The sequence below is a fragment of the Streptomyces dengpaensis genome (assembly GCF_002946835.1).
Lineage (GTDB): Bacteria > Actinomycetota > Actinomycetes > Streptomycetales > Streptomycetaceae > Streptomyces > Streptomyces dengpaensis.
Genome location: NZ_CP026652.1, coordinates 7,258,521 through 7,312,058, shown reverse-complemented (window position 1 = coordinate 7,312,058; position 53,538 = coordinate 7,258,521). Strand labels below are relative to the sequence as shown.

General features: G+C 70.9%; 61 protein-coding genes, 2 pseudogenes and 1 riboswitch (2 of these 64 running past the window's edge). Of the genes and pseudogenes, 12 read left to right on the top strand and 51 right to left on the bottom strand.

The genetic code is table 11. From position 1 onward, the window contains the following. Positions 1–811: the 5' portion of an HNH endonuclease gene (locus tag C4B68_RS33840; protein WP_099500315.1), read on the bottom strand. It extends 470 nt beyond the left edge of the window; the window shows 811 of its 1,281 coding nt (coding positions 1–811); its start codon is at positions 809–811; the stop codon falls past the left edge of the window. Between the two features lie 200 nt (positions 812–1,011). On the opposite strand from C4B68_RS33840, the gene C4B68_RS33835 reads away from it, so the two are divergent. Beyond that, positions 1,012–1,227 (top strand): hypothetical protein, encoded by a 216-nt coding sequence (locus C4B68_RS33835; protein WP_143674284.1) that lies wholly within the window; start codon positions 1,012–1,014, stop codon positions 1,225–1,227. Between the two features lie 68 nt (positions 1,228–1,295). On the opposite strand, the gene C4B68_RS33830 is transcribed toward C4B68_RS33835, so the two are convergent. From C4B68_RS33830 to C4B68_RS33715, 24 genes are all read right to left on the bottom strand, one after another. Next, positions 1,296–1,559, bottom strand: a complete 264-nt coding sequence (locus tag C4B68_RS33830; protein ID WP_099500313.1) for a hypothetical protein — start codon at positions 1,557–1,559, stop codon at positions 1,296–1,298. Beyond that, positions 1,556–1,747, bottom strand: a complete 192-nt coding sequence (locus C4B68_RS33825; RefSeq protein ID WP_099500312.1) for a hypothetical protein — start codon at positions 1,745–1,747, stop codon at positions 1,556–1,558. Before C4B68_RS33825 ends, C4B68_RS33830 begins: the two co-directional genes overlap by 4 nt. After that, on the bottom strand, positions 1,744–2,601 hold the full coding sequence (locus C4B68_RS33820; RefSeq protein WP_099500311.1) for a hypothetical protein: 858 nt from the start codon (positions 2,599–2,601) through the stop codon (positions 1,744–1,746). The genes C4B68_RS33825 and C4B68_RS33820 overlap by 4 nt, the downstream gene beginning before the upstream one ends. Beyond that, the gene (locus tag C4B68_RS33815; RefSeq protein ID WP_099500310.1) at positions 2,598–2,882 is read right to left on the bottom strand and encodes a hypothetical protein; all 285 of its coding nucleotides are present in this window, start codon (positions 2,880–2,882) and stop codon (positions 2,598–2,600) included. Before C4B68_RS33815 ends, C4B68_RS33820 begins: the two co-directional genes overlap by 4 nt. Before the next feature lie 94 nt (positions 2,883–2,976). Next, positions 2,977–3,324: a hypothetical protein gene (locus C4B68_RS33810; protein ID WP_099500309.1), complete on the bottom strand. Its 348-nt coding sequence runs from the start codon at positions 3,322–3,324 to the stop codon at positions 2,977–2,979. Further along, on the bottom strand, positions 3,321–3,650 hold the full coding sequence (locus tag C4B68_RS33805; RefSeq protein WP_099500308.1) for a hypothetical protein: 330 nt from the start codon (positions 3,648–3,650) through the stop codon (positions 3,321–3,323). Before C4B68_RS33805 ends, C4B68_RS33810 begins: the two co-directional genes overlap by 4 nt. 64 nt (positions 3,651–3,714) lie before the next feature. Continuing rightward, positions 3,715–4,545 carry a hypothetical protein gene (locus C4B68_RS33800; protein WP_099500307.1) on the bottom strand — a complete coding sequence of 277 codons (831 nt, stop codon included), beginning with the start codon at positions 4,543–4,545 and terminating at the stop codon, positions 3,715–3,717. Beyond that, positions 4,542–5,405: a PD-(D/E)XK nuclease-like domain-containing protein gene (locus C4B68_RS33795; protein WP_099500306.1), complete on the bottom strand. Its 864-nt coding sequence runs from the start codon at positions 5,403–5,405 to the stop codon at positions 4,542–4,544. Before C4B68_RS33795 ends, C4B68_RS33800 begins: the two co-directional genes overlap by 4 nt. Then, entirely contained in the window at positions 5,402–6,001 is a 600-nt protein-coding gene (locus C4B68_RS33790; RefSeq protein WP_099500305.1) for a 3'-5' exonuclease, read from the bottom strand. The genes C4B68_RS33795 and C4B68_RS33790 overlap by 4 nt, the downstream gene beginning before the upstream one ends. Further along, a complete protein-coding gene (locus tag C4B68_RS33785; protein WP_099500304.1) occupies positions 6,001–6,246 on the bottom strand; it encodes a hypothetical protein in 246 nt (81 codons plus the stop codon). Before C4B68_RS33785 ends, C4B68_RS33790 begins: the two co-directional genes overlap by 1 nt. Before the next feature lie 126 nt (positions 6,247–6,372). After that, a complete protein-coding gene (locus C4B68_RS33780) occupies positions 6,373–6,702 on the bottom strand; it encodes a hypothetical protein (protein ID WP_099500303.1) in 330 nt (109 codons plus the stop codon). Between the two features lie 107 nt (positions 6,703–6,809). Further along, positions 6,810–7,304, bottom strand: coding sequence for a hypothetical protein (locus C4B68_RS33775; protein ID WP_099500302.1), 495 nt, complete (start codon positions 7,302–7,304; stop codon positions 6,810–6,812). Further along, complete coding sequence (locus tag C4B68_RS33770) at positions 7,304–7,663, bottom strand: DUF6197 family protein (protein ID WP_099500301.1); 360 nt, start codon at positions 7,661–7,663, stop codon at positions 7,304–7,306. The genes C4B68_RS33775 and C4B68_RS33770 overlap by 1 nt, the downstream gene beginning before the upstream one ends. Further along, on the bottom strand, positions 7,660–8,409 hold the full coding sequence (locus tag C4B68_RS33765; RefSeq protein ID WP_099500300.1) for a DNA-methyltransferase: 750 nt from the start codon (positions 8,407–8,409) through the stop codon (positions 7,660–7,662). The genes C4B68_RS33770 and C4B68_RS33765 overlap by 4 nt, the downstream gene beginning before the upstream one ends. Next, on the bottom strand, positions 8,406–8,591 hold the full coding sequence (locus C4B68_RS33760; RefSeq protein ID WP_099500299.1) for a hypothetical protein: 186 nt from the start codon (positions 8,589–8,591) through the stop codon (positions 8,406–8,408). The genes C4B68_RS33765 and C4B68_RS33760 overlap by 4 nt, the downstream gene beginning before the upstream one ends. Then, positions 8,588–8,875 (bottom strand): hypothetical protein, encoded by a 288-nt coding sequence (locus tag C4B68_RS33755; RefSeq protein ID WP_099500298.1) that lies wholly within the window; start codon positions 8,873–8,875, stop codon positions 8,588–8,590. The genes C4B68_RS33760 and C4B68_RS33755 overlap by 4 nt, the downstream gene beginning before the upstream one ends. Next, positions 8,872–9,114 (bottom strand): phiSA1p31-related protein, encoded by a 243-nt coding sequence (locus C4B68_RS33750; RefSeq protein ID WP_099500297.1) that lies wholly within the window; start codon positions 9,112–9,114, stop codon positions 8,872–8,874. Before C4B68_RS33750 ends, C4B68_RS33755 begins: the two co-directional genes overlap by 4 nt. Continuing rightward, positions 9,114–9,362, bottom strand: coding sequence for a hypothetical protein (locus tag C4B68_RS33745; RefSeq protein WP_099500296.1), 249 nt, complete (start codon positions 9,360–9,362; stop codon positions 9,114–9,116). The genes C4B68_RS33750 and C4B68_RS33745 overlap by 1 nt, the downstream gene beginning before the upstream one ends. Further along, positions 9,359–9,553 (bottom strand): hypothetical protein, encoded by a 195-nt coding sequence (locus C4B68_RS33740; protein ID WP_099500295.1) that lies wholly within the window; start codon positions 9,551–9,553, stop codon positions 9,359–9,361. The genes C4B68_RS33745 and C4B68_RS33740 overlap by 4 nt, the downstream gene beginning before the upstream one ends. Continuing rightward, on the bottom strand, positions 9,550–10,278 hold the full coding sequence (locus C4B68_RS33735) for a hypothetical protein (RefSeq protein ID WP_099500294.1): 729 nt from the start codon (positions 10,276–10,278) through the stop codon (positions 9,550–9,552). The genes C4B68_RS33740 and C4B68_RS33735 overlap by 4 nt, the downstream gene beginning before the upstream one ends. Next, positions 10,275–10,853 (bottom strand): hypothetical protein, encoded by a 579-nt coding sequence (locus C4B68_RS33730; RefSeq protein ID WP_099500293.1) that lies wholly within the window; start codon positions 10,851–10,853, stop codon positions 10,275–10,277. Before C4B68_RS33730 ends, C4B68_RS33735 begins: the two co-directional genes overlap by 4 nt. Beyond that, positions 10,850–11,119 carry a hypothetical protein gene (locus C4B68_RS33725; RefSeq protein ID WP_099500292.1) on the bottom strand — a complete coding sequence of 90 codons (270 nt, stop codon included), beginning with the start codon at positions 11,117–11,119 and terminating at the stop codon, positions 10,850–10,852. The genes C4B68_RS33730 and C4B68_RS33725 overlap by 4 nt, the downstream gene beginning before the upstream one ends. Further along, the gene (locus C4B68_RS33720) at positions 11,116–11,613 is read right to left on the bottom strand and encodes a hypothetical protein (RefSeq protein WP_099500291.1); all 498 of its coding nucleotides are present in this window, start codon (positions 11,611–11,613) and stop codon (positions 11,116–11,118) included. Before C4B68_RS33720 ends, C4B68_RS33725 begins: the two co-directional genes overlap by 4 nt. Before the next feature lie 107 nt (positions 11,614–11,720). Then, positions 11,721–11,957 carry a helix-turn-helix transcriptional regulator gene (locus tag C4B68_RS33715; protein ID WP_099500290.1) on the bottom strand — a complete coding sequence of 79 codons (237 nt, stop codon included), beginning with the start codon at positions 11,955–11,957 and terminating at the stop codon, positions 11,721–11,723. Between the two features lie 533 nt (positions 11,958–12,490). On the opposite strand from C4B68_RS33715, the gene C4B68_RS33710 reads away from it, so the two are divergent. From C4B68_RS33710 to C4B68_RS33700, 3 genes are all read left to right on the top strand, one after another. Next, positions 12,491–12,922: a hypothetical protein gene (locus C4B68_RS33710; RefSeq protein WP_099500289.1), complete on the top strand. Its 432-nt coding sequence runs from the start codon at positions 12,491–12,493 to the stop codon at positions 12,920–12,922. Positions 12,923–13,079: 157 nt separating this feature from the next. Next, positions 13,080–13,529: a hypothetical protein gene (locus C4B68_RS33705; protein ID WP_099500288.1), complete on the top strand. Its 450-nt coding sequence runs from the start codon at positions 13,080–13,082 to the stop codon at positions 13,527–13,529. A 24-nt stretch (positions 13,530–13,553) separates the two neighbouring features. Next, positions 13,554–14,852: a tyrosine-type recombinase/integrase gene (locus C4B68_RS33700; protein ID WP_099500287.1), complete on the top strand. Its 1,299-nt coding sequence runs from the start codon at positions 13,554–13,556 to the stop codon at positions 14,850–14,852. Positions 14,853–14,949: 97 nt separating this feature from the next. Here the strand turns inward: C4B68_RS33700 and C4B68_RS33695 are convergent, their stop codons facing one another. Next, on the bottom strand, positions 14,950–16,302 hold the full coding sequence (locus C4B68_RS33695; RefSeq protein ID WP_099500286.1) for a peptidase C39 family protein: 1,353 nt from the start codon (positions 16,300–16,302) through the stop codon (positions 14,950–14,952). A gap of 441 nt (positions 16,303–16,743) precedes the next feature. Between C4B68_RS33695 and C4B68_RS33690 the strand changes: the two genes are divergently transcribed. Both C4B68_RS33690 and C4B68_RS33685 read left to right on the top strand, forming a co-directional pair. Beyond that, complete coding sequence (locus tag C4B68_RS33690; RefSeq protein WP_099500285.1) at positions 16,744–17,379, top strand: uridine kinase family protein; 636 nt, start codon at positions 16,744–16,746, stop codon at positions 17,377–17,379. A gap of 450 nt (positions 17,380–17,829) precedes the next feature. Beyond that, positions 17,830–19,695 (top strand): AAA family ATPase, encoded by a 1,866-nt coding sequence (locus C4B68_RS33685; RefSeq protein WP_099500284.1) that lies wholly within the window; start codon positions 17,830–17,832, stop codon positions 19,693–19,695. A gap of 53 nt (positions 19,696–19,748) precedes the next feature. Here C4B68_RS33685 and C4B68_RS33680 read toward each other — a convergent pair whose 3' ends face one another. The 9 genes from C4B68_RS33680 to C4B68_RS33640 form a co-directional block, all read right to left on the bottom strand. After that, positions 19,749–20,840: a hemolysin family protein gene (locus C4B68_RS33680; RefSeq protein WP_099500283.1), complete on the bottom strand. Its 1,092-nt coding sequence runs from the start codon at positions 20,838–20,840 to the stop codon at positions 19,749–19,751. Beyond that, positions 20,837–22,174 (bottom strand): hemolysin family protein, encoded by a 1,338-nt coding sequence (locus C4B68_RS33675; protein ID WP_099500282.1) that lies wholly within the window; start codon positions 22,172–22,174, stop codon positions 20,837–20,839. The genes C4B68_RS33680 and C4B68_RS33675 overlap by 4 nt, the downstream gene beginning before the upstream one ends. Positions 22,175–22,374: 200 nt before the next feature. After that, positions 22,375–22,857 carry a PH domain-containing protein gene (locus C4B68_RS33670; protein WP_099500281.1) on the bottom strand — a complete coding sequence of 161 codons (483 nt, stop codon included), beginning with the start codon at positions 22,855–22,857 and terminating at the stop codon, positions 22,375–22,377. 14 nt (positions 22,858–22,871) lie between these two features. After that, entirely contained in the window at positions 22,872–23,729 is an 858-nt protein-coding gene (gene hisG, locus C4B68_RS33665; protein WP_099500280.1) for an ATP phosphoribosyltransferase, read from the bottom strand. Positions 23,730–23,816: 87 nt separating this feature from the next. After that, positions 23,817–24,089 carry a phosphoribosyl-ATP diphosphatase gene (locus C4B68_RS33660; RefSeq protein ID WP_028803646.1) on the bottom strand — a complete coding sequence of 91 codons (273 nt, stop codon included), beginning with the start codon at positions 24,087–24,089 and terminating at the stop codon, positions 23,817–23,819. 34 nt (positions 24,090–24,123) lie between these two features. Beyond that, the gene (gene ribH / locus C4B68_RS33655; RefSeq protein WP_099500279.1) at positions 24,124–24,609 is read right to left on the bottom strand and encodes a 6,7-dimethyl-8-ribityllumazine synthase; all 486 of its coding nucleotides are present in this window, start codon (positions 24,607–24,609) and stop codon (positions 24,124–24,126) included. A gap of 45 nt (positions 24,610–24,654) precedes the next feature. Beyond that, complete coding sequence (locus tag C4B68_RS33650; protein ID WP_099500278.1) at positions 24,655–25,944, bottom strand: bifunctional 3,4-dihydroxy-2-butanone-4-phosphate synthase/GTP cyclohydrolase II; 1,290 nt, start codon at positions 25,942–25,944, stop codon at positions 24,655–24,657. Continuing rightward, positions 25,941–26,579: a nicotinamide riboside transporter PnuC gene (gene pnuC / locus C4B68_RS33645; RefSeq protein WP_099500277.1), complete on the bottom strand. Its 639-nt coding sequence runs from the start codon at positions 26,577–26,579 to the stop codon at positions 25,941–25,943. The genes C4B68_RS33650 and pnuC overlap by 4 nt, the downstream gene beginning before the upstream one ends. Then, entirely contained in the window at positions 26,576–27,211 is a 636-nt protein-coding gene (locus C4B68_RS33640; RefSeq protein WP_099500276.1) for a riboflavin synthase, read from the bottom strand. The genes pnuC and C4B68_RS33640 overlap by 4 nt, the downstream gene beginning before the upstream one ends. 152 nt (positions 27,212–27,363) lie before the next feature. Beyond that, a riboswitch (FMN riboswitch) is annotated at positions 27,364–27,494 on the bottom strand. 308 nt (positions 27,495–27,802) lie between these two features. Between C4B68_RS33640 and C4B68_RS33635 the strand changes: the two are divergent. Next, positions 27,803–28,054: pseudogene (locus tag C4B68_RS33635) on the top strand (nucleoside-diphosphate sugar epimerase); the annotation flags it as partial. Between the two features lie 51 nt (positions 28,055–28,105). Here C4B68_RS33635 and C4B68_RS33630 read toward each other — a convergent pair. Further along, positions 28,106–29,377 carry an ROK family transcriptional regulator gene (locus C4B68_RS33630; RefSeq protein WP_099500275.1) on the bottom strand — a complete coding sequence of 424 codons (1,272 nt, stop codon included), beginning with the start codon at positions 29,375–29,377 and terminating at the stop codon, positions 28,106–28,108. A gap of 304 nt (positions 29,378–29,681) precedes the next feature. On the opposite strand from C4B68_RS33630, the gene C4B68_RS33625 reads away from it, so the two are divergent. Both C4B68_RS33625 and C4B68_RS33620 read left to right on the top strand, forming a co-directional pair. Further along, positions 29,682–30,914: an MFS transporter gene (locus C4B68_RS33625; protein ID WP_099500274.1), complete on the top strand. Its 1,233-nt coding sequence runs from the start codon at positions 29,682–29,684 to the stop codon at positions 30,912–30,914. A gap of 148 nt (positions 30,915–31,062) precedes the next feature. Beyond that, positions 31,063–32,505, top strand: a complete 1,443-nt coding sequence (locus C4B68_RS33620) for a uracil-xanthine permease family protein (RefSeq protein WP_099500273.1) — start codon at positions 31,063–31,065, stop codon at positions 32,503–32,505. Here the strand turns inward: C4B68_RS33620 and C4B68_RS33615 are convergent. Beyond that, positions 32,487–33,608 (bottom strand): glycoside hydrolase family 6 protein, encoded by a 1,122-nt coding sequence (locus C4B68_RS33615; protein ID WP_099500272.1) that lies wholly within the window; start codon positions 33,606–33,608, stop codon positions 32,487–32,489. The two genes, C4B68_RS33620 and C4B68_RS33615, sit on opposite strands and share 19 nt — an antisense overlap. A 181-nt stretch (positions 33,609–33,789) precedes the next feature. On the opposite strand from C4B68_RS33615, the gene C4B68_RS33610 reads away from it, so the two are divergent. After that, positions 33,790–34,464: a DUF5995 family protein gene (locus C4B68_RS33610; RefSeq protein ID WP_099500271.1), complete on the top strand. Its 675-nt coding sequence runs from the start codon at positions 33,790–33,792 to the stop codon at positions 34,462–34,464. Between the two features lie 92 nt (positions 34,465–34,556). Beyond that, positions 34,557–35,486: an LLM class F420-dependent oxidoreductase gene (locus tag C4B68_RS33605; RefSeq protein ID WP_099500270.1), complete on the top strand. Its 930-nt coding sequence runs from the start codon at positions 34,557–34,559 to the stop codon at positions 35,484–35,486. A 39-nt stretch (positions 35,487–35,525) separates the two neighbouring features. Here C4B68_RS33605 and C4B68_RS33600 read toward each other — a convergent pair whose 3' ends face one another. The 13 genes and pseudogenes from C4B68_RS33600 to fmt form a co-directional block, all read right to left on the bottom strand. Continuing rightward, the gene (locus C4B68_RS33600) at positions 35,526–37,235 is read right to left on the bottom strand and encodes a flavin monoamine oxidase family protein (RefSeq protein WP_099500269.1); all 1,710 of its coding nucleotides are present in this window, start codon (positions 37,233–37,235) and stop codon (positions 35,526–35,528) included. A gap of 54 nt (positions 37,236–37,289) precedes the next feature. Beyond that, the gene (locus C4B68_RS33595) at positions 37,290–38,117 is read right to left on the bottom strand and encodes a carbon-nitrogen hydrolase family protein (protein WP_099500268.1); all 828 of its coding nucleotides are present in this window, start codon (positions 38,115–38,117) and stop codon (positions 37,290–37,292) included. A 238-nt stretch (positions 38,118–38,355) separates the two neighbouring features. Then, positions 38,356–38,736 carry a DUF742 domain-containing protein gene (locus tag C4B68_RS33590; RefSeq protein WP_240634557.1) on the bottom strand — a complete coding sequence of 127 codons (381 nt, stop codon included), beginning with the start codon at positions 38,734–38,736 and terminating at the stop codon, positions 38,356–38,358. 7 nt (positions 38,737–38,743) lie between these two features. Then, positions 38,744–39,214 carry a roadblock/LC7 domain-containing protein gene (locus C4B68_RS33585; protein WP_180289197.1) on the bottom strand — a complete coding sequence of 157 codons (471 nt, stop codon included), beginning with the start codon at positions 39,212–39,214 and terminating at the stop codon, positions 38,744–38,746. Next, the gene (locus C4B68_RS33580; RefSeq protein ID WP_099500267.1) at positions 39,204–41,588 is read right to left on the bottom strand and encodes a sensor histidine kinase; all 2,385 of its coding nucleotides are present in this window, start codon (positions 41,586–41,588) and stop codon (positions 39,204–39,206) included. Before C4B68_RS33580 ends, C4B68_RS33585 begins: the two co-directional genes overlap by 11 nt. 242 nt (positions 41,589–41,830) lie before the next feature. Then, positions 41,831–42,283 carry an Lrp/AsnC family transcriptional regulator gene (locus tag C4B68_RS33575; RefSeq protein ID WP_099500266.1) on the bottom strand — a complete coding sequence of 151 codons (453 nt, stop codon included), beginning with the start codon at positions 42,281–42,283 and terminating at the stop codon, positions 41,831–41,833. Positions 42,284–42,293: 10 nt separating this feature from the next. Beyond that, positions 42,294–43,199: pseudogene (locus tag C4B68_RS33570) on the bottom strand (amino acid permease); the annotation flags it as partial. 292 nt (positions 43,200–43,491) lie between these two features. Further along, on the bottom strand, positions 43,492–44,088 hold the full coding sequence (locus tag C4B68_RS41115) for a GNAT family N-acetyltransferase (protein WP_107475394.1): 597 nt from the start codon (positions 44,086–44,088) through the stop codon (positions 43,492–43,494). 77 nt (positions 44,089–44,165) lie between these two features. Continuing rightward, entirely contained in the window at positions 44,166–45,608 is a 1,443-nt protein-coding gene (locus tag C4B68_RS33560) for a GuaB1 family IMP dehydrogenase-related protein (RefSeq protein ID WP_180289196.1), read from the bottom strand. A gap of 796 nt (positions 45,609–46,404) precedes the next feature. Beyond that, positions 46,405–47,448: a sugar-binding transcriptional regulator gene (locus C4B68_RS33555; protein WP_099500264.1), complete on the bottom strand. Its 1,044-nt coding sequence runs from the start codon at positions 47,446–47,448 to the stop codon at positions 46,405–46,407. A gap of 78 nt (positions 47,449–47,526) precedes the next feature. After that, positions 47,527–48,213, bottom strand: a complete 687-nt coding sequence (gene rpe / locus C4B68_RS33550) for a ribulose-phosphate 3-epimerase (RefSeq protein WP_099500263.1) — start codon at positions 48,211–48,213, stop codon at positions 47,527–47,529. A gap of 175 nt (positions 48,214–48,388) precedes the next feature. Next, complete coding sequence (locus tag C4B68_RS33545) at positions 48,389–49,822, bottom strand: RsmB/NOP family class I SAM-dependent RNA methyltransferase (protein ID WP_099500262.1); 1,434 nt, start codon at positions 49,820–49,822, stop codon at positions 48,389–48,391. Between the two features lie 220 nt (positions 49,823–50,042). Next, complete coding sequence (gene fmt, locus C4B68_RS33540; RefSeq protein WP_099500261.1) at positions 50,043–50,975, bottom strand: methionyl-tRNA formyltransferase; 933 nt, start codon at positions 50,973–50,975, stop codon at positions 50,043–50,045. Positions 50,976–51,410: 435 nt separating this feature from the next. Here fmt and C4B68_RS33535 point away from each other — a divergent pair, with 435 nt between their 5' ends. After that, complete coding sequence (locus C4B68_RS33535; RefSeq protein ID WP_099500468.1) at positions 51,411–51,953, top strand: hypothetical protein; 543 nt, start codon at positions 51,411–51,413, stop codon at positions 51,951–51,953. Positions 51,954–52,070: 117 nt separating this feature from the next. Here the strand turns inward: C4B68_RS33535 and C4B68_RS33530 are convergent, their stop codons facing one another. Next, positions 52,071–53,538 carry the 3' portion of a primosomal protein N' gene (locus C4B68_RS33530; RefSeq protein ID WP_099500260.1) on the bottom strand. It continues 680 nt past the right edge of the window, so only the last 1,468 of its 2,148 coding nucleotides appear in the window; the start codon falls outside the window, past its right edge — the gene reads right to left on this strand; its stop codon occupies positions 52,071–52,073.

The window sequence follows — 53,538 nt, the reverse complement described above, 5'->3', positions numbered from 1 at the left end:
AGGCTTCGTCGCGGTCGAGCTTGGCGAGTGCGGCGACCACTTCGGTTTCGCCGTACCAGGCTGCGTACTGGCCGGCCTGAACGATGCGGTGAGCGTCTTCCTCTTCCGCCTCGCGTGCTGCTACCGCGCTCGCCTCGAAGCGGGCGAGTTCGTCATCGCTGATGTCGCCGAACTTGTTGCCCTTCCAGGTGTCGACGGCTGCCTGAACGACTGAATCGATGGGATTCGACGCATCTGGAGTGACGCCTACGATCGCGCGCGCCCGCTCCTGGAGTTCGCCGACCATGCGCCAGCCGATGCCGCAGCAGTAGCGGAAGAGGTTCTCCGACCTGACCGTCTTGTTGGTCATCGACTTCTCGACGATGTCGGGCCAGACGTCCTGCGGCAGGCCGGCCTCGCGGAAGGCGTCGAGGCTTCCCTTCCAGTCCTTGGGGAGGTCGAACGTTTCCTTCTTCCCGTCACGCTCCCAGGTCCATCCGTTCCAGGCGTCCTGGAATACCTGCCGGTACGCGACCTTCGGGGCCTGCTGCTCGCGCAGTTCCTCGGCGGCCTGCGTCATGGCGGCGGCCCACCGGAGCGCGTCGTCGCTGACGTCGGCGACCGTGGCCGCGTCGACGGTGGCGCTGCTCTTGCCGCTGTTGCACGGCTCGCAGGACGTGACGAGGTTGTCGGGTGTGTCGGTGCCGCCGAGCGCGACCGGGGTGACGTGATCGACGCGCAGCGGGACTGCCGGGGCGGACGCGCCGCAGTAGCGGCAGGTGTGCTGATCCCTGCGGAGGATCTCGTAGCGAAGGCGCTTGGAGACGGCCATTGATCTTCTTTCGGAGAGTGCTGGTTGGGGGCTTTTGGGCGCACGGAACCAAGCCCTTATGGCGGCCTGTTTGAGCGTTTCGGTGCCGCCGCGGCACGTTTGAACCCTATCGCAGGGTGACCGGTCACCGGCAGGTCACTGACCAGCCAACGTGTCACAGCCTGGTGACCAGCCAGTGCACAGTCAGCTACGCTGTCGGCATGACCACGAAGGGGCAGCCCGGCCGCGTTATCCGCATCGACGATGAGACGTGGGCGGACTACGGCCAGCTGTGCGAGGAGAAGGGCATCGCCCGCGCGACGGACATCCGCATGTACGTCGTGCGTGAGGTCGCCGCCTGGCGCAAGCAGCAGGGTGCCGAGACCCCGAAGCGCCGCGTGGTGCGCCGCAAGAAGCCGGCCACCGATTCCGACTGACGTCACGTCCCCTCCTCTCCTCGAGCCCCGCCTGTACGGCGGGGCTTCGTCGTGTGTGGGCTAGGCGGTCACCGGTTGCGGTGCGAGGTGATCTCGGGGCCGTTGTCGCGCTGGTAGGCGGTGCGGCAGCCGGCGTCGCAGAAGGCGGCGTCGGTTCGTTTCCGGAGCCGGCGGTGTGGGCCACCGGCCGTGGCGCACGGCTTCTGGCTGGCCTTGCAGTCGGCGCACCAGTCGATGGGGTCGATGTGGTCCCCACACCAGGCGCAGTGGCGGGTGCCGTCGCCGTGGATGACCGCGGTCTCGGCTTGGCGTGTGGCGTAGCGATTCCTCATCGCCGGCCCTCCTTCCAGCAGTCGGGGCAGATGTCGCGGCCGTCGCGGGTGCGGTGCCAGCCCTGCTGCTTGAGGCGGCGGCGCGCTTCGGTCGCGGATTGGGCTTCGCCGGGCGGGGTGTCCTCGGTCCAGCAGCGGCCGGCCCCGGGGCTGGTGGCTTCGCAGACGAGGGAGACGTAGAAGCTCACGCGGCCACCTGCTTCCGCTCGCGTTTCTGTCCGGTGCGCCATTCCTGGACGATCTGGCGGACGGTGCTGAGTGCGATCTCTTCGTTGAGGCGCTGGTGGATCTCTTCGGCGGTGCAGCCGAAGGCGGCAAGGTGGGTGATCTCTTCGCGGCGGACGGCCGCGAGTTCGGTGCGGCGCAGTTCACGGTCGACAGCGGCCGGGTCGAAGTCCGGGTCGTCGATGCCGCCGAAGTCCTCCCACCACAGGGGGTCGCGCCATCCTTCGGCGGTGGCCCGCCGCTCGTTCTTCCAGTTGTTGCCGCGGCTGTTCTTGAGTTCGTCGTAGGCGGCGGCCAGTGCGGTGGCGGCGAGGTTGTCGATGACGTTCCAGCGGGCTTCGGCGAGGAGGCTGATGCTGGCGACGCTCAGGCCGCTGAGTGCGCTGATGTCGGCGCGGCTGTGGCCGAGGCTGTAGAGGGCGCGGATGCGGCGGATGGAGCCGATGGCGGGGCGTTCGGCGTTGCCGTCGAAGCGGTGGGGCTGGACGGCGAGGATGCGGCGGGCTATTTCCGTCTGGCAGGTCTTGTTGCGGCCGGTGGTGATGTAGCTGATGACGGCCTGGGCGACCCCCGCTTCCCGGGCGATCATGGTTTGGCTCATGCCGCTGGCGCGGAGCATCTGGATGTGCGGAAGGATTTCGGTGCAGGGGACGAGGTTGCGTTCCCCTCGCAGTCGGCGGAGTTCCCGCTGCACGTCTGCCTGGCGGTGGCCGCGCGTGCAGCGGGTGCAGCGGCAGGGCGGGCGGGTGCCGGTGCGGTTGCCCTTGTAGCGGGCGTCGGTTCCGTGCGGCGGTATGGACTTGGCGGCGGTGGTCACGGCTGCGGGTTCTCCTTCCGGTGTTGGTGGATGGCGTTGCGGAGGCGGTCGAGTTCTTCGCAGTCGCCGAAGACGGCTATGCAGTCGAGGAGCAGTGCGCTGTCGGTGCCGGGGGTCTGCTGCTCGGCGGGCGGGTCGGTGCGGAGGATTGCCTGGGCTGCGACCTGGTCGTTGCGGGTGCGGTAGTCGTCGCCGCGCCAGACGCGGATGCCGCGGCGCACGCAGTAGACGGCGCCGGCCAGGCCGATCAGGAACACGACGGCGCAGATCAGGTCGGTCACGTCCGCCTCCCGCGGGTGATGAGGGCGAAGGCGACGGCGGCCAGGCCGACCGTGAAGGCGAGGCAGGCGAGGAACAGGGCGGCGGCGTGGTCGGTCATGCGGCTGCCCTCCTCGCGGCGGCGGTGCCCTTCCAGGTGCGGACGCCGGAGTGGTGGGCGGTGGGCCGGTCGCTGCACGCCCACCCCGCGGTCCGCACGTAGCCCTCGTCCTTCAGCAGCGTCATCAGCCGGCCCCAGTGGGCTTGCGGGTTCGGCGGAGCAGGCAGGTCGTGCCGGTCGGCGACCTCGAAGCAGGTGAAGGTGCGGCCCGACGCGGCGGCGGCTATGAACTTCGGCCACACTTCGGCGAGCCACGTCTCGTAGTCCTCGGCCTGCCGCTGCGTCTTCGTCTTCCGCAGCTCCGGGACGCTGCCGTCCAGGGCGGGCTGCACGGTGGCGGTCATGACGCACGCTCCGTGAGCTGGATGGTGCGGCCCTTGTGGCCGAGGTCGAAGGCCCAGTGGTTGCGGTTGCCGCTGAACGCGGGCACGTCGACCAACTCCGGGCCGAGGGTCACGGCGCCGAGGACGGCGGCTTCGTGGACGGTGGCCCGGTCGAACGTCTTGAGGTGGGCGTAGGGGCCGTCGGCGCCGTTGCGGAGCTCGGGGACGATGAGCGCGGCATGCCGGGTGTTCCGCTTGATGTAGCAAGGGCGGCCGAACGAGGAGCGGAAGCGGAGCAGGTCGATAAGCTCCTGGACCGCGGGGCGGTAGTGGGACTTCTTGGCCATGGCTGTGTTCTCCTGTTGAGAGCCGGGGCCGCTCGCAATTCGGGTGCGAGCGACCCCGGAGCGGTTACTGGGTGGGCTCGCTGGCCGGCTTCTTGGTGCCGCCGCCGATCAGCTCGTCGGCGCTGACGCGGGGTGCGGGGAACTCGTCTTCGGCGGTGACTTCGCCGCGCTGAATCGACTTGTAGATGACGATCAGCTGGGCGACGTCGTGCTCCGTCCACTTCGCTGGCGCCCGGTCGAGTCGGGCCTCGATGCGGTCCGCGGTGATGCCGATGCCTTCGAACGTCTTGATGGCGTCGGCCACGCGCTGGGCGAGGGGCTTGCCGCCGCCGTTGCGGAGGGTGGCGTTGCAGAGCTCCTTGGCTTCCTCGACGAACCAGGGCGGGAGGATCGCGAAGATCGCCTCACGGACGCGGCGGGCACCGTTGTTCGTGTTCAGCTCGTAGATGTCGCGCATGTCGGTGACGGCCTGCGGGCCGTTCTTCGTGTCGCGGCGGTGAGGGACGATGAACGTCGAGCTGTTGCGGGAGTTGGTCTGGACGTCCCAGGCGAAGGCCTGCATCTCGGACTGGCCGTAGTCGTCGTCGCGGCGCATCTCGACGAGCCCGTACTGGACGTTGCCCCAGCAGCGGGCGAGCTCGCGGGCGAGGTGGACGGAGGCGCCGGTGATGGTCTGGCCGCCCTTGGGGTAGCGGTAGAAGGCGCGCTCGGCGAGGAACATTTGGTTGCAGGACTCGCGCATCTGGGCGACGGCGGCCTGGATGTTGCGGGGGCACTGCTGGGCGACGACGACCGCGGCCTGTACTTCGGCAGCTGCGCGGGACTGTTCGACTGCGGTGCCCTGGCCGATGCGGGCGGGGGCGTTGTTCGAGGGGATGGGTACGGGCTGGTTCATGCGTATTCCTCGTGATCTTTCTTCTCGGCCCATGGGGGCAGCGGGAGGTAGGTGATGCGGTCGTTGAAGCCGTGCCAGACGCCGGTGCGCGCGCACTCGGCGTAGATCCGCAGGGCGCGCTCGTTGCGGGCAGCGCCGAGCGCGAGGGCGGGGAAGTCGAGTTCGACCAGGTGCACCAGGTAGGGCGCGGTCTTGGACTGGAACACGAAGACGAACGCGGGCTCTTGGTCGCCGTGCAGGCCAAGGGCCTTGACGCCGTCGAGGTAGAAGGCGGCCTGCGCGTGGTAGCCGTGGTCGTACACGGCCTTCGCGAGAGCTGCCGGGTCGACGGCTTTCGCGGTCTTGTAGTCGACGACGACGAGCCGGCCGTTCTCCTGGCGGTGGGGCATCCAGTCGGGGCGGCAGCGGCAGCGGACACCGGTCCGGGGATCGGTCCAGAAGAGCGACTGCTCCGCCACTCCCCCGTCCGGGGTGAACAGCGGGCCGGCTACGGGGTGCTGGCGGACGGCTGCCGCCATCGCCTGGACCATGTCGTGCTCTTTGGTGAGCAGCGGGACCAGGCCCGCCTCGTAGGCCTCGTCCCGAAGCCGCTGGGCAGCGACCTTCTTGTAGTCGGGGAAGTCGATGATCTCGAAGTCGGGGCCTTCGCCGAGGACGAGCTTGTGTGCGGCGTGCCCGAGGTCGAACTCCCGCTTCGGCGCCTGCGGGTTATCGCGGTCGTACTTGAACTGGGCGGGGCAGCCCGGGGCGAGCAGGGCGCGCAGGCCGGTCGAGGAGATCGACGTGCGGTCCGCGTGGTAGTCGTCGGCGGACAGGCCGTCGATGATCTGAGGGGCTTCGACCTCCACCGCGGCGGTCATGCGACGCCGCCCATGACCGCGTCGTGAACGGCTCGGGCCCAACGGGCGTCGCCGAGGGCGGTGTGCGCGACTCCGGCACCAGGCAGGTCGACATCGACCGCGAGGGACAGCTTGCGACTGGAGAAGGGGTGCTGTGCCTCGGTGGACGTGGCGCCGGTCGGCAGGTCAACGCCACGGAGATAGCCGGCGGCCAGCGTGGCGACGTCGATCGTCCGGTAGTGCCACGGCGTGGCGTCCAGGAAGACCTTCAGGAACGCGGCGTCGAAGGCGGGGTTGGAGCCGACCATGACCGCGTCGGAGAGGAGGTCCGTGATGACGGTCCGCAGTTCGTCCCGCTTCATGGGGTGTGGGATGCCGCACGGGTGGCTCATGTCGCCGGCCCAGTAGTCCTCGGGCAGGACCATGCGGTCCATGTAGCCGTTGATGCGCAGGGCTTCGGGGTCGGCGTGCTCCAGGTCGATCTTGCTGGGCTTGATCTGCCACAGGTGCTCGGTGTCGACGCCGTTCTCACGGCGGATGATGGCGAGCTCCCACATGGCGTGAACGTCGGCGTCGAGTCCGAGGGTCTCGGTGTCAACGAAGGCGATGGCGGTCATTAGAACGGGTACTCCTCGCTGGTGGTGGTGGTGCGGCGGGGCCAGAGGGGCAGGCGCCAGGTGCGGAGCTGTTTGATGCAGTGGCAGTCCTCCCAGTCGGGGTCGCCGCTGTGGGTGAGCCAGCCGTGGCCGCCGCGCCCGTAGCAGGCCTCGCAGGCCGGGTCCGGTTTCGGTGTTCGGGTGAGGTGGATGGCGCGCTGGTGCAGTTCGAACTGCCAGCGGCCGATGGTGCGGGTGAGGTACATGAGGTTCCGTTTCTGGGTGCACTAAGGGCGGGTCGCCGACCCCGACCGGGGGGTGGTTAGGGCCGGCGACCCTGGATGGCGGCGCGGAGTGGGGGGCTCACGCGACCGCCGGTCTTGGGTTGTTGGTCAGGCGTAGGCGGGGTGGTCGCAGGACGCCCAGCTGATGGCGTCGTACAGCTCGGTCGGCGAGACGTCGCGGCGCAGTTCGTCGACGGGCAGGGTCCAGTCGGCGAGATCGGCGATCTTCTGCGCGCCTCGGATGGCGTCGCCCTCGTACATGGCTGCGGCGATGACGAGGCCGGAGTGGTGGCCGACCCGCCAGCGGAGGAGGCTCGGCTGGTCGACCGTTCCGGGGATCTCGTAGACGTACAGGCCGGGAACCGGGCTGGTGGCGGTGACGGTCTCAGGGCCTTGCTGGCATTGGATGGTGTGCGGCCGGGCCGTGGTGACGGACATGTGATTCCTCCGTGGGATGCTGGTGGTGGACCCCCGCCCGCTGGACCCGGGTGGGGTTCTTGCTGTTCACCGGCCGCCCGCACCTCGTCGGCCGGGCGGCCGGGAGCTCAGGCGGCCGGCTCGGGCTCGTCGTCCTTCACGCCCCACGAGCCGGGCACGCGCCCGGGGTTGGTGGTGGCGAAGGGCGCCTGATGCAACGGCACCGGGGTGATGACCGGGATCGGCTGCGTGATGGCGACGGCGGACTCGGCGAGCTTCCGCACGTCGAGGCGCCGTTCGAGGTCGGCGACCTTGATCTCCAGGTCACGCACCCACCGGTCGCGGGCTTCGACGTCGGCGTCGGCGACGGCCCGTGCGCCCTGCTCGTCGGCGAGTCGCTGCTGCAGTTCCCGCTTGTCGTCCTCCAGGCCGGTGACATAGGCGGCCTGGATCATGAAGAAGTCGTCGGCCTCGGCCTTGAAGTGGTGCAGGCGGACGTTCTCGTCGCGGAGCTCGGCGAGCTGCTGCTCGTAGTCGGCCGTCAGTTCGGCGATGCGGTCGTCGGCGCGGTGCCGGGGCTTCTTGCGGTCCCGGCGGCCGGGGATGAGGTCGGTGAAGGTCATCACCAGGCCTCCTTACGAAGTTGGGCTGCGGTCTCCCGGAGGAGGGCGATGGCTTGGGTTTTGCCGTTGCCCTTGTAGTCGCACCAGGTGGCGAGTGACGGGGCGGTGATGCGGGCGGCGACCGCCTCCACCACGGCTCGGGTGAGCGGGTCGCGTCCGAGGTGGAGCGGGGTTCCGTGCACGGCGACGTTGATCGCGCCGTCCAGGTCCACCGCGCACTGGTTCAGCGGGGTTCCGCCCCTGTGCTGCCGGGTGCTGTACAGGTACTTCTTGCAGAAGCCCACTCGGATGATGTGGGCGAGGGCCTTGTCGAGGACGTCGGCTATCTCGGTGCTGGTGGGTGTGATGGTGGTGGTCACGACGCCTCCAAGGTCAGATGGGACAGGCGGCGGGCTGCGGTTTCGGCATACGGCTCGTTGGCTTCGATGCCGATCGCGCGCCGTCCGGACTGGCGGGCCGCGTCCAACGTGCTGCCGCTTCCGGCGAACGGATCCAGGACGGTGCCATCGGGCGGGCAGGCGTAGGCGATGAGGTGCTCCAGCAGCCCGGTGACGGGTTTCTCCGTCGGATGGATCGCGGCGCGCTGCATCGACTTCGCGTACAGCACCGAGCGGGCCAGACGCAGGCCGTCGTCGCTGTAGGTGGCGCCGCCGATCTCTCCGGTGTGCGGAGGCCGTGCGGCGCGCACGCTGACGGTGCGGCCCTTGCTGTCGTAGGTGGACGGAACCCGTGGAACGTTGCGGTGGATGCCGCGCCACTCGCCGCGGTACCAGTGGGTGGCAATCTCGTGGACGCGGCGGAACCGGTCGGTCGTGAACCCGGAGCCGTTGTGCTTCTCCCAGATGACGTCCTGCGACAGCTTCCAGTCGGCGAACTCGGGGCCGCGGTCGAGGAACATACGCATCGACCCGAAGCACCACATCGACGAGGCGACGGTGGCGGCGAGCGTGGGCCAGCCGTCGGGCCAGCGGTCCCACGCCAGGCTCGTCTCCGAGTACGGCGGATCTGCCAAGATCAAATCAGCCTTGACGCCCAGAGCCGGGAGCACCTCGCGCATATCTCCCAGGTAGAGCTGGACGTTCTCGTCCTCGTAGTACGGCTTCATCGGGCGTCTCCGATCGCGTCGAGGGCGATCCGCACGGTGTGCCGGTCGTCGGGGCCGGCGGGGCGGTGGGCTCCGGCGAGGTCGGCGGCGGTGTCGAAGTCGGCGATGGTGACCGCGTCCGAGTCGGTCATGCCGTGGTCGGCGAGGGTGCGGGCGGTGAGGTAGGCGTCGAGGGCGGTCACGACTCGTCCTCCTCGTCGAGGAACTCGTCGACGGCTTCCTCGCCGTCGGCGTAGGCGGAGCACTGGCCGCCGTCTTCGGCGCTGACGAAGTCGAGGTCGCAGCCGGTGCCGCAGTCGGGGCAGCCCCAGCCGTTGCAGCCGGGCGCCTCGCATCCGGAGTCGTAGGCGGGCTGGCCACACTCGGGGCAGCCACGCTCGTCCGGCTCGGTGTGCGGGCGGTTCGGGTCGAGGTACACGACCTCGGCGACGACGCCCGCGGTCAGTCGGATCGGATCGGTGCTCACGCCGCCTCCAGGACTTGCCGGTACATGGCGGCGGTGGTCGGCTGGGCCTGCGGTGCGAGCAGGCCGTGGATGCGGTACACGTCGGCCAGCGGCAGCGCTCCGGTGCCGTCGCGGTCGAGGCGCAGCATGAGCGGCTCGCCGGACTCGGTGTGCTCGCACGTCCACAGCCAGTGCGAGCCGTCCAGGGCGACCTGCACCCGGTCCAGGTCGATGACGGTGCCGTCGAGGAGACTGGTCATCACGCCACCTCGGGGAGTGCGGCGAGGCGTTCCTGGCGCTTGGCCCAGGCCCGGAGTTCAGCGACCGCCTCTTCGAGCTGGGCGAGCGTCTCGGCCGACGAGTCGGTGACGGAGATTTCGATCCCATCGCTGTCGCCGAGGGCCAGCCAGGCGGTGGGCTTGCCGGTGAACTCGCTGCGGCCGTACCTGGTGCGGATCGGGCCGTCATCGAGGAGGAAGGTCACTCCTCCGGTGAGCTTGGCGGTCACGCTCCACCTCCGGGGTGGAAGTCGGGGTAGTCGGCGTCGGTGGCCAGGTGGCCGGTGGGGTGGATCGCCAGGTCGGCGAACTCCAGCTCCATCGGCTCGGGCTGGTGCTCGTAGGCCTTGCGCAGTGCCAGCAGTTGCTCGGTGGCGGCCTCGCGCTGGCGGTCGACCAGGGCACGCATGTCGGTGGTCATCGGTCTGCCTCCGTCCCCGGCTCCAGTCCGAGCAGGGCGGGCGCGATGTCCTCGACGAACACGAATTTCTTGCCGTCCTCGTTGCGCCACGTCCGGGTCATCGCCGCGTCGTGCAGACGCTTCTGCAGGGCGTCACGCTCGGCCTCGGCCTTCGTTAGTCGGGCGAGGGCGTCGGGCAGGGCGTCGGCGCCGAACGTGGCACGCCACTGGGCGACCTCGGCCTGAGCCTTCTGCAGCTCCAGGAACATCTCCTGGACGTGGCGCTTGTTGCCCTTGGCGACAGCGGTCAGCGTGTCGACGCGGTCACAGAACTCGTCGCGCTCCTTGCGGACCGCGTCCAGTTCGGCGAGGAGGGTGGCCGCGGCAGCGCGTGCGTTGACCAGGTCGTTGATGTCCTGGCGGCGCTTGTCGTCCGTGGCGTCCTCGCCCGGGTCCCACGTGTCGAGGTCGATCCTGATGACCTCGTCGGTCGAGCGGTACGAGGAGGGGAACGAGTACATGGTGATCGTGCCGGTCTCATTGCGGCGGACGTGGGTCAGCGCCGTCTCGCGCCACACCTGCAGTTCGCCCTCGCAGTCCGACACGAAGAACTCGTCGCCCTCTGCGCGGGCGGCCAGCTCGCGGAGCCCGGTCTCACGCTCCGGCGACAGACGCGCCATGTCCGCCGACAGCGGGACACCCTGCGCGGCGATCGCGGCAGCCAGGGGGCGGTGGAAGGCGGTCATCGGAGCACCGCCGCAGGGGTGGCGTCGTACACCGGCGTGGCGTTGTGCTCCACCCACGGCCGCAGCGCGCCAGGGTGCTTGTGCCACACCAAGGGGCCGTGGCACTTGCGGTACGGGTCGTGATACCACTCGCGGCGGAAGGCCAGGCGGCGGCAGTCCGGGCACTGAATGCGGGGGCCGAACTCGAATCCGATCTCCGACTGGAACGCGTCACGCCGTTCGAACTCGTCGAGTCGGCGCACCTCGTCGGAACCGTTGATCGGCGACTCCTTGTCGAGGTCGAGCTCCCATGAGTCGTCGGCGAGGTTCTTCAGCGCGTTGTCCTCGCAGTCCGCGTCGACCCACTGGACGTAGGTGAGGGTCCGCTCGATGACCACCGGATACTTGCGCTCCTCGGCGCCCCAGAGGTGGGCCTCACGGGTGGCGCGGTCCAGCAGCGCTTCAACCCTCGCGTCCGGCTCAGCCGGCTCGGGGCGCGCCCATTTCTTGTCGAAGTACTCGTGGTCGCCGCGGTGGCCGAGGTCGAGCTGGCACTCCTCGTAGGAGCCCTGCGGGTAAGGCTCGTTGCACTTCATGCTGCACCCCCGCCCTGCGCTGCGCGGGTCTCGCGGTCGTCGAGCAGGGCCGTCCAGTACGTGTAGAACAGCTCGTCCAGTGCGTCCTTGCGCTCCGCCTCCGGCAGGTCAGCGAACGCGATCCGGCCGATCTCCTCGACCTCGAAACCGTCAGGCCGGGTCGCGTGCAGCAACTCCTCCGCCTCGTTCCACATCGTCCGGAACGGGGAGACACGCGGGACGCTGGACGTGATCTCGTCGAACGTGGTCAGCGGGTCGAAGTTCATCGCTGGCCGCCCGTCTCGCCGAAGCGGATCAGCTCGGACGGGAACGGACCGCCGTGCTTCATCGGGTCGATCTCGTTGGCGGCGTCACGAAGCCCACGAGGCGTGGTCTTCTCCCCTTCCGCCTCCAGCGAGGCGGCCGTCATGCGCAAGTCCTTGGCGGCTTCCTCAACTGCCCGGCCGCCGACGGCCTGCTGGTAGCGCAGGTGCACGTCCTCGGCGAGGCTCTTGGCCAGGAATCGGTGGACCTCGGCCGGGGTGACGGAGAAGCGCGACAGGTACTCGGAGTCGCCGATCACCTGACCGTCGATCTCCAGCTTCGCGAGGAGCCGGGACACCTCGTAGTGGGCGGCAAGCGCCTCAGTGCCCGGGTCCGTTGTGTCGTTCATGAAGGACTGGAGCGAGTCGGCCACGCGCTTTGCGGCGGCGGCGAGTTCGTCCCGCTCGATGCGGAGGCGCTCGATCTCGCGCTCCGGAGTAGTGGATGATGAAGGCACCGATCTGCCCTTCTGTTCATGGATGGTGTGGGTGGATCGCGCGGCGTGAGCCGCGGTGGCCCCGGCTGTCGGTGTGTGAAGGCCCGACGGTTGGGGCCGCGGCCGCTCTAGGCGGCGGCGCGGGCCGGCTCTTCCGGCTGGCGGTCGCCGCTGACCCAGGCGTCGAGCCAGGCGTCGAGATCGGCGATCTTGTACTTGTAGCGGCGGCGCCCGTGGGGCTTGCCCTGCGGGCCGTAGTTGTCTCGGCGCCACCTGTAGAGGGTGGTGACGCAGACGCCGAGGTGATCGGCGGCTTCAGCGCTCCAGAGCCATCCCTTCGGAGGGGCCATGGGCTTGTTCGGCATTGGTCTATTCCTCGCTCGTGTGGGTGGGGGGACGAGACGATCGATCCAGATTTGGAGACGATGGGGGCGCGAAAAGGGGGTTGATGGCGACCCCGAGGGCCTCCGCGAGGGCGGTGGCATCGAGGACGTCGGCCGTGCTCTGCCTTCCGGCCAGGAGCTTGTCGATCACCCCGACACTGACGCCTGAGGCTTCGGCCAGCGTGCGAACTGAGAATGACTCGCAGCGGCCGGGATTCAACATGCAGTGCCTGAAGAACGGGATGCTGCGAAGGGTCCAGCGTCGGCTCACGGTTCCCCCGAGTGGTGCGGAGCTGTTTGCCTGACATAGCTAACCACAGTCGAGACGAATCGTCTACAGATCCGAGACGGCTGGACCTCGACTATCGGCAAACCTTGTGGCTAGATAGCATCGATCCGTAGACGGGTCGTCTCGGATCCCAGATGGTTGTAGGGATTGAGCTGGTATTTTCCCGACCGCAGTTGGACACCTATAGAGACAGTCGGTACTTACAGTGACCCGAGAGGAAGAGGACATGACGGCACCGGCCACCGACCCGGCAACGGGTACGGACGAGCCGAGCTCCCGCGGTGCGCTCTCGCAGCTCATCCAGGACGCGAACGACCGAGGCCTCTCCTATCAGAAGATGTCCGAACTGGCTGTGCACACCGAGAGCGGCACGAAGCTCTCCAAGCCGTACCTGCAACGCCTGGTCGCCAACCCGCCGGCGAGCGCACCGAGCCCGTTGCAGCTGAAGGCGCTTGCCAATGCCCTTCGTGTGAGTGAGCGCCGCGTCAAGGCCGCCGCGGCGGAGCAGTGGCTGGAATACACGGCGACTGAACTGGCCGGCTATGGCGACGAAGTCCGCATCATCGTGGGCCACTTGGCTGGCATGTCGGAGCCTGAGCTGCGGCGTTGGCGGGCAATGATCGAGGCCGACGAGCGGGCGCGCCGCGAGAATGACTAGCAGGGCACCGACTAGCGGCGGGTCAAGTGACCGAAAAAGTCCCCAAGTAGACATTCGCTTCAACTGATTGTCGATGCCCGCTCACGCGGCGTACTCTTCCACACCCGTGCGCGTCCGGCGCATCGCGCCCACGCGTACCGTGACACCGGGAGGGTGCATGCTGCGCGTCGTCTACGAAGCAACCAGAAGCCTCGGCCCAGGCCGGGTCGCCGAAGTCCGCGAGTCCCGCGGACTCATCCGCGTCAGGGTTGACCAGGACGCCCCGGCAGAGCAGTTCACCGAGGCTCTCACCGCCGCGCTCAAGGTGTTTCTCGCCAACTGCGGCTGGTTCCAGATCTGGCGGGGCCGGATCATCAGCGCCGACTCTCCGGAGAGTCCGCTCACCGTTGAGTACGAAGTCGACGACAAGATCGACCGCCTGAGGTGCATAGAGGTCCGCGAATCGTGCGGACTCGTCAAGGTGCACGTCTCAAGCAGCGCCACAACGAAAGAGTTCGTTCGCGCCTTGAACCCCGCAACCGAGCGCTTCCTCGCGGGAGGACAGTGGTTCCAGTTGTGGCATGGGGAGATCATCACCATGGACTCGCCCGACAGCCGCGCCGCCTGACGCAGACACAGGAGGGGGTAGCGCATGCCTGGCTATGTCGAAGACCGGTGGATGACGAAGAAGCCGGACCCCGCCACCGGCGAGAAGCGCAGAACCAGCCGATGGGGACAGGGCAAGCGGTACCGGGTCGCTGGCATCCCCGGCGTGAAGGACCGCTCCTTCGAGAAGTTGCACGGCCCAGAGGGCGCCAACGCCTGGCTGGCGAAGGCTCAGCACGAGTCGACGGCGGGCGAGTTCATCGATCCCCGCCGCGGCCACATGCTGCTGAAGGACTATGTCGAGCAGGAGTGGTGGCCGCGCCGCGACTACGACAACCCCACCACCGAGGCCACGGTGAAGGGGCGGGTGTGGACCCACATCGTCCCGCACCTCGGGGACTACCAGCTCAACTCGATCAAGACGAAGCAGCTCGGCGAGTGGCTGAAGATCCTCAAGGCGACCGTCGGCCCCAGCACGGCCAATGAATCCTGGCGCTACCTGTCCGCGATCTTCCAGGCCGCTATTGATGACGAACGCCTGACCCGCAACCCGTGCCGTAGGCAGACCACTTTGCGCGTGCCGACACGACCGCCGGCCAAAGCCCGCGCCTGGCCCAAGGATCGCGTGCTCGCCGTTCAGGCCGCCATGGATGAGCGCTTCCAGTTGTGTGTCGACCTCGGGGTAGGCGCGGGCCTGCGCTCTGGTGAGGTGTTCGGTCTGTCGGTGGACGACATCGACTTCGAGGGCGGGCGCATCCTGGTGCGCAGGCAGGTGAAGAAGGTGGGGGCGAAGCTCGCGTTCGCCCTGCCGAAGGGCGAGAAGACCCGCGACGTGCCGGTGCCCGACTACCTGCTCAAGCGCATCGCTGACTCGCTGGAGCGGCGGCCTGCACGCCGGGTGACCCTCCCGTGGAAGGATCCGCGTCCGCCCAAGACGGAGCGAGAGAAGGACGAACGGGCTCCGCAGGCGCACTCGCTCATCCTTACCGCGGCCCGGGGCGGAGCGATCCGCAGGGACAGCTTCGACACGCGGATATGGAAGCCGGCGCTCGCTGCGGCGGGTGTCATTTCGCCGCCGGTGAAGACTCAGCAGCCCGTCCGGCATCGGCCGGGCAAGTTCCGCACCGTGCTGACCTATCAGGAGAGCCGCGAGGACGGCTTCCATTCGTTGCGTCACACGTTCGCGAGCGTGCAACTGGACGCGCGGGAACCGATCGTGGCAGTCTCGAAGTGGCTGGGCCACGCGGATCCGTCGATCACACTCCGGATCTACGCGCACATGATGCCCGAGGCGGATGGCCGGGGCCGCTCAGCGATGCAGAGCTGGTTCGAGGGATCTTCCTAGCGGATCTCCCCAGATTCTCCCCAGCTAAAATGGATCAAGAAAAATCAGGGCCCTCCCGCACCTCTGGAGGGCCCTTCGCCTACCTCTCAGCTACCTCTCAGCGCACCCCGACTTTAGCCAGTGCACGCCCCTGAGCTGGGGAAAGCTGCGCCGGGAAGTAGAGGTAGCAGACGCCACCCGTACCGGAGACGACCTGCCCGGAAGCGTTGTACCGCTTCGTGCGGAGCCAGATGTTCTCCCACTCGCGCCTCTTGTAGACGCGGCGGACCACTTCGTCGCTGGGCGACGCCGGGTCGTTGGCGATCACATCGCCGTCCGCGGTGAACCCTATGACGGTCATGAGGTGGCCCGAGGTGCCGTAACCCGCCCCCGTCAGCTCGGTCTTGAGGAACGACTGGGACGTTATGGCCGGGATTCCGGCGGCGATCAGCGTCTCCAGGTCGATGAGCGAGCCGAGGCGGGTCACCACGCCCTGGAGGTCCTTGTACGTCGCCGCGTAGGCGGCGTTGAACGGCCAGTTGCCGCAGCCCGCGTACTGGTAGTCGAACGTGAAGCGGGCCGCATGGCACACCTGGGGGTCGGCGTAGTCCGGGTTGACCCAGGCCAGCTGCTCCGCCGTCGGCTTGCGGCCCCAGTACTCGATGATCATCTGCGAGGAGGTGGGGCTGCACCAGGCCTCGCCGCCGTTGTCGTACTCGGGGTACTGACCCGCGTGGATCTCCTGGGAGTAGCGCGGGACGCGCAGTTCCTGGGCGAGGCCCGGCGTGGAGGGCGGGACGGTGAAACGGTCGGGAATGTCGGAGCCCATGGCGCCGAGCCGCCACACCGTGGGCGTGATCCTGGTGCCCGGGGTGCGGTACAAGGTCAGCCGCAGCCGGTACGAGACGAGGCGCAGTCCCGAGGCGGTGTCGTCGATGGAGAAGGTGTCCGTCCAGATGCTGCTCTTGCCGTCGCTCTGGTCGTCCACGGAGGTCCGCCTGATGTCCTGGTCGCCGGCCGCCCAGCGGCCCATCACGTACCAGGGGGTGTCCGTGCCGTCGGAGTACGTGCCCGTCAGCTCGACCTGGAGCCAGGTGCCCGCCGGGGTGTGCGCGTTCCAGGAGGCGATCGCCTCGGTGGACGGGACGGCGAGCCGGTGGACCGGGGAGGTCCAGGTCGCGTACTCCCAGGTGGCGGTCTTGCCGGTGTGCGGGTCCGTGTAGTCGGCTGTGCCGGCCGGGGAGGCGATCACCAGGCCGGGGCGGGCGCCCGGCACGGCCCGCGTGCCCTTCGCGCTGCCGCCGCGCCAGTCGCTGTACGAGGTCCAGGCGCGGTTGTCCACGAGACGCCCCGGCGCTTGCGGAGCGCGGGGCGGGGCGGCGGCCGCCGACGGGGCCGCGGCTCCCACGGATGCCGCGGCGACGGCGGCGGCCAGGACGGTTCTGCGGGACGGCTGTTCGGCTCTGCTCATGGGTGGAAGACCCCCAGGTGTCCGTAACGGGCGGGCCCAATGCACGGTGGTGCGCCAACTATGGACGCCGGAAGGCGACTTCTGCCAGCACTTCGGCTCGTGCCGCGTCCACCAATATTGGTCGCGACCACTGGCATGACCAGCGACGCCTCGGCCGTGGCGAGTGCCGGGGCCAAGGGCGGGCCGCCGGACCGAGGCCGAGCTGCCGGACCGAGGGCTGACTGCCGGGCCAAGGGCCGGCCGCCGGACGAGGTCCATCGCCGCGGCCTCGTAGGGCCGTCCGTGGCCGACCGGACCCCGTCGGCGGACCGCGGGCACGACAAGCCGGCCGCCGCGGCGCGCCGTGGCGAACCACCACGCCGCGGCGACGAACAGCACCATGACCGAGACGCCGGTCCAGCCGGCGGTGAACACCACCCCGATAGAATGTTCCCCAGGAATATGCCGACACCTCACCGCACCCCGGGACGCCCCATTCACGACCTCGCCGCGCAGCTGCGCCGACTGCCGCCGTCCTGCGGACCCGTCCGCCTGATCGGCGTCGACGGGCACGCGGGCTCCGGAAAGACCACGTTCGCCGGGCAGTTGGCGGCGGCACTCGACGGCGCGCCCGTGCTGCACCTCGACGACATCGCGACGCACGAAGAGCTCTTCGCGTGGACGGAGCGGCTGCTGAGCGAGGCGGTCGAGCCGTTGCGGCGCGGCGAGACGGCGCGCTACGCCCCCTACGACTGGGTCACCCGGCACTTCGGACCGGCCCGAGAACTGCCGCCCGCGCCCGTGATCCTGCTGGAGGGCGTCGGTGCGGGCCGCCGCGCGCTGCGCCCGTTCCTCGCGCGACTGCTGTGGATGGAGTTGCCGCACGACGAGGCCTGGGCGCGCGGGCAGCGGCGGGACGGAGAGGCGCAGAGCGAGTTCTGGGCCGGATGGGTCCGCGCGGAACGCCAACACTTCGCCAAGGACCCCTCAAGACCGTTCGCCGATCTTCTGGTGCGGCAGTGCCCTGAGGGGTACGAGGTGCTGCCGGGGCCCGTTGCGACGCCAGAATTGGACCACATCATCACTCACGGTGACTGACCATCGGCAGTGTGCTGAACTTGTGAAGACCCTTGCGGGAGAAGTTCTCTCAGTGCTTCAACTCGGCTTGACCGGGGGACCGTACAGGTCTTACGTTCTCAATGTGTGGCCCTTCGAAGCCGCCCGCAGTCGCGAAGCCCCCGGTTGTTCCCCCGTGATCGGGGGCTTCGTTTTGCCCACACCTCTCATTCCGGACGCTGCGCGCCGCTACTCGTTCACCCTCGGTCACCACCCGGAGTGCGCCCCATCTGCTCCCACCTCGCGGAACGGGGTGTGCGGCACCCTTCGGCCCCGTAAGCGGCGCAGGTACGATGCCTCTCGGTGCGACCTTCGGACGGCTGCTCTGCGCACCGATGCAACTCCCGTCCGCGGCACAGCAGTTCGACGAAGCTGCCGACGGGCACCGGCCCGTTCGGAGAACCATCGGGGGCACGGTTTGTGGGGGACGTGATGGACTTCGGCACGCAGGGCCCCGAGGCCCCGGCCGACCTCGCCTGGTTGCGAGGTGTGGATGCCTACACGATGGGCGCCTATCCGCAGGCAGAGGAGGAGTTCCGCGCCGCGGTCCGCATGGACCCGGGCATGGCGGACGGCTGGCTCGGACTGCACGCGCTGCGTGTGGACACGACCACCGCGCTGCTGCGGATGTTCCGGCACCGGGACCGCTTCGGGGAGCAGCGCGCCCGCCACCGGCGTACCCTCAACTCCTGGTACTGGCTGGGCTGGTGGGTGCAGCCGGTGATGGAGAGCCCGCGCGATCTGCTGCTCGCGCACGCCTCGCACTGGCTCGACGGACGCCATGTCCCGGAGCTGGACCGGGCGCTCGCGGGCCTGCCGCCCGTCGACGCGGACCCCCAGGTGCGGTTCCTGCACGCGTGCCGCGGCTATCTGGTCAAGGACTGGGAGCAGCTGGTCCGGCACACCGACCCGCTGATCGACGATCCCATGCTGGGGATAGAGGCCGGCCTGTTCGGCGGCATGGCGCGCGTCCGCCTGGAGATGTACGGGCAGGCGGAGCCGCTGCTGTCGTCCGCGCTGATGCGCTGTCGCAGCGAGCAGCCGCAGCGCAAGGAGCTGCGGTACTGGCTGGCGCGGGCGCATGAGGGCACCGGGCGGTCCGCCGCGGCGCTGCCCCTGTACCGGGCGGTGCACCGGGTCGACCCCTCCTTCATGGACACCTCGGCGCGGCTCGCGGCCATCTCCGAGGGCGACGGGTACGACGATGCCGCCGCCGACCTCGCGGCGATCATGCTCGCCGGCGTCGGGCAGGACGTGATGGAGACCCCGGACGGCGTGGATCCGCTGTTCGGCGCCGAGGGGCGGGACCTGAAGCTCTCCGAGCCCGACGCCGCGGCGCCGGGGGCGCTGCCTCCCGAGACCGACGCGGTGCGCGAGAAGGCCGTGGTGCCGGTGCAGCCGCTGCCTGCGGGGCCCACCGACCCCGCGTTACTCGAGGAGGCGCTCGCCGAGCTGGAGCGCATGGTGGGCCTGGAGCCCGTGAAGCGCCAAGTCAAGGCGCTGTCGGCCCAGTTGAACATGGCGCGGCTGCGCGCCGGGCAGGGCCTCCCGGTCCAGCCGCCGAAGCGGCACTTCGTCTTCTCCGGCCCCTCCGGCACCGGCAAGACCACCGTGGCCCGCATCCTCGGCCGGGTCTTCTACGCGCTCGGGCTGCTCGGCGGCGACCATCTGGTGGAGGCACAGCGGGCCGACCTGGTCGGCGAATATCTCGGCCAGACAGCGGTCAAGGCCAACGAGCTGATCGACTCGGCGATCGGCGGCGTCCTCTTCGTGGACGAGGCGTATTCGCTCTCCAACTCCGGGTACGGCAAGGGCGACGCCTACGGCGACGAGGCCCTGCAGGTCCTCCTGAAGCGGGCCGAGGACAACCGCGACCACCTGGTCGTCATCCTCGCGGGCTACCCGGAGGGCATGGACCGGCTCCTGGCCGCCAACCCCGGCCTCTCCTCCCGTTTCACCACCCGCGTGGACTTCCCCTCCTACCGCCCCCTCGAACTCACCTCCATCGGCGAGGTGCTGGCCGCGGAGAACGGTGACGTGTGGGACGAGGAGGCCCTCGACGAGCTGCGCTCCATCGCGGGGCATGTCGTCGACCAGGGGTGGATCGACGAGCTGGGGAACGGCCGCTTCCTGCGCACGCTCTACGAGAAGAGCTGCGCGTATCGCGACCTGCGGCTCTCGGTGTACCCGGGCACCCTGTCGCGCGACGACTTGTCCACGCTGCGGCTGCCGGATCTGATGCAGGCGTACGGGGAGGTTCTGTCGGGGCGGGGGCCGCAGGATCCGTCGGCGATGTGACCGCGTGGTCCTCGAACGCCGGAGGGGCTGAGTCCCAGCCCCTCCGGCGTTCGTCAGCTGGCCAGCGCCTCCGCCGGGGTCTCGCTGACGAGCGGTTCGGAGACCAGTACCGTCGCCGGAGCCTCCCGGTGGGCCGGGTCGCGTACCTCGCCGACCAGCAGCTCCAGTACGTCCTCCAGGGCCACGAGGCCCAGGACCTTGCCAGAGGCGTCGGCCACCTGGGCGAGGTGCGTCGCGGCGCGGCGCATCACCGTGAGGGCGTCGTCCAGGGGGACCTCGGAGCGCAGGGTCGCCATCGGGTGCCAGATCTGCTGCGGGACCGCGCGGTCGGAGTTCTCGAGGTCGAGAACGTCCTTGACGTGCAGGTAGCAGCCCATGAAGGCACCGTTCTCGGCGACCACCGGGAAACGGGAGTACCCGGTGCGCGCGGTGAGCGCGACGATCTGGCCCGGGGTGACCGAAGGGCTCACGGTCACCAGGGAGTCGCCGTCCAGGAGGACATCGGTGACCGGGCGGGAACCCAGCTCCAGGGCGTCCTCGAGGCGCTCCTGCTCCTCGGGTTCGAGGAGGCCCGCCTGGCCGGCGTCCTCGACGAGGCGGTTGAGCTGCTCGCTGGTGAAGACCGCCTCGACCTCGTCCTTGGGCTCCACGCGGAACAGCTTCAGGATCAGGCGCGCGCACGCGCCCAGGGCGACCGTGACCGGCCGGCACAGCCGCGCGAAGGCGACCAGACCGGGGCTGAGCCACAGCGCCGTCTTCTCGGGCGCGGCCATGGCCAGGTTCTTCGGCACCATCTCGCCGATGACGAGGTGGAGGAAGACGACCAGGGCGAGCGCGAAGACGTATCCGAGCGGGTGGATCACCCCGTCCGGCAGATGGACCGCCTCGAAGACCGGCTCCAGCAGGTGGGCGACGGTCGGCTCGGCGACCGCGCCGAGCGTCAGCGAGCAGACGGTGATGCCGAACTGGGCCGCGGCCATCATCTGCGGCAGCCGCTCCAGGCCGTACAGGACCTGCCGGGCCCGCGTGGTCCCCAGCGGTTCGATCTGGCTGCGCCGTACGGAGACGAGCGCGAACTCGGCACCGACGAAGAAGCCGTTGGCGAGCACCAGCAGCGCGGCGAACAGGAGTTGGAGCACGCTCATCGCACGGCCTCCGCGAGGGGCTCCGCGATGGGCGCGGTCCGCACCAGGCGGACGCGTTCGGCGCGGTAGTGCCCGACCTGGCGCACCGACAGGCGCCAGCCCGGGAGCTCGGCCTTGTCGCCGGGGGCGGGGATCCGGCCGAGCAGATCGGCGACGAGGCCCGCGACGGTCTCGTACGGGCCCTCGGGCACGTCGAGGCCTATGCGCTGCAGGACGTCGACCCGGCAGCTGCCGTCGGCGTCCCACGCGAGTCGGCCGTCCTCGGGCGGCGCCACCGCGAGTTCGGGCAGGTCATGGCTGTCGTGCTCGTCGCGGACCTCGCCGACGAGCTCCTCGACGATGTCCTCGAGGGTGACGACGCCGGCCGTGCCGCCGTACTCGTCGACGACGACGGCGATCGGCTGCTCGCTGCGCAGCTGTTCCAGCAGGGGCTGCACAGGCAGGGTCTCCGGGACGAGCAGCGGGGCCTGGGCGATCCGGACGACGGGGGTGCGCAGCCGGTCGTGCGAGGGGATCGCCAGGGCGTCCTTGAGGTGCACCATGCCGACGATTTCGTCGATCCGCTCCCGGTAGACGGGGAAGCGGGACAGGCCGGTGGCGCGGGTCAGATTGACGACGTCCTCCGCCGTGGCGGACGACTGGAGTGCGCTGACCCTCACGCGCGGGGTCATGACGTGCTGCGCGGTCAGGCCGGCGAGCGAGATGGTCCGTACGAAGAGATCCGCGGTGTCCTGCTCCAGGGCGCCGGCCCGCGCCGAGTGCCGGACGAGGGAGACGAGTTCGCCGGGGGTGCGGGCGGAGGCCAGCTCTTCGGCCGGCTCGACGCCCAGGGCGCGGACGAGCCGGTTGGCGACCGCGTTGAGCGTGGCGATCACCGGCCGGAACAGCCGCGAGAAGACGTGCTGCGGGCCCGCGACGAAACGGGCGACCTGCAGGGGCTTGGACACCGCCCAGTTCTTGGGCACGAGTTCACCGATGACCATCTGCACGGCCGAGGCGAGCAGCATGCCGACGACCACGGCGACGCCGGGTACGGCGCCCTCGGGGACACCGATCGCGGTGAACGGGCCGTCCAGCAGCTCCGCCAGTGCCGGTTCGGCGAGCATGCCGACGACGAGCGAGGTGATGGTGATGCCGAGCTGGGTGCCGGAGAGCTGGAAGGACAGCTCCTTGAGCGAGTCCACGACGGTGGCGGCCCGGCGGTCGCCGTCGGCCGCGGCCTTCTCGGCGTCGGGGCGCTCGACCGTGACGAGGCCGAATTCCGCCGCGACGAAGAAACCGTTGGCGAGAATCAGCAGAAACGCCGCTCCAAGGAGCAGCAGGGGGATGGTCATGCCGCCGCCTCGAGCCATCGGGAGGGGGCGGCGCAGGTACTACAGGACGATCCGTCCATCGCTGGAGGGAGTCACTCCTCGGGTAGCAGGGGGCCTCTGACCCACCGGGTGGCAGACCAGAGGCGGAGGCGCCATGAAAACGCCTCCGCCAACAGATTAATCAAGACATGGGCCCCTACGTCAGGGTGGAGGGCCGAGAGTCAGGCCTCATGTCGCTCGGGGTCACCGAGGGAGTGGGCCTCGGCGAGGGCGCGCAGGGCGCGGGTGTCGTCGATCGCACGCTGCCTGGCGATGCCCGGCTGGATGCCGAGCGCGGGCAGGCTGGTGCCGTCGCTGAGGTTGAGGAACACCCAGGAGTCGCCGGGGCGCAGGCTGACCTGGAGGATCTCCGCCCAGTCCAGATGCCGTCTGCCGACGATGTTGACGACGGTGACACCGCTCTCGTCGGCGACGATCTTGGGCCGGGAGAGCAGCACGAGCACCCCGGAGAGCAGCGCCCCGGTGAAGACGAAGCTGAGGCGCTCCGCTGGGCTGAGATGCTCCAGAAGCAGCGCGACCGCCGTGATGACCACGAAGAGCGCCGCACCGGCGGTGAGCAGCACGGCCCGGGTGCGGGACGGCCGGAATGTGACGGGGAGGGCGGGCAGCTCGGGCGAGTCCGGCGTGGGTCGGGAATCGGACATGGCTCGCGGTCCCTTCAGAGCCGGCAGGCGTGGATGGCCGTCGTCAGGATGGCCCGCGCGCCGATGTCGTACAGGTCGTCCATGATCCGCTGGGCTTCCTTGGCGGGGACCATCGCTCGGACGGCGACCCAGCCCTCGTTGTGCAGCGGGGAGACGGTCGGGGACTCCAGGCCCGGGGTGAGCGCGACCGCCTTCTCAAGCTGCTCGACCCGGCAGTCGTAGTCCATCATCACGTACGTCCGCGCCACCAGGACGCCCTGGAGGCGGCGCAGGAACTGCTGGACCTTGGGCTCGGCGTCCTCGGAGGTGTCGGCTCCGACGCGGCGGATGACGACGGCCTCGGACGACATGATCGGGTCGCCGAAGACTTCGAGGCCCGCGTTGCGCAGCGAGGTGCCGGTCTCGACGACGTCCGCGATGACCTCGGCGACGCCCAGCTCGATGGCGGTCTCGACGGCGCCGTCGAGGTGGACGACGGAGGCGTCGACGCCGTGGTCGGCGAGGTGCTTGGCGACGATGCCCTCGTACGAGGTGGCGACCGTCATGCCGGAGAGGTCCGCGACGCCGCCCGCCGTGCCCGCCTTGCCGGCGAAGCGGAAGGTCGAGCGGGCGAAGCCGAGCGGGAGGATCTCCTCCGCGCCGGCGCCCGAGTCGATGAGCAGGTCGCGGCCGGTGATGCCGATGTCGAGGCGGCCGGAGGAGACGTAGATCGCGATGTCGCGGGGGCGGAGGTAGAAGAACTCGACCTCGTTCTCCGGGTCGACGATCCTGAGCTCCTTGGACTCCCGGCGCTGCTGGTAGCCGGCCTCATGCAGCATTTCCGCCGCAGGGCCTGACAGGGAACCCTTGTTGGGGACGGCGATGCGCAGCATGAGGTCGGCTTCCTTTGCGTGGGGAATGTTCAGGGGTGGGTTGGAAAACTGGACGTGCTCTCTAGGGGGCGCTGGTGAAACCGGCCCCTACAGATGCGCGTACACGTCGTCGAGGGAGATCCCGCGCGCGACCATCATCACCTGAACGTGGTACAGCAGCTGCGAGATCTCCTCGGCGGCGGCGTCCTTGCCCTCGTACTCGGCGGCCATCCAGACCTCGGCGGCCTCTTCGACGACCTTCTTGCCGATGGCATGGACGCCCTTGCCGACCAGCTCGGCTGTGCGCGAAGTGGCGGGATCGCCGTTGGCGGCCTTGTGCTGGAGCTCGGTGAAGAGCTCCTCGAACGTCTTCTTGGACATGGTGGCGCCCACTCTACGCGGTGTGCCGGTCGACCTAACGCCACGGTTCGGATACTGAGCGGAGCGTCGCCGCCGTCGCCACCGCCGCCGTCACCGCCTCGTGCCCCTTGTCCTCGTTGGAGCCGGGCAGGCCCGCCCTGTCCAGGGCCTGCTCCTCGGTGTCGCAGGTCAGCACACCGAAGCCGACGGGCACGCCGGTGTCGATGGAGACCTGGGTGAGGCCCTGGGTGACGCCCTGGCACACGTAGTCGAAGTGGGGGGTCCCGCCGCGGATGACGACGCCGAGCGCCACGATCGCGTCGTAGCCGCGGCCCGCCAGGACCTTGGCGACGACCGGCAGCTCGAAGCTGCCGGGGACCCGCAGGAGGGTCGGCTCGTCGATCCCCAGCTCGTGCAGGGCGCGCAGCGCGCCGTCGACGAGTCCGTCCATCACCTTTTCGTGCCACTGTGCCGCGATGACCGCGACGCGCAGGTCGCCGCAGTTGCGTACGGACAGTTCAGGTGCACCCTTGCCGCTCACGTCTCTCCTCAGTGCTGCTGTGCTGTGTTGCCGGTCGTGCGATCGTTACTGGTTGCCGCAGGCGGACACGGTGGTCGTGTCCAGCCAGGGCAGGTCGTGCCCCATCCGGTCCCGCTTGGTCTGCAGGTAGCGGAGGTTGTGCTCGCCCGCGTGCACGGGCATCGGCTCGCGCGCGGTGACCTTGAGGCCGTGGCGGACGAGCGCGTCGGTCTTGTCGGGGTTGTTGGTCATCAGGCGCAGGCTCCGCACGCCGAGGTCCTCGAGGATCTGGGCGCTCGCTCCATAGTCCCGGGCGTCCGCGGGCAGGCCCAGCTCCAGGTTGGCGTCGAGGGTGTCGCGCCCGCGCTCCTGGAGCTCGTACGCGCGCAGCTTGGAGAGCAGCCCGATGCCACGTCCCTCGTGGCCGCGCAGGTAGACGACGATGCCGCGACCCTCGGTCTGGATGCGCTCCATGGCGGCCTGCAGCTGGGGGCCGCAGTCGCAGCGCAGCGAGTGGAAGACGTCGCCGGTGAGGCATTCGGAGTGGACGCGGACGACGACGTCCTCGCCGTCGCCGATCTCACCGTGGACGAGGGCGACGTGCTCGACGCCGTCGACGGTGGAGCGGTAGCCGTACGCCGTGAACTCGCCGAGGGCGGTGGGCAGGTGGACCTCGGCCTCGCGGCGGACCGTCGGCTCGGCGGTGCGGCGGTAGGCGATCAGGTCCTCGATGGAGATGATCGTCAGGCCGTGCTTGCGGGCGAAGGGGATCAGTTCGGGCAGGCGGAGCATCCGGCCGTCCTCCCCCGCGATCTCGACGATCGCACCGGCCGGGCGCAGGCCGGCGAGGCGAGCGAGGTCGACGGCGGCCTCGGTGTGGCCGTTGCGGACCAGGACACCGCCGGGCTTGGCGCGCAGCGGGAAGACGTGGCCGGGGCGGACGAAGTCGTCGGCCTGGGCGGTGCCGTCGGCGAGGAGCTGAAGCGTGGTGGCACGGTCCGATGCCGAGATACCGGTGGTCACACCGTGAGCGGCGGACGCGTCCACCGACACTGTGAACGCGGTCTTCATCGACTCGGTGTTGTCGTCGACCATCTGCGGGAGCCGGAGCCGGTCCAGCTCGTCGCCCTCCATGGGCGCGCAGATCAGTCCCCGGCACTCGCTCATCATGAAGGCGACGATCTCGGGGGTCGCCTTCTCGGCGGCGATGACGAGGTCGCCCTCGTTCTCCCGGTCCTCGTCGTCGACGACCACGACCGGGCGGCCCGCCGCGATGTCGGCGATGGCCTGCTCGACCGGGTCGAGCGCGAAGTCCTCGATGTTGTCAGTGCTGTACAAGACCGGCGCCGTGGTCATGCCGGAGCTCCTTCCAGGACGGGCTGCCCGGCCTTGCGGGAGCGCAGCCACCAGTCGCGCAGGCCCCACAGGACGAGCACGCCGTAAATGACGTAGACGAAACCGGAGAAGGCGAAGCCGTTGGCGAAGTTGAGCGGCACGCCCACCAGGTCGACCAGCAGCCACGCGAACCAGAACTCGACCATGCCGCGCGCCTGGGCGTACATCGCGACGACGGTGCCGACGAATATGTACGCGTCCGGCCACGGGTCCCAGGAGAGCGTCGGGTACGCGGTGAACAGACCGGCGACCGCGACGGTGCCGACGGCGGCGGCACCCACCAGCACGGCACGCTCACGCCCGGTGGCGAACCGCACCGCGATGGAGCCGTCCTGCCCCTTGCCGCGGTTCCACTGCCACCAGCCGTACACCGCGACCATCATGACGACGACCTGCTTGCCGGCGCTGCCGGAGAGGTGGGCGGTCGCGAAGGCCGCGAAGAGGATGACGCCGGAGAGGAACTGGACCGGCCAGCTCCATATCGAGCGCCGCCAGCCGAGGGCGAGGCCGATCAGACCGATCACGTTGCCGATCATGTCCGACCACTTGATGTGCTGTCCGAAGAGCGTGAAGGCCTCGGAGTTCAGCCAGTTCACCGCGCGCTCCCCTGGATGCCCGGCAGCGCGACCGGCTGCTCGCCCTGCGCGCCGAGCAGTCGCTCGACGTACTTGGCGATGACGTCGACCTCCAGGTTGACCGGGTCGCCGGACTGCTTGAGGCCGAGCGTGGTCAGCGCGAGGGTGGTCGGGATGAGGCTGACGGTGAAGTAGTCCGGGCCCGCCTCGACCACGGTCAGGCTGATGCCGTCGACGGTGATGGAGCCCTTCTCGACCACATAGCGGGAGAGGTCCGCGGGGAGCGAGATCTTGACGATCTCCCAGTTGTCGGACGGCTTGCGGTCGATGATCGCGCCGGTGCCGTCGACGTGTCCCTGCACGATGTGTCCGCCGAGCCGCCCGCCCACGGCCATGGGGCGCTCCAGGTTGACGCGGGAGCCGACGGCCAGGGCGCCGAGGCTGGAGCGGTCCAGGGTCTCCGCCATGACGTCGGCGGTGAATTCGTCGCCCTCGTGGTCGACGACCGTGAGACAGACGCCGTTGACGGCGATGGAGTCGCCGTGCTGCGCGCCCTGCGTGACGACGGGGCCACGCAGGCGGAAACGGGAGGCGTCGTCGAGGTTCTCGACGGCGGTGACCTCACCCAGCTCTTCGACGATTCCGGTGAACACTTCCCGGGTCCTCCTGCCTCATGGGGCACGGACTCCGGGGCCTGTCGAAGACGACAGAGAAAGCGGACGACGACACCGGGAGCGACGCCGAAAGGAGACTCGCCGCACAGGACGAGTCGCAACAAACGGCGGCGCGCACGAATGCCCGCCCACCGCGCACTGCCTCCCATCCGGACTTTAACCGTCGGTCCAGGAATTTCACCTGGTCAACCGGCCGCTGGAAGCGACCGGGTCGCGGACTGTAACCGCCGGTTCGGAGTTTCACCGACCCCGGAGTGCGCTGCTTCTGGTACAGAGCCAGTGTGCCACGCCTGATCGACACCCATGCGGGCGAAAGCCTGTGGGGTGGCTCACAGGCCATACGGATGGACTTCCGCGGCGACGCGCGAGTGGCCAACTTCCGCCTCACCGCCCACCCTTGATTATGGTCCATACCTATTGCCCTCTCTGGTCTAGTCCTTTTAGGGTCTGCGATCACCGGTGCGCTGCGGCCGGTTTGTCGACACCCCCGTTTGTCGACACCCCCCAGTCGGCCCGGCGGCGGTGACGGAGGCCCTTGCCCCGCCGCCGGGTCTCCACCCCCCGGCCGCCCGCGACCGCCTCGCCGCACTGGCACTCGGGGAGCCGGCGGGGCGCGTCTCCGACATGGGCGGGCCCGAGGTGCGTACGTTCCGGTCGCTGGCCGAGGCGTATGTACGGGCCACAGGGAAGCGGAGGCCACTGGTCGGCGTGCCGCTTGCGGGGAAGACGTACCGGGCGTTCCGGAGCGGGGGGCATCTCACGCCGGGGCGTGCGGTGGGGAAGGGGACGTTCGAGGAGTACCTGAGGGCTGGAAAGTCCTAGCCCGTCCGGCGTTCGAGTCCCAGCCCGTCCGGCGTTCGAGGACGAGGCCGTTCAGGCCGGACGGGGGTCTGGGGGCGCAGCCCCCAGGCGACGGGAATGGGTCGGGGCGGCGGGGGCGAACAACTCCTCCTGCGCCTCGTCCCGCGCCATCAGCAACGCGCCCCGCAGCACCGCCCCACCCCCCAGCGCGCTCGCGCGCACCTCGGTCGGCAGCGGCGACATCCGTACGAGCCGTGCCGAGACCCGCTCGGCGAGCACGTCCCCGCCCGCCTGGCCGATTTCACCGCCGAGCACCACGCAACCGGGATCCAGCACAGCGATGACGGACGCCGCACCGATGGCGAGGCGGTCCGCGAGGGCGTCGAGAAAGCGGCCGGAGTGCGGGGCATCGGCGGTCGCCACCGCCCGCCGCACCAGCGCGGCCGCGTGCGGTTCGTACGGAGCCGCCTCCGCCACCACCTCGCACTCGGCCGCGAGCGCCGCGACAGCCATCGCCCCCGCCAACGAGTGAAACCCGCCCTCGCAGTCCGTCGCCGAGGGAAGGCCCGAGGTACCGGGCACGGGAAGGAAACCGATCTCGCCGGTGCCGCCGGAGGCCCCGCGGCGGAGCCTCCCGTCGAGGATGACGGCGGCGCCGGCGCCGTGCCCCAGCCACAGCAGCACGAAGGTGTCACGCTCGCGCGCGGCGCCGTCGCGCTGTTCGGCGAGGGCGGCGAGGTTCGTCTCGTTCTCGACGAGGACGCGGGCGGGCAGGCGGTCCTGAAGGGCGGCGACCAGGCGGCGGTGCCATGCGGGCAGGCCCGAGGAGTCGCGGAGTTCGCCGGTGGCGGGGTCGATCAGGCCGGGCGCGCCGATGCCGACGGTGTGCAGCCTCCCCCGCCCTGGAACGGGGCCACGCGGCGGCTCCCGCACGGCGTCCGCCTCCTTCGCGACCTGCTCGACGAGCGCCACCGCCCGCTCGACCGCGGGCCCGGTCCCGGTGTCGCCTCCGATCGGCACGGACGCCTCGGCCAGCACCTCGCCGAGCAGGTCGGACACGACCACGGAGACGCCTTCCGTCCGGACGTCCAGGGCCGCCAGGTGGGCCTGGTCGGCGACGATCCCGTACACGCGGGCGTTCGGGCCGCGCCGCTGCTCCCCTGACTCCCCCACCACGGCGACCAGGCCGGCGACGGTGAGGCGTTCGACGAGGTCGGCGACCGTGGGCCGGGACAGGCCGGTGAGCTGCTTCAACTGCCCTGCCGTCAGCGGGCCTTCCTGCTGCAGCAGCCGCAGGGCGAGCCGGTCGTTGATGGCCCGGGCGGTGCTCGGGGATGCGGGCATGCCGGGAATCCTCCCAGATCGGCGGGGCCGCCCCGTGGGTGGGCGGCCGGTAACTCTCTATCTATCAGGCAGGGTTCCTGATAGTTTACGGCGGCAGCGTGGAGAGGCTAAGCGGCTCCGGGGAAGTGCGGGTGCGTTCCCGCGTCGTTCGGTGCGTGCTCTCGGCGTGCCGGACGAAGGCCCTCGTAGCGGAGCTACTTGGGTCTTCGTCCGGTGCGGCGAGAGGGCGTGCCGGGCGGCGTGGGGGCGTGCCTGAACTTCCCCGGGGTCGCTTAGTGGCCAAGACCCGGGGAGGGGTCCGAGCATGAGTGAAGTGGCGTACGACCAAGGTGAGCGACGCGAGGTGAAGCGGGCCCGGTACGCCGTGGCCGCCGTGTTCGCCGTGCACGGCGCCGTCACCGGCTCGTTCGCGACCCGCGTGCCCTGGATCCAGGACCACGCCTCGGTCAGCGCGGGTCAGTTGGGACTCGCCCTCGCCTTCACGGCATTCGGCGCCGCCTGCTCGATGCCGCTGGCCGGCCGGATCACCCACCGCTTCGGGAGCCGTACGGCACTGCGCGGGCTCATGGCGCTCTGGACGCTGGCGCTGATCCTTCCGTCCCTCGCGCCGAATCTGCTCACCCTCTGCCTGGCGATGTTCGCCTACGGCGCGACGTCGGGTATGGCCGATGTCGCCATGAACGCGCTGGGCGTCGAGGTCGAGCGCCGGCTCGACAAGTCGATCATGTCCGGGCTGCACGGCATGTGGAGCACGGGCGCCCTGATCGGCTCGGCGGCGGGCACCCTCGCCGCCCACCTGGGCTCGGACGCGCGCCTGCACCACGCGCTGGCGGCGGCGTCGCTCACCCTGCTCGGTCTGCTCGCCTGCCGCTGGGTGCTCGATCTGCAGTCCGCCGAGGACGAGGAGCCGCCGCCCCGGTTCACGCTGCCGCCCAGGTCGGCGCTGCTCATCGGCGCGGTCGGGTTCTGCGCGGTGTTCGCCGAGGGCGCCAGCCTGGACTGGTCGGCGGTCTACCTGCGGGACCAACTGGGCACCTCGGACGGGCTGGCGGCGGCGTCGACGACCGGCTTCATGCTGACCATGGCGGTGGCCCGCCTCGTGGGCGACGCGGTCGTGAACCGCTTCGGCGCGGTGCGCACCGTACGCGTCGGCGGCGTCCTGGCCACGCTCGGCGGCCTGCTCATCGTCGTGGCACGGAACCCCGCGGTGGCGATGGCCGGCTTCGCGCTGCTGGGCTTCGGCATCGCGGTGGTCGTCCCGCTGTGCTTCGCGGCGGCCGGCCACAGCGGACCCAACCCGAGCCAGGCCATCGCGGGTGTCGCCACCATCACCTACACCTCGGGACTGGCGGCCCCGAGCGCGATCGGCGGCCTGGCGCAGGTGACGAGCCTGGTCGTGTCATTCGGTCTGGTGACGGTGCTCACGTGTGGGGTCGCGGCCTTGGCGCGCGTGCTGCGTACCGGCGGCGGCATCGGCAATGGCAACCGCCCGGCGGTCAGTCCGCCGGCCGCGGCGGTTCCCCACGCGAAGCCCTGAACCGGCGTCGAGCCGGACGGGGACCGACAAGGCCCGGTCAGACATCTGAACGCGGTTCACAGGAAGGTCCCTGTGAACGGAGGACCTCCGCATACCGGTGACAATGGTCCGGACAGTCTTCAGGTACAGAGAAAGCGAAGCCTCACTTATGGACCTCGGCGTGCGCTGGAAGCTGCACGGTGACGGGCGCACGCCCGGCCCGGGAGCGGTCGTCCGCCCCGATGAACGTCTCTCCTGGCCCCGCACGGTCGGGCTCGGCGCCCAGCACGTGGTGGCCATGTTCGGAGCGTCCTTCGTCGCGCCCGTGCTCATGGGCCTGGACCCGAACCTCGCGATCATGATGTCCGGCGTCGCGACGGTCATCTTCCTGCTGGCGACGCGTGGCCGCGTGCCCAGCTACCTGGGCTGCTCGCTCTCCTTCGTGGGCGTCGCCGCCGTGATCCGCGCGCAGGGCGGCACCAGCGCGACGGTGACGGGCGCGGTCTTCGTCGTCGGCATCGCGCTGTTCCTGGTGGGACTCGCGGTGCAGCGGTTCGGGGCGCGGATCATCCACGCCGCGATGCCGCCGATCGTGACCGGCGCGGTCGTCATGCTGATCGGCTTCAACCTGGCGCCGGTGACGGCGTCGACGTACTGGCCGCAGGACCAGTGGACGGCGCTGCTGGTGATGCTGTTCACCGGTCTGGCCGTGGTGTGCCTGCGCGGTTTCTGGTCACGGATCGCGATCTTCCTGGGTCTGGTCTTCGGGTACGGGATCTCGTGGGCCTTCGACCGGATCTTCGGCAAGATCCACTCGGTGGACGCGAGCGGCAAGCTCACGGACCACTGGCGGCTGGACCTCTCCGCCGTCGGCCAGGCCGACTGGATCGGTCTGCCGAACTTCCACGGCCCGTCCTTCGAGTGGTCGGCGATCCTCGTCGCCCTGCCGGTCGTGATCGCGCTGGTCGCCGAGAACGCCGGGCATGTCAAGGCCGTCGGCGAGATGACCGGCGACCCGCTGGACGACAAGCTGGGCACCGCGATCTCCGCCGACGGCGCCGCCTCGATGCTGTCCACGGCGGTCGGCGGCCCGCCCAACACCACGTACTCCGAGAACATCGGTGTGATGGCCGCGACCCGCGTCTACTCGACCGCCGCCTGCTGGGCCGCCGCGGGCTTCGCTCTCCTCTTCGGCCTCTGCCCCAAGTTCGGCGCGGTCGTGGCGGCGATCCCGGGCGGCGTCCTCGGCGGCATCACCGTCATCCTGTACGGCATGATCGGCCTGCTCGGCGCCCAGATCTGGCTCAACGCCCGGGTCGACCTGCGCAACCCGCTGAACCTGGTCCCGGCCGCCGCGGGCATCATCATCGGCGTCGGCGGCGTCTCGCTGAAGTTCACGGACAACTTCTCGCTGAACGGCATCGCGCTTGGCACCCTCGTCGTGATCACCGGCTACCACACGCTGCGGGTGATGGCTCCGGCCCACCTCAAGACGCAGGAGCCGCTGCTCGACGAAGGCACCTCCTCCTATGACGAGGACTCCTACGACGAGGAGCGCGCTCCCGACGCCGCGAAGGCCCCCGCCGCGCAGGATCAGCGCGCCAGCTCATAGGCGTACGCCGGCGAAAAGGTCCCCGGCGTGCCCTTGCAGCCGTCCGACTCGCCCGGCAGCTTCACCCACAGATAGGCGTCGATCCTGGCCTCCCCGGTCTTCAGGGTCGGCGCCTGTCCGATCTTCCGGCCCGCCGGATCGCACCATTCGCCGTCGGCCGGGGCGCCGTTGCCGTTCCGGCTGGTGTCGACGACGGCGCCCAGGCTCGCGGGGCCGCCGAGCGCGGACAGCACCTGCCGGGCGTACGCGATCTCATCGCTCGTACGGTGGAAATTGGACACGTTGGTGAAGATGCCGTCGGAGGAGGCGGGTGACGCGGCGCCCGCCTGGTCGAGCAGCGAGGCCTGTTGGGCGGTGGAGTTCCAGTCGGAGTGCCCGGCGTCGTAGTAGACCCGTGCCCTGGGGTTCGCGGCCTTGATGACCCGGCCCGCGCGGGCCAGCGAGGCGAAGCGGCCGGCCTGCTGGCCCTCGGTGAGGCAGCCGGACTGGGCGATCGCGTCGGGCTCCAGGACGACGATGACCTCGCCGGAGCCGAGCCCCGCCGCGAACCTGTCGATCCAGCCGTCGTACGCGGCGAGGCTGGGCGCCCCGCCCTCCGAGGCGCCGCCGCAGTCCCGCTGCGGGATGGCGTACGGAACGACGACCGGGACACGGCCGAGCGCGGCGGCGGCCGACGTCACCGCCCTGACCCGCGCGGTGATGGTGGACGGCGTGAAGTCCGCGAACCAGACCGCGGCCGGACGGTCGGCGATCCGGGACTCGATGACCTCGCGCCGGGCGTCGCCGGGATGGGCCGCGACCCAGTCGAGGGCCTGGGACGCGGGGTGGCGGTAGAGCCGGGCGGGGGCAGCCGCGGGCTGCTGCTTCCGCTTGCTCGTGGAGGGCTTCGGGCGGGTCGGCTTTGCCGACGGGGACTTCGACGAGGACGGCGAGGCCGAAGCCTGCGAAGGCGAGGGCGACGGCAGGGCGGGCAGCGGCTGGAGGCTGGGCGAGCGGGTGGTGACCTGCGGTTGGGCGTCGCCGGAGGAGCGCCCGTCGCCGAGGGCGGACACCGTCCCGGTCACCGAACCGACGGCGACTACGACCGAGGCCGCGGCGACCATGGCGCCACGCCGGGCGGACCGCCTGCGCTCGGCCCGGCGCGCGGCCGTGCGCTGGGCGCGTAAGCCTGACACGTCCTGCTCCCCCCACTCCCCCACTCCCGCCACGAATGCGTTCCCCCGTTCTGGGGAAGCCTCCGGCCCGGCGGCACTCCGGCCAGCCTAGGGCTGGGACGCTGCCCTTATGGCCGAGTTGGCACAGTTCATCACCCCCGTAGACGCGGTCGTTTCCCGTATGCGCGCCCTGGACGCGACCCTGCCCGAGCGCGACGGGATCGCCGTCTTCAACCGCGTCTACCTCGCCGTCACCGAGGAGGTCGACCGGCGCCTGGACGCCGGGGAGTTCCCGGACCTCACGGCCGCGATCGCGCTGGACGTGCGGTTCGCGGAGCGCTATCTGGCGGTGGCGGAGGAGGGGTGCGCGCCCGCCTGCTGGCGGCCGCTGATCCAGTTCCGGCGCCATCCCGGCGTACGTCCACTGCAGTTCGCGCTCGCGGGCATCAACGCGCACATCGGGCACGATCTGGCGCTGGCCGTCGTGGACGCCTGTCGTACGCTCGGCTGCGAACCGGCCGATCTGGAGGACGAGTTCGATCGCGTGGGCGACCTCCTCGTCTCGCTGGAGGAGCGCGTCCGCGAAGATCTGATGCCGGGCCCCGATCTGCTCCAGATCGCCGATCCGCTCACCCATCTGCTCGGCTCCTGGAGCCTGGAACGGGCGCGCGACGCGACCTGGGCCGCGGCGCGGGCCCTCTGGGCGCTGCGCGGGCTCCCCGACCTCGCCGAGGAGTTCGGCGACCGCCTCGACGCCGCGGTGGGCTTCGCCGGGCGGATGCTGCTCACTCCGCTGCCGGACTGATCCGGCCACGCCTGGCCGTCGTCGCCGGAACGCCGGTGAGATCGCTGTACGTTGATCGGCGGGCACACCCGTATGCGAAGGAGCAAACAGGTATGACGACTCGGCTCGGCCTCGGCCTCCCCCAGATGAAGCAGTACGACATCGGACGGGACGTGCCCGACGTGGCGCGCGCGGCCGAGGACATCGGGTACGACAGCCTGTGGGTCTTCGAGCGCGCCCTGTTCCCGGACCCCGCGACGCAGGGGCTCTACGGCATCGAGGGACTGGCCTGGCCGGAGGCGTACCGCGGTGTCGCCGAGCCTCTCGTGACCCTGACCCTCGCGGCCGCGGCCACCGAGCGGGCCCTGCTCGGCACCAGCGTGCTGGTCGCCCCGCTGCATGTGCCGTTCCAGCTCGCCAAGGCCCTCGCCACTCTCGACGCGGCGAGTGGCGGCCGCGTCGTCGCGGGCCTGGGCACGGGCTGGTCGCTCGACGAGTACGCGGCGGCGTCGGTGCGGCCCTTCGAGGAGCGCGGCCAGGTCCTGGACGAGCTGATCGAGGTGTGCCGCGCGGTGTGGGGACCCGACCCGGTGGTGTACGACGGCAAGCTCACCAAGATCGCGTCGGCCGCGGTCGGCCCGAAGCCCGCCCGGCCGATCCCGGTCCTGTTGGCCGCGAGCACCAACAAGGCCCGGCGCCGGCTCGTCGACATGGCCGACGGCTGGATCCCGGGGGCCTACGGCGCCGGGCAACTGGCCGCGCAGTGGCACCAGTTGCAGGACCTGGCGGCCGAGCGCGGCCGCACGGAGCCGATCCGGACGGTGCTGCGCACCAATGCGCAGTACACGGCGAAGGCGTACGACGGCGCGAACCGGAGCCCCTTCCAGGGCAGCGTCGACCAGATCGTGGAGGATCTGGTGGCCCACGCCGAGGTCGGCCTCGACGAGATCTTCGTCGACCTGCAGAGCTCCGTGCGGGACGCGGAGGAGCTCAAGGACGTGGCCGCCGAGGTGCACACGGCGGCGCGGGCGGCCGGGGTCTGAACCCTACGGGAGCCCCGGCCCGGTCCTCAGTCCTCAGACTCAGTCCTCGGGGAGCTCTACCGGCGCGATCTCGTCGTAGACGTCGCCGGGCCCGGGGTTGGTCGGGTCGGTCGCCCCGCCCAGCTGGTGCATGACGCCCCAGACCGCGTTCAGCGCGGTCTGCACGGCGCCCTCGGCCCAGCCGGCCGTCCACGAGATGTCGTCGCCCGCGAGGAAGATGCCCCGCTTGTCCTCGGGCAGCCGGTCCTGCATGAAGTGGGTGAACAGGCGCCTCTGGTAGCGGTAGTGGCCCGGCAGGTTGGCCTTGAACGCGCCCATGAAGTAGGGCTCGTTCTCCCAGGACACGGTCACCGGGCTGCCGATGATGTGCTTCCGGATGTCGACCTTCGGGTAGATCTCGCCGAGCGACTTCAGCATGACCTCCATCCGCTCGTTCGCGGACAGCGGCAGCCACTTCAGGCTGTCGTCGCACCAGGTGTACGAGAGGCAGATGACGGCGGGCTTGTCCGGACCGTCGTCCAAAAGGTAGGTGCCGCGGGTCATGCGGTCGGTGAGGGTCATGGACATCACGTCACGACCCGTCGGATTTCCCCTGTCGTCGACGGCCTTGTCCAGCCAGAAGGGCCGGTCGACGGGCACGAAGAGCTTGGAGCTCTCCATGTAGTGCGTGCGCTCGATCGCCGTCCAGTGGTCGATCGGGAAGAGCGAGTCGTCGCAGGCGATCTTCGAGAGCAGCATCCAGGACTGGGCGGTGAAGATCGCCGCCTTGAACGTACGGATGTCGCCGTTCGCGTCCGTCACCGTGATCTGGTTGCCCGCCGTGCGGTGCAGCCGGGTCACGGCCGGGCGCGGGGTGCCGTCGTGCAGCGTGGCGAGCGACGTCCCGTACGCCCAGTGCACGATCTTCTCCGGCTCGCGCTCCCACAGACGCAGCGGCAGCTGCTGCGAGCCGCCGACGATGCCGCGGTGGTGGTCGTCGGCCTCGGTGTAGACGACGCGCAGGATCTCGAGGATCGAGTTCGGGAAGTCGGTGTCCCAGCCGCCCGTGCCGAAGCCGACCTGGCCGAAGATCTCGCGGTGCCGGAAGGACTTGAAGGCCTCGGACTCGCAGAGGAAGCCGTAGAAGGTCTGGTTGTCGAGCTTCTCGACGAGCTGGGACCAGATCTCGCGGATGCGCGGCACATCGCGCTCGCGCATGGCCTGGTTCATGTCGGAGAAGTCGGCGCCCTCTTCGAGACACGCGTTCCACGCGTTCATCACATCGCGGTAGACCTGCGGCAGGTCGTCGACGGTGGTCGCGTAGTGCGACTCGCCCTTGAGATCGACGACCGTCGAAGGCGTGGCCTCGGCAAGGGGGTTGGGGAACGGCCGGGTCTCCAGGCCCACCAGGTCGATGTAGTGCTGGAGGGCGGTGGAGGACGGCGGGAAGCGCATGGCGCCCATCTCGGCGGTGAGCGAGGGGTCGCACCCGTCGAAGCCGACCGTGCGCAGCCGGCCGCCGATCTCGTCGGCCTCGTAGACGACGGGCTTGAGGCCCATCTTCATCAGCTCGTACGCGGCCACGATGCCGGACAGGCCGCCGCCGATGACCGCGACCTCCGTGCCGTGCTCGGTCGCGGGTATCTGGCCGAGGCCCGCGGGGTGCGCGAGGAAGTCGTCGTACGCGTACGGGAAGTCCGGGCCGAACATGGTGATCGGCGGCTGCTGCACGTCGGCGTGCTGGACGGCGTTGGGCACCGTGGACGTCATGGGGTACGGACTCCTTGCGGGAAAGCTTGAGAGGGGAGGCTCTTTGACGTGATGTCAGATCAGGGACCCGTAGAGGCCGGGGCGGCGGTCCTTCAGATACGGGTTCGCCTCGCGTGAGGCCGCGAGGAAGACGGGGTCGGCGTCGGCGAAGACCAGTTGCTCGGCGCGCCCTGCCCGGGTGAGGGCGACGCCGTCCGGCCCGGCCAGCGTGGAGAGCCCGACGAACTCGAACTCACCTTCCGCGCCGACCCGGTTGACGTACGCGACGTACATCTGGTTCTCGAAGGCGCGCACCGGGACGACGGACTCGGCGACGAACTGGAAGGGATGCATCTGCGCGGTCGGCACCAGCAGGAGGTCGGTGCCGGCGAGTGCGTGCGCCCGGACGTTCTCCGGGAACTCGACGTCGTAGCAGATCATGAGGCCGACACGGAGGCCGTGCAGCTCCGCCTGTACGACCGGCTGCTCACCGGAGGTGAAGTGGTCGCGCTCGAAGCAGCCGAAGAGGTGGGTCTTGCGGTAGTTCGCGAGACGGGTGCCGTCGGGGGAGATCAGCTGCGCGGAGTTGAAGACCCTCCCCCAGCCTTCGGCCGGGGGGACCCCCATCTCGCTTCGCTCGCCCGCGCGCTCCGGGTAGCCGTAGGCGACGGCCACGCCGTGCCGGGTGGCGATCTCGGCGATCGCGTCGGCGGACTCGCCGTCGGCGGGCTCGGCGAGCCGGGCGATGTCGTCGCCGATCGCGTACCCGGTCAGGAACATCTCCGGCGCCACGAGCAGCCCGGAACCCGCGGCGGCGGCACGGCCCGCGGCCTCGTCGAGCACCTTGAGGTTCTCGACGACCGAGCCGGGGCGGCCGGAGCTCTGGAGCAGGGCTGTGCGCATGCGTGTTCCTCGCGGGTACGGAGGGGTTTGAGGGCCAGATAGACGGTACGGGCGGTGGGCTCGGGCCGACAAGAAGGACCCGTTGCGCGCCACTGGACGAATCGTTGCGCGCACCAGGCGCTCGGCGGCGATTCGTTGCGCACCCCGCGCGTGGCCCGGATCGTCTTGAGGTGCAGGTCACAGGCGTGCGCCCCGCCGTACGGCCCGCGTTCCCGTGCTCGCGGCTCGCGTCCGGTCCTCACAGCGCGCGCAGCCGCTCCACGATCTCGCGCAACAGCTCCGGGTCGGCGGCCGGCCCGCCCTGCGCCGGCCGCCGCGGTGCGTCGATACGCACCAGACCGGCCTCGGCCAGGTCGCCGAGCAGCACCCGTACGACGGTCAGGGGCAGGTCCGCGTCAACGGCGAGTTCGACGACCGGCCGGCCTCCGCGGCGCACCAGATCGAGCAGGGCGGCGCGTGCGTGGTCGACGCCCGGCTGCCCCTCGTCCGTCGCCACGGCTGTGACTCGCGACATCAGATCGATCGTGTGCCGGTCCGAGGGCCGGGTCCGGCCCCGTGTCACGGTGTAGGGCCGCACCATCGACCCGGTCTCGTCCTCGTACCAGTGGTCGTCGGTCACGGGCGCATCAGGGGCCCGCGGGGTCGGCGGACGGCCGAACGGCGGCGGCCATGTGGCGGCCGACGCGGCGGACGAGCAGCGCCATCTCGTGGGCGAGCTGTCCGACGTCCGTCTGCACCTCGCTCAGGACGGCCAGCCGGCTGCCGTCGCCCGCCGGGGTGATGAAGAGGTAGCCGTCGTCGAGCATCACCATGGTCTGGCGCACCTCCCCCGCGTCGAAGCGCTCGCCGACCGACCGGGCGAGGCTGTGGAAGCCGGAGCAGACGGCGGCGAGGTGCTCGATGTCCGCTGTCCGCATGCCGTCCGAGCAGCTCAGCGGGAGGCCGTCGGCGGTGAGGAGGACGGCCTGGCGGACGTGATCGGTTCTGGCCACCAGGTCGTCGAGCAGCCAGCCGAGGTCCGTGCCGGGCGGTTCGGGGGTGGTGTCCGGGGCCTCGGAGCCCTGGGCGGGGTGCTCGGGGGGCTGGTCACTGAGCATGGTCGGCGTCCATCCCTTCCTCGGTGTCGGTTCGCTGCGCGGGGCCGGTTTCCGTGGGCAGGCCCTTGCGGCCGCGGTCGAGGCCGCGCTGGAAGGCTCCGAAGACCGCGCGGACCTCCTCGGGGGTGACCTCGCGCTCCGGCGTCTCGCCGGCTGCGGGATCCTCGGTGCGCAGTTGGGGGGCGAGGGAGGACTGACGGACGCGGGTGGGCAGGGCGGGCGTACCCGAAGCCCGGCCACTGGCCGGCGCACGGCCCGCTTCCTGCTCGTGCTCCTGCGCCTGCTCGTGCTCCTGCGTCTGCTCGTGCTCCTGCGTCTGCTCCTGCTCCTGCTCCTGCCGCCCCGTCCGCGGCTTCTGGAGGACCGCGGCTCCCTTTCGGGAGGGCAGCGCCGTCCCTGAGGCCGGCGCCGTGCGGGAAGGCAGCGCCCTCCGGTCCGTGTCCGCTACCGTCTCCGACCGCTCGGGCTCGACCTGCGCGAGGACCGCCTCCGGAAGCAGCACCACCGCCGTCGTACCGCCGTACGGCGACCGGCACAGCGTGACCTCGATGCCGTGCCGCGCGGCGAGCCGCCCCACCACATACAGCCCGAGCCGGTCGTGCCGGGTCGGGTCGAAGTCGTCCGGCTTGGTGATGGTGCGGTGGGCTTCCTCGATCTGCTCGGGCCCGAGACCCAGGCCCCGGTCGTCGATCTCCAGGACGAAACCGTTCTCCGCCCAACTGGTGCGCAGGGTGACCTGGGTATGCGGCGGCGAGAACACGGTGGCGTTCTCGATGAGTTCGGCGATCAGATGGGCGAGGTCGGCGACGGCGCCCGCCGCGATACCCACCTCCGGCATCGGCGGGATCACGACGCGCGCGTACTCCTCGATCTCGCCCACCGCGGAGGACACCACCTGGGCGATGGGCACGGGCCGCCGCCATCTGCGGCCGGGCGCCGCGCCGGAGAGGATGATCAGGCTCTCCGCGTGGCGCCGCATACGGGTGGAGAGGTGGTCGATCCGGAACAGGTTCTCCAGGACGTCCGGGTCGCTGGTGCGCCGCTCCAGCGTGTCGACGAGTTTGAGCTGGCGGTGGACGAGCGCCTGGTTGCGGCGGGCGATGTTGAGGAGTACGGCGAACAGTGCGCGGCGCAGGGTGGCTTGCTTGACGGCGGCCTCGACGGCCGCGAGGCGGGCGGCGTTGAAGGACCGGCCGACCTGGCCGACCTCGTCGTCCCCCGCCTCCTCGTCGGCCAGAGGCGGCGCCTCGGCGGCCGCGTCCACGTCCTCACCCAGGCTCAACCGCTCCATCACATCGGGCAGTTGGTACGTGGTCAGGAGGTCGGCGGCGTCCCGCAGCGCCTCCAGGCGGCGCGAGATACGACGCGCGCCGCGCATGGCGAACCACAGGGACAGTATGACGGCGGCGAGTCCGAGCACTCCGACGACCGCGGCCTTGGCCAGCTCCCAGTAGGCGAACGCCCGCCCGCGCTCGGCGGAGTTGATCGCCGCCTGGACGCACAACTCCCAGTAGCGGTAGGCGGCCCGGTCCGTGGTGGTGCGCCAGGAGTCGGCGGCGACGGCGTCGCCCGCACGCTGCGCGCCCGCCCGCAGCAGGGCGTCCTCGCCCCGGGTCAACTGCCGGTGGACGTCCTCGCGTTGGAACGCCTCGAAGAGTGCGCGTGAGTCGGCGGGGAAGTCCGGCACATACGTCCGCTCGAAGATCCGGCGGTCCTCGATCGTCGCGGTGAGCGTGTCGTACTGCTGGTCCGTGAGCGTTCCGGCCGCCCGCGCTCCGGCGACAAGGGCGTCCTCGCGCGACACGAACTCCCGCACCCGCACCAGCTCGATGACGATCTGGGCCTCGCGCGCCAGCTGTCCGGCCTGGAGCGCGGTGAGTGCGGACTGGACGGCGAAGCCCGGTTCCACGAGGGCGCTGTACTCGGCGACGGCCCGGTCCCAGGAGATGTCGCGGGACAGCACGCGCCCCCGCAGCCCCTCCAGCCCGCCGACGGCGTCGAGCATGGTGTCGAGCACCTGCCGCTGCCCGTCGGAGAGGTCGCTGCTCCCGTCCCGGATCACGTCCCGCATGGCGGTCACGGCGCGGTCGGTGCGGCGCTGCTGCTCCAGCAGGTCGATGGCCGCCGCCGTACTGTGGTCCGCGCCCAGGTACGCGGCCGAGAGCCGCCGTTCGATCTGGATCTGGCCGACCGCCGTGTCGACCGGTGTGCCGAAGGTTTCGTACACCCCCTGAAGCCGGACGAGCGCGCGCAGTTCGCCGGTGACGGACACCATGGCGAAACTCCACAGCCCGATGAGGGCGATCATCGGAGCGAGTGCGAGCGCCACGATGCGGATACGGACCGTGGTGGGACGGCCGAAGGGCCAGCGCATGGGTCTCCCCAGGACGGCAGGACGGTCGGGTGGCCGGGCGACGGTTGGTTACCCATCGGCGTTTACCCGCTGTTCGCGAGAGCGATCAAGGTACGGGATGACTCGCCCGGACCGCAATGACTTCGCAAACTGACTCGATGTTCAATACGCCGGGTGTAACCGCTCCGTTCAACACGCCTGGCACGTATGGCCAGTTGGTGCGGGCACGGTGATCCTGATCCTCGGGAATTCCGCGGAGGCGCCTACGTGGGCGACCCGGAAGAGAACCGTCGCAGCAGTGGCGAGAGAACGAGCACGGACTTCGTCCGCTCCACGAACGGTTCCCCGGCGATCCGCTCCAGAACCCGCTCGAAGTGCCGCATGTCGGAGGCGAAGACCTGCACGACCGCGTCCGCCTCCCCCGTCACGGTGGAGGCGGCCACCACTTCCTGGTACCGCTCGAGACCGCGCTGAATCGTCTCCGGCGAGGTGTTGCGGCGGCAGTAGATCTCGACGAACCCCTCGGTCTCCCAGCCGAGCGCCGACGGATCCACCCGTACGGTGAATCCGGTGATGGCCCCGGTCGCGCGCAACCGGTCCACCCGTCGCTTCACGGCCGGCGCGGACAGTCCGACCAGGTGGCCGATGTCGGCGTAGGAGCGGCGGGCGTCCTCGGCGAGGGCGTGCACGATGCGTTCGTCGAGATCGTTCAGCACTGCGGGTGGTTCACTTTTCTGCGAGTGTTTCCGCGGTCGTATCCACGGCCGCGATACGGGACCGGCGGTAGCCGTAACTGAAGTAGAACACGAGCCCGACGGCCATCCAGACACCGAAGACCACCCAGGTGACGGCCGACAGGCTGCCCATCATCCACAGGCAGAAGGCGAAGCCGATCGCGGGCAGCACGGGAGACAGCGGCACCCGGAAGGTGCGCGGCATCTCCGGGCGCGTCCGGCGCAGCACCACGACGGCCACATTGACCAGCGCGAAGGCGAAGAGCGTACCGATGCTGGTGGCGTCGGCGAGCTGGCCGAGCGGGATCGCCGCGGCGAGGACACCGCAGAACAGAGAGACGAACAGCGTGTTGGCGCGCGGCGTGCCGGTCTTCGGGTGGACGCGGGCGAACACCTTCGGCACGAGGCCGTCGCGGGACATCGCGAAGAGGATGCGCGTCTGGCCGTACAGCACCGTCAGGACCACACTCGCGATGGCGACGACGGCGCAGGCGGCCAGCAGCGTGCCCCAGAAGGTCTGCCCGGTGACGTCCTTCATGATCTCGGCGAGCGCGGCCTCCGAGTCGCCGAACCGCTGCCAGGGCTTCGCCCCGACGGCGACGGCGGCGACGAGGACGTACAGCGCCGTCACGATGACCAGCGAGAGCATGATCGCGCGCGGCAGGTCGCGCTGCGCGTTCTTCGCTTCCTCACCGGCCGTGGAGGCGGCGTCGAAGCCGATGTACGAGAAGAAGAGCGTGGCGCCAGCGGCGCTGACGCCCGCCATGCCCAGCGGCATGAAGTTCTCGTAGTTGCCGGAGCGGAAGCCCTGGACGCCGATCGCGCAGAACAGCACCAGGGCGCCGATCTTCACGATGACCATGATCGTGTTGGCGCGCGCGGACTCGCGGGCACCGCCAGCCACCCTCGGCGACCAGGCGTTCCACCGGCTTGCGGCGCATGAGGCGCGCGCCTATGCCCGGGGACGATGGGGCGGACGGGGTGCGGGACTGCGGGGGTGCGCCTTGATCGAGCACGCGCTGGCTCCTTCATCGCTGCCGGTCGGAAACGGCGGGGACCGGCAGCACCCCTGGCAGCAGGGACCCACCGAGCGGAGTCCCCGCCACACCATGTACCGCGCTTGACCCTATGAGTCCGGGCTTCGCGGGCGTAATGCAGCAACCTTGCGCATCTCTGCAAGATCATTGCGTTCATCGCATCGCGGCGGATGTTCGTTGCACGGGGCCGTTCAATGGTTGCGCGGCACCGATTTCGCACCCGACTGACGCCTCGTCAGATCCGGTCGCCTCGGGGCCGGATGGGCTTCCTGGGGTCCCGTCGATGTCATGCCGGACGGGCGTGTGGGGTACGACGGCGCAGTGGCACGGCGGCGTGGCGGTCGCCGCGTCCGGCGGCGGCACCTCGTGGTGTTCGCTTCGGCGCGTCCCGGGCAACTGCCTTCCCTCGACGCCGACTTGAGGACCGTCGCCTTCGCGGCACCGGCACCGGCTGCGGGTGCGGCCCCTGCATCGCGCGGTCAAGGTGCACGCGTCCGCGCACTCACGGGTCGTACCGTCCCCCTCCTCGTACGACCAGCGGTCGACGTACCCGGTGAGGGGCAGGTACCCCAGCCGTGCGTACAGCCCGGCCGCGCGGGGGTTGTCAGCGCTCACGCCGAGGCCGATGACGGCGAAGCCGCGCTCGCGCGCCCGTTCCTCGGCCTCGTGGATCAGCGCAGGTGGCTCCGCGGAGCCGATGTACTGGTCGAGAAGGGCGACATCGGCAGTCGTACAGACGGCGATCTTCATCCGCCCGACCCTGACGGCGTACCTACGCCGACGGCCCCCGCGGGCTCACCGCGGGGGCCGTCGGCCAGGAAAGCGCGTCAGCTCCAGCTGGCGTGCAGCGGCTGGCCCTCGGCGTAGCCCGCCGCGCTCTGGATGCCGACGATGGCCTTCTCGGCGAACTCCTCCAGGGAGTTGGCGCCCGCGTAGGTGCAGGAGGAGCGGACGCCCGCGATGATCGAGTCGATCAGGTCCTCGACACCCGGGCGAACCGGGTCGAGGAACATGCGCGAGGTGGAGATGCCCTCCTCGAACAGCGCCTTGCGGGCACGGTCGTACACCGACTCCTCGCTGGTGCGGTTCTTGACCGCACGGGCCGACGCCATGCCGAACGACTCCTTGTACGGGCGCCCGTCGGCGTCGTGCTGGAGGTCGCCCGGGGACTCGTACGTCCCGGCGAACCAGGAGCCGATCATGACGTTGGACGCACCCGCGGCCAGCGCCATGGCGACGTCACGCGGGTGACGGACCCCGCCGTCGGCCCACACGTGCTTGCCGTACTTCTTCGCCTCGGCGGCACACTCCATGACGGCGGAGAACTGCGGCCGGCCGACGCCGGTCATCATCCGGGTGGTGCACATGGCACCGGGGCCCACGCCCACCTTGACGATGTCGGCGCCCGCCTCGATGAGATCCCTCACACCCTCGGCGGCGACGATGTTGCCCGCGACGATCGGCACCTGCGGGTCGAGCGCGCGCACCGTCCTGATCGCGCTGATCATCGACTCCTGGTGGCCGTGCGCCGTGTCGATGACGAGCGTGTCGACGCCCGCGTCGAGCAGCTGCTTCGCCTTGCCCGCGACATCGCCGTTGATGCCGACGGCGGCGGCGATGCGCAGCTTGCCGTCCGCGTCGGTGGCCGGGGTGTAGAGCGTGGCACGCAGGGCGCCCTTGCGGGTCAGGATGCCCGCGAGCTTGCCGTCCGCGTCCACGGCCGGGGCGTAGCGGCGGTTCGCGCCGTCGAGTGTGTGGAACGCCTCGCGCGGGTCGATGTCCGCGTCGAGGAGCAGCAGGTCCTTCGACATGACCTCGGCCAGCTGCGTGAAGCGGTCCACGCCGGAGAGGTCGGCGTCGGTGACCACACCGACCGGGCGGCCGTCCTCGTCCACGACGACACCCGCGTTGTGCGCGCGCTTGGGCAGCAGCGCCAGCGCGTCGGCGACGGTCTGGTGGGGGGCGAGAACGATGGGGGTGTCGAGCACCAGGTGACGTCCCTTGACCCAGGAGATGACCTCGGTGACGACCTCGATCGGGATGTCCTGCGGGATGACGACGAGGCCACCGCGGCGGGCGACGGTCTCGGCCATCCGACGGCCCGCGATGGCGGTCATGTTGGCGACGACCAGCGGGATCGTGGTGCCCGACCCGTCGGGGGAGCTGAGGTCCACATCATGGCGCGAGCCGACCGCGGAACGGCTGGGGACCATGAAGACGTCGTCGTACGTCAGGTCGTAGGGGGGCTGGATGTCATTGAGGAAACGCACGTGCTGCACATCCCAGTCGATCAGAGGTGGCCCCCGGACAGGTCAGCCAGGGGGAAGAGCACGTACTTCATTGTCCCATGTCAGCCGGTATGCGAGGCACGGACAGATCATCCAGGCTGGTCAGTGGCCGGTTCGGAGGATCCGCCAAGCGCGTTCGCCCGCCGGAGCGCCCCTCGACGGCCCGGGGACCGCGTACTGGGCGGAGGAGGTCGGCAGGTCGGTCACCCCGGTCCGGCACTCGGTGCTGGTGGCGCTGGGCCACCGGGAGGGCATCGACCAGCGCTGGGCGAGCTGGTGTCGGCGGACAGGGCGACCGGCGTCGGCCTGGTCACCCGGATGTGCGGGCGCGACTTGATCACCCGAACCCGGGACAGCGCGGACTCGCGGCGCAATCTGCCGCATCTGACCCCGCGCGGGGCACGGACCCTGGCCGACGTCGGGCCGGGGGGTGGCCCGGGTGCGGCAACGCCTGCTCCAGCCGCTGTCGCCCGAGGAGCACCCCTCGTTCATCGAGGCCATGCAGAAGGTCGCGTTCACCGCGCCGAACCGGAACTGACCTTCACCGAGCCTGGACCGGCGGCAGTGTGCTCCAGTGTGGCGGTCACATCAGACTGCGGAGGGGGCGAGCACCAGCGCCCCGCCTCGTCGTAGGGGGCAGTCGGGAGCGCGACAAGGCGTGGACAACCGAGCAACCTCGGCTGGACACGGCTGCGGAGGTGACGGTGTATTCGCGGTAGCACCCGCTGCCGCCTGGCCCCGCACGGACCCTGAAGGAACGGTGCGGGGCGACTCGTTGTCACACCCCGTCCGGGTCCGCCCGGTTGAGGGCCGGGCGTGGCGTCGGCCCCGCCGTCATCAGATAGTCCGCGGCCGACGTGTCCGTCACCAGGCTGGTGACCAGCCCGGAACGCAGCACCGCGTCGATCGCGGCCGCCTTCCGCTGCCCGCCCGCGATGGCGACGACCTCCGGGATGCGGCGCAGCCGGTCGGCCTCGACCGTGATGCAGCGCTCGCCCAGGTCACGGCCGACCCGGCGGCCCTCGGCGTCGAAGAGGTGCGCGGACATCTCGGCGGCAACACCGAAGGACGCGTAGTGCTCGCGCTCCTCGTCGCTGAGCATGTCGTGCACCGTCGAGATGCCCGGCTCCCAGGAGCCGATGGACACGCACGCGACCGTGACCTTGTCGAAGTACTCGAAGGCGCGGGCGATCCCGGTCTGGTTGCGCAGCGCGGCCGCGGTGGCCGCGTCGGGCAGCAGCATCGGCGCGTAGATCGGGTGGGCGTCCCCGCCCGCCACCTGGGCGGCGCGGCGCACCGCCTCCACCGAACCGCGCTCTGCGGTCCCGGCGTCGTACACGCCCGTCAGCTGCACCACCGTGCACGGCGGGAGCCGGTCGAGGGCCGCCGCCATGTGGATGGTGGAGCGGCCCCAGGCGAGGCCGAGGACATCGCCCTCGTTGACGAGCTCGCCGAGCAGGTCGGCGGCGACTTCGCCGAGGTTCTCGGGGTCGGGCGACTCCTCGGCCTCGGCCGGGGACTCGACCACGACGGCGTGCCTGAGGCCGTAACGGGCGCGGAGCGCGTCGGAGCGCTCGGCGTCCAGTTCGGCCGGCACACGGATCTCGATGCGCACGAGATCCCGTTCGAGGGCGGTTTCCAGGACCCGGGCCACCTTGAAGCGGCTGACGCCGAACTCCTCGGCGATCTGGATCTTGGACTTGCCCTCGAGGTAGAAGCGGCGGGCCATGGCCGCCGCCTGCACCAGCTCAGCGGGTCCCATCCGCATGGCTGACCGGCCCGCCGACATACCCGACACGGCGATCTCCTCACTGCTGTTCACACTCTGGATTCGCCGTTCATCCTCGCAGATCCGGCGCGCTTGATCAGCCCTGATGGGCGGCGTTCACGTTCCCTTGGCTCAGTGGTCGCACGCCCACGCCGCATGGGCCGTCGCGGCCTGAGCCTGTGTGCGCAATGCACGTACCGCGTCAGCCGGGTCCGCGGCCCCGTACACCGCGGAACCGGCGACGAAGACGTCAGCTCCCGCCTCCGCACACCGCTCGATGGTGGATGCCGAGACGCCGCCGTCGACCTGGAGCCACAGTTCGAGGCCGTGCTTGCTGATCAGCTCCCGGGTGCGGCGGATCTTGGGAAGCATGATGTCGAGAAACGCCTGGCCGCCGAAGCCGGGCTCGACCGTCATGATCAGCAGCATGTCGAGTTCGGGGAGCAGGTCCTCGTACGGCTCGATGGGGGTCGCGGGCTTGAGAGCCATGGAGGCTCGGGCGCCCTTGGCCCGGATCTCGCGGGCGAGCCGCACCGGCGCGGCGGCCGCCTCGGCGTGGAAGGTGACGGAACCGGCACCCGCTTCCACGTACTGGGGCGCCAACCGATCGGGGTCCTCGATCATCAGGTGGCAGTCCAGCGGCGTGTCCGTCGCACGGGCGAGAGACTCTACGACCGGCACACCGAGTGTGAGGTTCGGTACGAAGTGGTTGTCCATGACGTCGACATGGAGCCAGTCGGCGCCGTCCACCGCCTTTGCCTCCTCGGCAAGACGGGCGAAGTCGGCGGACAGGATGCTGGGGTTGATCTGCACGGCCATGACCCAAGCGTGCCATGCCCCGGCCCGGTTGCTCTCCCCGGTGCGGACCTAGGGGCCGTGACGGGCAGGAGAGCCCGTCCGGGGTCTGAGGACGAGGCCGTTCGGGCCGGAGCGGGGGCCTGGGGCCGCAGCCCCCAGACAACGGGACGGGCAGGGGCGGAGGGGACGAATCGCCTCAGGCCGTCCGGCGGATCAGGGCCAGGTACATGGCGTCCGTCCCGTGCAGATGCGGCCACAGCTGTACGTCGGGGCCGTCGCCCAGGGCCGGTACGCCGGGCAGGAGCGGGCGGGCGTCGATCAGCTCGGCGGAGCCGCCGTCGTAGTGCTTGAGGATGTCGTCGACGACCGCGCGGGTCTCGGCGAGGTGCGGCGAGCAGGTCGCGTACCCGACGACGCCGCCGACCCGCACCGAGTCGAGCGCGGTGCGCAGCAGCCCGCGCTGGAGCGGCGCGAAGCCTTCCAGGTCATCGGGGCGGCGCCGCCAGCGGGCTTCGGGGCGGCGGCGAAGAGCGCCCAGACCGGTGCAGGGCACGTCCATGAGCACGCGGTCGAAGGTGCCGGGCCGCCACGGCGGACGGGTGCCGTCGGCCGCGATGACCTGGTAGGGCCCGGGGTTGCCCGCGAGCGCCTTCGCCACCAGGCCCGCCCGGTGCGGCTGCTTTTCGGAGGCGAGCAGGGCGGCGCCGCGTTCGGCGGCCAGGGCGGCCAGCAGCGCGGCCTTGCCGCCGGGTCCGGCGCAGCCGTCCAGCCAGACCTTGTCGGGCCCGTCGAGCGGCGCGTTCGCCAGGGCGAGCGCGACCAGCTGGCTGCCCTCGTCCTGGACGCCCGCACGGCCCTCGCGTACGGCGTCGATGGCGCCCGGCTCGCCGCCCTCGGTGAGCCGGACGGCGTACGGCGACCAGCGGCCCGGGAGCGCGGCCTCGTCGCCGAGGGCGTCGAGGAGTTCGTCGGCGGTGGAGCGTCCGGGACGGGCGACGAGGGTCACCTCGGGCCGCTCGTTGTCGGCTTCGAGCAGGTCCTCGATGCCGGCACGGCCGCCGCCCAGCGAGTCCCACAGCGCGGAGACGACCCAGCGCGGGTGCGAGTGCACGACGGCGAGATGGTCCTCGGGGTCCTCGTCGTAGGGCGGCGCGACCTGCTCGAGCCAGCCGTCGAGATCCTGCTGCGCGACCTTGCGCAGTACGGCGTTGACGAACTTGGCCCGCCCGTCGCCGAGCACGACACGGGCGAGCTCGACGGAGGCCGACACGGCGGCGTGCGTCGGGATGCGCGTGCCGAGGAGCTGGTGCACGCCCAGGCTCAGCACATCCAGCACCGGCGGATCGACCTCACGCAGCGGCCGGTCCACACAAGCGGCGATGACGGCGTCGTACGTCCCCTGCCGGCGCAGCGTCCCGTACACCAGCTCGGTGGCCAGCGCCGCGTCCCGCCCGTCGAAGTTGCCCTTCTCGCGCGCCTTCCGCAGCAGCGGCGGCAGGACGAGGTTCGCGTACGCGTCCCGCTCGTCCACCGCGCGCAGCGCCTCGAAGGCGAGCATGCGGACCGGGTCCTTCTGGGGACGACGGTAGGGCTTGCCGGGGTTGCGCGGCCGTCGGGACTGCTCACTCACGAAAAAGGTGCTCCGGATCCTGGATGGTTCGACCCGTCCAGCCTACGTCCGGCGGTGCACGGGCGGCGCCGCGGGCAGGCCTCCGCAAACCTCACGGGCAGGCCTTCACAAGCAGCCTCGCGGGCATGCCTCCCCAGGCTTCACGGGCAGGCCTCCGCCGGCGGCCTCGCGGGGGCCTGGCTCACGGCCCGCGAGCCGACACCCTTGGGCGCCGCGCCCGTCAGACGCCGACCCGCTCCCCGGAGGGGATGCGCACGCCGCGCGCCCAGTCGGCGGCGCGCATCGGCTTCTTGCCCTGGGCCTGCACCCAGAGCAGCTCGACGGCGTACGAACCGGTGCCGACGTACACGTTGTTCTTGCCGACGGACAGCTCGCCCGGGGCGAGTTCCATGTGCTCGGGCACGGGCGCGACCTGGATGAGCTTGAGCCGCTCGCCCCGGAAGACGGTCCACGCGCCGGGCGCGGGCGTACACCCGCGCACGACCCGGTCGACGCGCAGCGCCGGGGCGGACCAGTCGATGTGGGCGTCCTCGACGGTGATCTTCGGCGCCATGGTGATGCCGTCGGCGGGCTGCGGTACGGCCTTGAGGCTGCCGTCCTCGATCCCGTCCATCGTCGCGGCGAGCAATCCGGCGCCGGCGAAGGCGAGCCGCGTGAGCAGGTCCCCGCTGGTGTCGGTGGGCCGGATCTCCTCGGTGACGGTGCCGTACACGGGCCCGGAGTCGAGCCCCTCCTCGATCAGGAAGGTGGAGGCACCGGTGATTTCGTCGCCGGCCATGATCGCGTGCTGCACGGGGGCGGCGCCGCGCCAGGCGGGCAGCAGCGAGAAGTGCAGATTGACCCAGCCGTGGGCGGGGACGTCGAGGGCGACCCGAGGCAGCAGGGCCCCGTACGCGACCACGGGGCAGCAGTCGGGCGCGATCTCCCGAAGCCGCGCCAGGAACTCCTCGTCCCGCGGCTTCACCGGCTTCAGCACCTCGATCCCGGCCTCCTCCGCCCGCTCGGCGACCGGACTCGCGACAAGCCGTCGCCCCCGCCCGGCGGGTGCGTCGGGCCGGGTGACGACGGCGGCCACCTCGTGCCGCCCGGAGGCGATCAGGGAGTCCAGAGCGGGAACGGCGACCTCGGGGGTACCTGCGAAGACGAGCTTCATGGGTGGCGGTTGGCCTCTCGGGCGGGGGTTCTTGAGCCCCCGCACGTGTGCCGCGTGGGGCGCGGTACGGGGCAGCGCACCAGTCTATGCGGCCCCCGGGGCCTGCGAGCCCGCCAGTTCTGCGCCTGTCCCCCCACAACCCCCGCCCCCCGACCAGCAGCCCGCAGCCCGCAGACGGCGGCCCGCCGGGAGACCCCCACTTGCCATCCAACTCGCACGGGCGGTGCGCGGGCGGGAGAACACCCGAGCCAAGGACGAAGGCCGAGGCGAGTCCCCCACTGGGGGCGTACGCATCATGACGCGCCCCGCGCATATGCCCTTACGCCCCCGATGCGTGACCAGCGGAGCGGAAACGCGTTGGTCAAGAAAGAGTTGACCAACGCGGGCCGCAATCGCGGCCCGATCCTTTTCATCGCCGGTTCGAGAGGCTTGTTCATGGCCGACCACGCAACCCACGACGCCCAGGCTCGGGCCAGCCTGCACTTGCTGGTGCGGGACATCGAGCGGGTCCGCCGGCAGGTGGACGCACTGCGCACGCTCACCGCCCAACTGGGCAACGTCTACCGCCCGCGCCGCTCCGGCCCCTCCACGGGCTTCGTCGTCTACGGACGCGCCCCCGCCCCGACCGTCCGCCTCGCCCAGGAGCTGCGGGACAGCGTCGAGACCCTGGTCACGGCCGCCGTGGACTTCGACCGCTCACTCGGTTTCTCGTGGGACGCGGTGGGCTCGGCCCTCGGGGTCACCAAACAGGCGGTCCACCGCCGTTACGGCGCCCGCCGCGCCGCTGCCCAGGCGGCCGCCGACGCCGAGCGGGCCACGGAGACGTCGGGCAGCCACGCGGTAGCCGTCAACACCGGTATCCCCGCGGTGCCGACGGTCCCCGCGGCGCGCTCGATGCCGACCCAGCCGACGGCGGGCAGCTCCACCCTCCGAGAAGAGGTCAGGCCATCGGCCTTCCCGGGCCCGCGCAACGGCTGACCCACTCCCCGCTGCCTCCCGGACCGACGACAGGACCGGGAGGCAACCCTCCTGACGACACCCGCACTGCCGTCCATCGCCCGGCTGTCACCCGCCGTACGGGCACCCGCCGCACCGTCACCCGATGTCCGGCGGATCGATCCGGATCCGTACGGGCTCACTCCCCCCGCGCGCCATCCGCGCCGCCTGCGCGGTCTTCAGCGCGGCCGCCAGCGCGGCACCGCTCCCCGGCGGTACGCGAACAAGGGCACGCTCCCAGTACTCACCGGGCGGCGGCCCTCCGGCCTGCCGGGGTCTCCCCGCCTCCGTGACGAGCATCGGCACCGGCCCCAACACCTCGGCATCGCGCGGCAGTTCGGCCGCGGCGAGAAACCCGGCGAGGGCCTCTGGCGTCCCGGAGACGGCCGCCATCCGCGAGACGGGCGGAAACCCCAGCTCGGCCCGCTCGGCGAGCTCTCGTACGGCATGCCCGACGGGGTCCCACCTGACGAGCGCCTGGACGGGCCGCAGGGTCGGCTCGGCGACGACGACCACGGTGCCACCGGCACCCTGCGGGCGTACGAGCGCCGCCGCCCCTATCCACCGCCGCAACGCGTCCTCACCGGCCCGCAGATCGGGCCGCCCGAGCATCGCCCAGCCGTCGAGCAGCAGCGCGGCGGCATACCCGCCCTCGGCGACGGGCTCCGCCCCCGGCGTGCTCACGACGAGCGCGGGCGCCTCGGAGACGGTGTCCAGCACCTGCTCCCGCCCGGACGTGCGCACCGGCACCGCCGGAAACGCCCGCCCCAGCTCCTCGGCGGTGCGCCGCGCCCCCACGACCTGCGCCCGCAGACGGAACCCGCCGCACTCGGGGCAGTGCCAGGCCGCCTCGTCCCGCCCGCACCAGGCACACCGCAGCGCGCCCGCGTCCTGCGCCCCCAGCGGACCGGCGCAGTGCCGGCACCGGGCGGGCGTCCGGCACTGCACACAGGCCATCCGGGGCACATACCCCCGCCGCGGCACCTGCACGAGCACGGGCCCGTGCCGCAGCCCCTCCCTGACGACCTGCCAGGCGAGCGTGGGCAGCCGCGCGGCCCGAGCGGCCTCGTCCCGCGCGAGATCCCCGTCCCCCACGGTCCGCACCAGCGGCGCGGCGCTCCGCACTTGCTCCCGCTCCGCGACCAGCGGCAACGCCCAGCCACTCTCCACGAGCTGCGCCGCCTCCACCGTGCAGCTCCAACTCCCCAGCAAAAAACCGCACTTGTCGCGCGCGGCGCGCAGCTCCAGCACCTCCCGCACATGTGGGAAGGGAGCGTTGTCGTCGCTGTGACTGGCGTCGCCGTCGTCCCACATGACGACCAGGCCGAGATCCCGTACGGGCGCGAACATGGCGGCCCGCGTACCGACGACGGCGCGCACGGCTCCCCGCCGTACGGCCAGCCACTCCCGGTACCGCCGCTCCTGCCCGGCGTCGGCGGTCAGCACGGCGTGCTGCCCCTCCCCGAGGTGGGCGCTGAGCGCCGCGTCCACGCGCGCGGCGGACCGCCCGGCCGGTACGACGACCAGCGCCCCGCGCCCGGAGGCGAGCGTCGCCTGCACGGCCCGG

Bases quoted from the DNA above. Each gene is read 5' to 3' on its own strand.
- C4B68_RS33835 (WP_143674284.1), top strand. From the start codon at position 1,012: ATGACCACGAAGGGGCAGCCCGGCCGCGTTATCCGCATCGACGATGAG.
- C4B68_RS33830 (WP_099500313.1), bottom strand. From the start codon at position 1,559: ATGAGGAATCGCTACGCCACACGCCAAGCCGAGACCGCGGTCATCCAC.
- C4B68_RS33810 (WP_099500309.1), bottom strand. From the start codon at position 3,324: ATGACCGCCACCGTGCAGCCCGCCCTGGACGGCAGCGTCCCGGAGCTG.
- C4B68_RS33805 (WP_099500308.1), bottom strand. From the start codon at position 3,650: ATGGCCAAGAAGTCCCACTACCGCCCCGCGGTCCAGGAGCTTATCGAC.
- C4B68_RS33800 (WP_099500307.1), bottom strand. From the start codon at position 4,545: ATGAACCAGCCCGTACCCATCCCCTCGAACAACGCCCCCGCCCGCATC.
- C4B68_RS33795 (WP_099500306.1), bottom strand. From the start codon at position 5,405: ATGACCGCCGCGGTGGAGGTCGAAGCCCCTCAGATCATCGACGGCCTG.
- C4B68_RS33790 (WP_099500305.1), bottom strand. From the start codon at position 6,001: ATGACCGCCATCGCCTTCGTTGACACCGAGACCCTCGGACTCGACGCC.
- C4B68_RS33785 (WP_099500304.1), bottom strand. From the start codon at position 6,246: ATGTACCTCACCCGCACCATCGGCCGCTGGCAGTTCGAACTGCACCAG.
- C4B68_RS33780 (WP_099500303.1), bottom strand. From the start codon at position 6,702: ATGTCCGTCACCACGGCCCGGCCGCACACCATCCAATGCCAGCAAGGC.
- C4B68_RS33775 (WP_099500302.1), bottom strand. From the start codon at position 7,304: ATGACCTTCACCGACCTCATCCCCGGCCGCCGGGACCGCAAGAAGCCC.
- C4B68_RS33765 (WP_099500300.1), bottom strand. From the start codon at position 8,409: ATGAAGCCGTACTACGAGGACGAGAACGTCCAGCTCTACCTGGGAGAT.
- C4B68_RS33750 (WP_099500297.1), bottom strand. From the start codon at position 9,114: ATGACCAGTCTCCTCGACGGCACCGTCATCGACCTGGACCGGGTGCAG.
- C4B68_RS33740 (WP_099500295.1), bottom strand. From the start codon at position 9,553: ATGACCACCGACATGCGTGCCCTGGTCGACCGCCAGCGCGAGGCCGCC.
- C4B68_RS33735 (WP_099500294.1), bottom strand. From the start codon at position 10,278: ATGACCGCCTTCCACCGCCCCCTGGCTGCCGCGATCGCCGCGCAGGGT.
- C4B68_RS33730 (WP_099500293.1), bottom strand. From the start codon at position 10,853: ATGAAGTGCAACGAGCCTTACCCGCAGGGCTCCTACGAGGAGTGCCAG.
- C4B68_RS33725 (WP_099500292.1), bottom strand. From the start codon at position 11,119: ATGAACTTCGACCCGCTGACCACGTTCGACGAGATCACGTCCAGCGTC.
- C4B68_RS33715 (WP_099500290.1), bottom strand. From the start codon at position 11,957: ATGCCGAACAAGCCCATGGCCCCTCCGAAGGGATGGCTCTGGAGCGCT.
- C4B68_RS33710 (WP_099500289.1), top strand. From the start codon at position 12,491: ATGACGGCACCGGCCACCGACCCGGCAACGGGTACGGACGAGCCGAGC.
- C4B68_RS33705 (WP_099500288.1), top strand. From the start codon at position 13,080: ATGCTGCGCGTCGTCTACGAAGCAACCAGAAGCCTCGGCCCAGGCCGG.
- C4B68_RS33700 (WP_099500287.1), top strand. From the start codon at position 13,554: ATGCCTGGCTATGTCGAAGACCGGTGGATGACGAAGAAGCCGGACCCC.
- C4B68_RS33695 (WP_099500286.1), bottom strand. From the start codon at position 16,302: ATGAGCAGAGCCGAACAGCCGTCCCGCAGAACCGTCCTGGCCGCCGCC.
- C4B68_RS33690 (WP_099500285.1), top strand. From the start codon at position 16,744: ATGCCGACACCTCACCGCACCCCGGGACGCCCCATTCACGACCTCGCC.
- C4B68_RS33685 (WP_099500284.1), top strand. From the start codon at position 17,830: ATGGACTTCGGCACGCAGGGCCCCGAGGCCCCGGCCGACCTCGCCTGG.
- C4B68_RS33680 (WP_099500283.1), bottom strand. From the start codon at position 20,840: ATGAGCGTGCTCCAACTCCTGTTCGCCGCGCTGCTGGTGCTCGCCAAC.
- C4B68_RS33675 (WP_099500282.1), bottom strand. From the start codon at position 22,174: ATGACCATCCCCCTGCTGCTCCTTGGAGCGGCGTTTCTGCTGATTCTC.
- C4B68_RS33670 (WP_099500281.1), bottom strand. From the start codon at position 22,857: ATGTCCGATTCCCGACCCACGCCGGACTCGCCCGAGCTGCCCGCCCTC.
- hisG (WP_099500280.1), bottom strand. From the start codon at position 23,729: ATGCTGCGCATCGCCGTCCCCAACAAGGGTTCCCTGTCAGGCCCTGCG.
- C4B68_RS33660 (WP_028803646.1), bottom strand. From the start codon at position 24,089: ATGTCCAAGAAGACGTTCGAGGAGCTCTTCACCGAGCTCCAGCACAAG.
- C4B68_RS33650 (WP_099500278.1), bottom strand. From the start codon at position 25,944: ATGACCACGGCGCCGGTCTTGTACAGCACTGACAACATCGAGGACTTC.
- C4B68_RS33630 (WP_099500275.1), bottom strand. From the start codon at position 29,377: ATGCCCGCATCCCCGAGCACCGCCCGGGCCATCAACGACCGGCTCGCC.
- C4B68_RS33625 (WP_099500274.1), top strand. From the start codon at position 29,682: ATGAGTGAAGTGGCGTACGACCAAGGTGAGCGACGCGAGGTGAAGCGG.
- C4B68_RS33620 (WP_099500273.1), top strand. From the start codon at position 31,063: ATGGACCTCGGCGTGCGCTGGAAGCTGCACGGTGACGGGCGCACGCCC.
- C4B68_RS33615 (WP_099500272.1), bottom strand. From the start codon at position 33,608: ATGGTCGCCGCGGCCTCGGTCGTAGTCGCCGTCGGTTCGGTGACCGGG.
- C4B68_RS33610 (WP_099500271.1), top strand. From the start codon at position 33,790: ATGGCCGAGTTGGCACAGTTCATCACCCCCGTAGACGCGGTCGTTTCC.
- C4B68_RS33605 (WP_099500270.1), top strand. From the start codon at position 34,557: ATGACGACTCGGCTCGGCCTCGGCCTCCCCCAGATGAAGCAGTACGAC.
- C4B68_RS33600 (WP_099500269.1), bottom strand. From the start codon at position 37,235: ATGACGTCCACGGTGCCCAACGCCGTCCAGCACGCCGACGTGCAGCAG.
- C4B68_RS33595 (WP_099500268.1), bottom strand. From the start codon at position 38,117: ATGCGCACAGCCCTGCTCCAGAGCTCCGGCCGCCCCGGCTCGGTCGTC.
- C4B68_RS33585 (WP_180289197.1), bottom strand. From the start codon at position 39,214: ATGCTCAGTGACCAGCCCCCCGAGCACCCCGCCCAGGGCTCCGAGGCC.
- C4B68_RS33580 (WP_099500267.1), bottom strand. From the start codon at position 41,588: ATGCGCTGGCCCTTCGGCCGTCCCACCACGGTCCGTATCCGCATCGTG.
- C4B68_RS41115 (WP_107475394.1), bottom strand. From the start codon at position 44,088: ATGAAGATCGCCGTCTGTACGACTGCCGATGTCGCCCTTCTCGACCAG.
- rpe (WP_099500263.1), bottom strand. From the start codon at position 48,213: ATGGCCGTGCAGATCAACCCCAGCATCCTGTCCGCCGACTTCGCCCGT.
- fmt (WP_099500261.1), bottom strand. From the start codon at position 50,975: ATGAAGCTCGTCTTCGCAGGTACCCCCGAGGTCGCCGTTCCCGCTCTG.
- C4B68_RS33535 (WP_099500468.1), top strand. From the start codon at position 51,411: ATGGCCGACCACGCAACCCACGACGCCCAGGCTCGGGCCAGCCTGCAC.